53 protein-coding genes and 5 pseudogenes (1 of these 58 only partly in view) are annotated in these 55,275 nt (G+C 70.5%); 30 read left to right on the top strand and 28 right to left on the bottom strand.

The features are described 5' to 3' along the window. The 4 genes from ACZ4QV_RS38875 to ACZ4QV_RS38860 form a co-directional block, all read right to left on the bottom strand. A protein-coding gene (locus ACZ4QV_RS38875) for a hypothetical protein (protein ID WP_467764163.1) crosses the window boundary here: on the bottom strand, nt 1–564 show its 5' portion. It extends 363 nt beyond the left edge of the window; 564 of the gene's 927 nt are visible here — the first part of the coding sequence; its start codon is at nt 562–564; the stop codon falls past the left edge of the window. A 1,247-nt stretch (nt 565–1,811) separates the two neighbouring features. Then, a protein-coding gene (locus tag ACZ4QV_RS38870) for an IS630 family transposase (RefSeq protein WP_467764162.1) occupies nt 1,812–2,896 on the bottom strand; the annotation gives its coding sequence in 2 pieces (ribosomal slippage) (nt 1,812–2,450 and nt 2,453–2,896; 1,083 coding nt in all). 265 nt (nt 2,897–3,161) lie between these two features. Beyond that, the gene (locus ACZ4QV_RS38865) at nt 3,162–3,473 is read right to left on the bottom strand and encodes a hypothetical protein (protein WP_361157663.1); all 312 of its coding nucleotides are present in this window, start codon (nt 3,471–3,473) and stop codon (nt 3,162–3,164) included. After that, on the bottom strand, nt 3,470–4,165 hold the full coding sequence (locus ACZ4QV_RS38860) for a hypothetical protein (protein WP_467764161.1): 696 nt from the start codon (nt 4,163–4,165) through the stop codon (nt 3,470–3,472). Before ACZ4QV_RS38860 ends, ACZ4QV_RS38865 begins: the two co-directional genes overlap by 4 nt. A 962-nt stretch (nt 4,166–5,127) precedes the next feature. Between ACZ4QV_RS38860 and ACZ4QV_RS38855 the strand changes: the two genes are divergently transcribed. Beyond that, nucleotides 5,128–5,277, top strand: a complete 150-nt coding sequence (locus ACZ4QV_RS38855) for a hypothetical protein (protein ID WP_361157668.1) — start codon at nt 5,128–5,130, stop codon at nt 5,275–5,277. A gap of 692 nt (nt 5,278–5,969) precedes the next feature. Then, nucleotides 5,970–6,323: a hypothetical protein gene (locus ACZ4QV_RS38850; protein ID WP_467764160.1), complete on the top strand. Its 354-nt coding sequence runs from the start codon at nt 5,970–5,972 to the stop codon at nt 6,321–6,323. A gap of 39 nt (nt 6,324–6,362) precedes the next feature. On the opposite strand, the gene ACZ4QV_RS38845 is transcribed toward ACZ4QV_RS38850, so the two are convergent. Then, complete coding sequence (locus ACZ4QV_RS38845; RefSeq protein ID WP_467764159.1) at nt 6,363–6,860, bottom strand: hypothetical protein; 498 nt, start codon at nt 6,858–6,860, stop codon at nt 6,363–6,365. Between the two features lie 1,109 nt (nt 6,861–7,969). On the opposite strand from ACZ4QV_RS38845, the gene ACZ4QV_RS38840 reads away from it, so the two are divergent. After that, nucleotides 7,970–9,361, top strand: coding sequence for a hypothetical protein (locus tag ACZ4QV_RS38840; RefSeq protein ID WP_467764158.1), 1,392 nt, complete (start codon nt 7,970–7,972; stop codon nt 9,359–9,361). A gap of 4 nt (nt 9,362–9,365) precedes the next feature. Here ACZ4QV_RS38840 and ACZ4QV_RS38835 read toward each other — a convergent pair whose 3' ends face one another. Then, entirely contained in the window at nt 9,366–10,196 is an 831-nt protein-coding gene (locus ACZ4QV_RS38835; RefSeq protein ID WP_467764157.1) for an SDR family NAD(P)-dependent oxidoreductase, read from the bottom strand. Between the two features lie 807 nt (nt 10,197–11,003). Here ACZ4QV_RS38835 and ACZ4QV_RS38830 point away from each other — a divergent pair. From ACZ4QV_RS38830 to ACZ4QV_RS38810, 5 genes are all read left to right on the top strand, one after another. After that, nucleotides 11,004–12,029, top strand: coding sequence for a hypothetical protein (locus ACZ4QV_RS38830; RefSeq protein ID WP_467764156.1), 1,026 nt, complete (start codon nt 11,004–11,006; stop codon nt 12,027–12,029). A 104-nt stretch (nt 12,030–12,133) separates the two neighbouring features. Beyond that, nucleotides 12,134–13,669 (top strand): amino acid permease, encoded by a 1,536-nt coding sequence (locus tag ACZ4QV_RS38825; RefSeq protein ID WP_467764155.1) that lies wholly within the window; start codon nt 12,134–12,136, stop codon nt 13,667–13,669. A gap of 107 nt (nt 13,670–13,776) precedes the next feature. Beyond that, nucleotides 13,777–14,577 (top strand): GNAT family N-acetyltransferase, encoded by an 801-nt coding sequence (locus ACZ4QV_RS38820; RefSeq protein WP_467764154.1) that lies wholly within the window; start codon nt 13,777–13,779, stop codon nt 14,575–14,577. A 454-nt stretch (nt 14,578–15,031) separates the two neighbouring features. After that, a complete protein-coding gene (locus tag ACZ4QV_RS38815) occupies nt 15,032–16,135 on the top strand; it encodes a hypothetical protein (RefSeq protein WP_467764153.1) in 1,104 nt (367 codons plus the stop codon). Nucleotides 16,136–17,082: 947 nt separating this feature from the next. Beyond that, nucleotides 17,083–17,541 carry an SMI1/KNR4 family protein gene (locus ACZ4QV_RS38810; RefSeq protein ID WP_361157695.1) on the top strand — a complete coding sequence of 153 codons (459 nt, stop codon included), beginning with the start codon at nt 17,083–17,085 and terminating at the stop codon, nt 17,539–17,541. 96 nt (nt 17,542–17,637) lie between these two features. Here ACZ4QV_RS38810 and ACZ4QV_RS38805 read toward each other — a convergent pair whose 3' ends face one another. After that, nucleotides 17,638–18,168, bottom strand: coding sequence for a GNAT family N-acetyltransferase (locus ACZ4QV_RS38805; RefSeq protein WP_467764152.1), 531 nt, complete (start codon nt 18,166–18,168; stop codon nt 17,638–17,640). A 509-nt stretch (nt 18,169–18,677) separates the two neighbouring features. Here ACZ4QV_RS38805 and ACZ4QV_RS38800 point away from each other — a divergent pair. Next, the gene (locus tag ACZ4QV_RS38800; protein ID WP_467764151.1) at nt 18,678–19,580 is read left to right on the top strand and encodes a methyltransferase domain-containing protein; all 903 of its coding nucleotides are present in this window, start codon (nt 18,678–18,680) and stop codon (nt 19,578–19,580) included. Nucleotides 19,581–19,707: 127 nt separating this feature from the next. Further along, entirely contained in the window at nt 19,708–20,304 is a 597-nt protein-coding gene (locus ACZ4QV_RS38795) for a hypothetical protein (RefSeq protein WP_467764150.1), read from the top strand. Nucleotides 20,305–20,360: 56 nt separating this feature from the next. On the opposite strand, the gene ACZ4QV_RS38790 is transcribed toward ACZ4QV_RS38795, so the two are convergent. The 5 genes and pseudogenes from ACZ4QV_RS38790 to ACZ4QV_RS38770 all read right to left on the bottom strand — a co-directional run. Beyond that, nucleotides 20,361–21,146, bottom strand: a complete 786-nt coding sequence (locus ACZ4QV_RS38790; RefSeq protein ID WP_467764149.1) for a hypothetical protein — start codon at nt 21,144–21,146, stop codon at nt 20,361–20,363. An 85-nt stretch (nt 21,147–21,231) separates the two neighbouring features. Then, nucleotides 21,232–21,420, bottom strand: a complete 189-nt coding sequence (locus tag ACZ4QV_RS38785; protein ID WP_361157709.1) for a hypothetical protein — start codon at nt 21,418–21,420, stop codon at nt 21,232–21,234. Between the two features lie 236 nt (nt 21,421–21,656). Beyond that, nucleotides 21,657–22,139, bottom strand: coding sequence for a hypothetical protein (locus ACZ4QV_RS38780; RefSeq protein ID WP_467764148.1), 483 nt, complete (start codon nt 22,137–22,139; stop codon nt 21,657–21,659). Between the two features lie 103 nt (nt 22,140–22,242). Continuing rightward, nucleotides 22,243–23,304, bottom strand: a complete 1,062-nt coding sequence (locus tag ACZ4QV_RS38775) for an XRE family transcriptional regulator (RefSeq protein ID WP_467764186.1) — start codon at nt 23,302–23,304, stop codon at nt 22,243–22,245. A gap of 99 nt (nt 23,305–23,403) precedes the next feature. After that, nucleotides 23,404–23,832 (bottom strand): annotated as a pseudogene (locus ACZ4QV_RS38770) (helix-turn-helix domain-containing protein); the annotation flags it as partial. Between the two features lie 115 nt (nt 23,833–23,947). Here ACZ4QV_RS38770 and fxlM point away from each other — a divergent pair. The 5 genes from fxlM (at nt 23,948) to ACZ4QV_RS38745 (ending at nt 30,816) form a co-directional block, all read left to right on the top strand. Then, nucleotides 23,948–25,222 (top strand): methyltransferase, FxLD system, encoded by a 1,275-nt coding sequence (gene fxlM, locus ACZ4QV_RS38765; protein WP_467764147.1) that lies wholly within the window; start codon nt 23,948–23,950, stop codon nt 25,220–25,222. A 3-nt stretch (nt 25,223–25,225) separates the two neighbouring features. Beyond that, nucleotides 25,226–25,417: an FxLD family lanthipeptide gene (locus ACZ4QV_RS38760; RefSeq protein ID WP_467764146.1), complete on the top strand. Its 192-nt coding sequence runs from the start codon at nt 25,226–25,228 to the stop codon at nt 25,415–25,417. A gap of 76 nt (nt 25,418–25,493) precedes the next feature. Further along, nucleotides 25,494–28,571 carry a lantibiotic dehydratase gene (locus tag ACZ4QV_RS38755; RefSeq protein ID WP_467764145.1) on the top strand — a complete coding sequence of 1,026 codons (3,078 nt, stop codon included), beginning with the start codon at nt 25,494–25,496 and terminating at the stop codon, nt 28,569–28,571. Next, nucleotides 28,568–29,722, top strand: coding sequence for a lanthionine synthetase C family protein (locus ACZ4QV_RS38750; RefSeq protein WP_467764144.1), 1,155 nt, complete (start codon nt 28,568–28,570; stop codon nt 29,720–29,722). The genes ACZ4QV_RS38755 and ACZ4QV_RS38750 overlap by 4 nt, the downstream gene beginning before the upstream one ends. Next, nucleotides 29,704–30,816: a thiopeptide-type bacteriocin biosynthesis protein gene (locus tag ACZ4QV_RS38745; RefSeq protein ID WP_467764143.1), complete on the top strand. Its 1,113-nt coding sequence runs from the start codon at nt 29,704–29,706 to the stop codon at nt 30,814–30,816. The genes ACZ4QV_RS38750 and ACZ4QV_RS38745 overlap by 19 nt, the downstream gene beginning before the upstream one ends. Nucleotides 30,817–30,926: 110 nt before the next feature. Here the strand turns inward: ACZ4QV_RS38745 and ACZ4QV_RS38740 are convergent, their stop codons facing one another. The 3 genes from ACZ4QV_RS38740 to ACZ4QV_RS38730 all read right to left on the bottom strand — a co-directional run bounded on the left by ACZ4QV_RS38740 (nt 30,927) and on the right by ACZ4QV_RS38730 (nt 33,211). Next, entirely contained in the window at nt 30,927–31,751 is an 825-nt protein-coding gene (locus ACZ4QV_RS38740) for an SAM-dependent methyltransferase (protein WP_467764142.1), read from the bottom strand. A 171-nt stretch (nt 31,752–31,922) separates the two neighbouring features. Continuing rightward, entirely contained in the window at nt 31,923–32,813 is an 891-nt protein-coding gene (locus tag ACZ4QV_RS38735; protein ID WP_467764141.1) for a restriction endonuclease, read from the bottom strand. Between the two features lie 185 nt (nt 32,814–32,998). Further along, nucleotides 32,999–33,211, bottom strand: a complete 213-nt coding sequence (locus tag ACZ4QV_RS38730; protein WP_467764140.1) for a helix-turn-helix domain-containing protein — start codon at nt 33,209–33,211, stop codon at nt 32,999–33,001. Nucleotides 33,212–33,415: 204 nt separating this feature from the next. On the opposite strand from ACZ4QV_RS38730, the gene ACZ4QV_RS38725 reads away from it, so the two are divergent. The 4 genes from ACZ4QV_RS38725 (at nt 33,416) to ACZ4QV_RS38710 (ending at nt 36,204) form a co-directional block, all read left to right on the top strand. After that, entirely contained in the window at nt 33,416–33,736 is a 321-nt protein-coding gene (locus ACZ4QV_RS38725) for a DUF6087 family protein (RefSeq protein ID WP_467764139.1), read from the top strand. Nucleotides 33,737–33,831: 95 nt separating this feature from the next. After that, nucleotides 33,832–34,107, top strand: a complete 276-nt coding sequence (locus ACZ4QV_RS38720; protein ID WP_467764138.1) for a hypothetical protein — start codon at nt 33,832–33,834, stop codon at nt 34,105–34,107. 13 nt (nt 34,108–34,120) lie between these two features. Next, nucleotides 34,121–35,392, top strand: coding sequence for a competence protein CoiA (locus tag ACZ4QV_RS38715; protein ID WP_467764137.1), 1,272 nt, complete (start codon nt 34,121–34,123; stop codon nt 35,390–35,392). 71 nt (nt 35,393–35,463) lie between these two features. Further along, nucleotides 35,464–36,204: a hypothetical protein gene (locus ACZ4QV_RS38710; RefSeq protein ID WP_467764136.1), complete on the top strand. Its 741-nt coding sequence runs from the start codon at nt 35,464–35,466 to the stop codon at nt 36,202–36,204. Between the two features lie 492 nt (nt 36,205–36,696). Here ACZ4QV_RS38710 and ACZ4QV_RS38705 read toward each other — a convergent pair. From ACZ4QV_RS38705 to ACZ4QV_RS38695, 3 genes and pseudogenes are all read right to left on the bottom strand, one after another. Beyond that, nucleotides 36,697–36,849: pseudogene (locus ACZ4QV_RS38705) on the bottom strand (transposase); the annotation flags it as partial. A 62-nt stretch (nt 36,850–36,911) separates the two neighbouring features. Then, nucleotides 36,912–37,142 carry a hypothetical protein gene (locus ACZ4QV_RS38700; RefSeq protein WP_467764135.1) on the bottom strand — a complete coding sequence of 77 codons (231 nt, stop codon included), beginning with the start codon at nt 37,140–37,142 and terminating at the stop codon, nt 36,912–36,914. A 498-nt stretch (nt 37,143–37,640) separates the two neighbouring features. Beyond that, on the bottom strand, nt 37,641–37,778 hold the full coding sequence (locus ACZ4QV_RS38695) for a hypothetical protein (RefSeq protein WP_467764134.1): 138 nt from the start codon (nt 37,776–37,778) through the stop codon (nt 37,641–37,643). A 452-nt stretch (nt 37,779–38,230) separates the two neighbouring features. On the opposite strand from ACZ4QV_RS38695, the gene ACZ4QV_RS38690 reads away from it, so the two are divergent. Beyond that, on the top strand, nt 38,231–38,455 hold the full coding sequence (locus ACZ4QV_RS38690) for a DUF397 domain-containing protein (RefSeq protein ID WP_467764133.1): 225 nt from the start codon (nt 38,231–38,233) through the stop codon (nt 38,453–38,455). Between the two features lie 45 nt (nt 38,456–38,500). Here the strand turns inward: ACZ4QV_RS38690 and ACZ4QV_RS38685 are convergent, their stop codons facing one another. Further along, nucleotides 38,501–38,989, bottom strand: coding sequence for a hypothetical protein (locus tag ACZ4QV_RS38685; RefSeq protein ID WP_467764132.1), 489 nt, complete (start codon nt 38,987–38,989; stop codon nt 38,501–38,503). 13 nt (nt 38,990–39,002) lie between these two features. After that, nucleotides 39,003–40,448, bottom strand: coding sequence for a hypothetical protein (locus ACZ4QV_RS38680; protein ID WP_467764131.1), 1,446 nt, complete (start codon nt 40,446–40,448; stop codon nt 39,003–39,005). 152 nt (nt 40,449–40,600) lie between these two features. Between ACZ4QV_RS38680 and ACZ4QV_RS38675 the strand changes: the two genes are divergently transcribed. The 6 genes from ACZ4QV_RS38675 (at nt 40,601) to ACZ4QV_RS38650 (ending at nt 46,212) form a co-directional block, all read left to right on the top strand. Then, nucleotides 40,601–40,978, top strand: a complete 378-nt coding sequence (locus tag ACZ4QV_RS38675) for a recombinase family protein (RefSeq protein WP_467764130.1) — start codon at nt 40,601–40,603, stop codon at nt 40,976–40,978. Nucleotides 40,979–41,358: 380 nt separating this feature from the next. After that, nucleotides 41,359–42,204, top strand: a complete 846-nt coding sequence (locus ACZ4QV_RS38670) for a DNA glycosylase family protein (RefSeq protein WP_467764129.1) — start codon at nt 41,359–41,361, stop codon at nt 42,202–42,204. Next, nucleotides 42,158–43,657 (top strand): B12-binding domain-containing radical SAM protein, encoded by a 1,500-nt coding sequence (locus ACZ4QV_RS38665; protein ID WP_467764128.1) that lies wholly within the window; start codon nt 42,158–42,160, stop codon nt 43,655–43,657. The genes ACZ4QV_RS38670 and ACZ4QV_RS38665 overlap by 47 nt, the downstream gene beginning before the upstream one ends. Next, the gene (gene tmk, locus ACZ4QV_RS38660; protein ID WP_467764127.1) at nt 43,654–44,349 is read left to right on the top strand and encodes a dTMP kinase; all 696 of its coding nucleotides are present in this window, start codon (nt 43,654–43,656) and stop codon (nt 44,347–44,349) included. The genes ACZ4QV_RS38665 and tmk overlap by 4 nt, the downstream gene beginning before the upstream one ends. Beyond that, nucleotides 44,313–44,768, top strand: coding sequence for an NUDIX hydrolase (locus ACZ4QV_RS38655; protein WP_467764126.1), 456 nt, complete (start codon nt 44,313–44,315; stop codon nt 44,766–44,768). The genes tmk and ACZ4QV_RS38655 overlap by 37 nt, the downstream gene beginning before the upstream one ends. 883 nt (nt 44,769–45,651) lie before the next feature. Then, a complete protein-coding gene (locus ACZ4QV_RS38650) occupies nt 45,652–46,212 on the top strand; it encodes a hypothetical protein (protein WP_467764125.1) in 561 nt (186 codons plus the stop codon). Between the two features lie 142 nt (nt 46,213–46,354). Here the strand turns inward: ACZ4QV_RS38650 and ACZ4QV_RS38645 are convergent, their stop codons facing one another. The 4 genes and pseudogenes from ACZ4QV_RS38645 to ACZ4QV_RS38630 all read right to left on the bottom strand — a co-directional run. Beyond that, nucleotides 46,355–46,516, bottom strand: coding sequence for a hypothetical protein (locus ACZ4QV_RS38645; protein WP_467764124.1), 162 nt, complete (start codon nt 46,514–46,516; stop codon nt 46,355–46,357). Between the two features lie 287 nt (nt 46,517–46,803). Further along, entirely contained in the window at nt 46,804–47,226 is a 423-nt protein-coding gene (locus ACZ4QV_RS38640; RefSeq protein WP_467764123.1) for a hypothetical protein, read from the bottom strand. Nucleotides 47,227–47,565: 339 nt separating this feature from the next. Beyond that, on the bottom strand, nt 47,566–48,483 hold the full coding sequence (locus ACZ4QV_RS38635) for a hypothetical protein (protein ID WP_467764122.1): 918 nt from the start codon (nt 48,481–48,483) through the stop codon (nt 47,566–47,568). A gap of 87 nt (nt 48,484–48,570) precedes the next feature. After that, nucleotides 48,571–48,765 (bottom strand): annotated as a pseudogene (locus ACZ4QV_RS38630) (IS630 family transposase); the annotation flags it as partial. 68 nt (nt 48,766–48,833) lie between these two features. Between ACZ4QV_RS38630 and ACZ4QV_RS38625 the strand changes: the two are divergent. Then, nucleotides 48,834–49,340 carry a hypothetical protein gene (locus tag ACZ4QV_RS38625; RefSeq protein WP_467764121.1) on the top strand — a complete coding sequence of 169 codons (507 nt, stop codon included), beginning with the start codon at nt 48,834–48,836 and terminating at the stop codon, nt 49,338–49,340. A gap of 8 nt (nt 49,341–49,348) precedes the next feature. On the opposite strand, the pseudogene ACZ4QV_RS38620 reads toward ACZ4QV_RS38625, so the two are convergent. After that, nucleotides 49,349–49,606 (bottom strand): annotated as a pseudogene (locus ACZ4QV_RS38620) (NF041680 family putative transposase); the annotation flags it as partial. A gap of 111 nt (nt 49,607–49,717) precedes the next feature. On the opposite strand from ACZ4QV_RS38620, the gene ACZ4QV_RS38615 reads away from it, so the two are divergent. Together ACZ4QV_RS38615 and ACZ4QV_RS38610 are read left to right on the top strand one after the other, a co-directional pair. Then, nucleotides 49,718–50,440 (top strand): transposase domain-containing protein, encoded by a 723-nt coding sequence (locus ACZ4QV_RS38615; RefSeq protein WP_467764120.1) that lies wholly within the window; start codon nt 49,718–49,720, stop codon nt 50,438–50,440. Next, nucleotides 50,404–51,333 (top strand): transposase, encoded by a 930-nt coding sequence (locus tag ACZ4QV_RS38610; protein ID WP_467764119.1) that lies wholly within the window; start codon nt 50,404–50,406, stop codon nt 51,331–51,333. Before ACZ4QV_RS38615 ends, ACZ4QV_RS38610 begins: the two co-directional genes overlap by 37 nt. Here the strand turns inward: ACZ4QV_RS38610 and ACZ4QV_RS38605 are convergent. The 3 genes and pseudogenes from ACZ4QV_RS38605 to ACZ4QV_RS38595 form a co-directional block, all read right to left on the bottom strand. Further along, a pseudogene (locus ACZ4QV_RS38605) lies at nt 51,329–52,517 on the bottom strand (NF041680 family putative transposase); the annotation flags it as partial. The gene ACZ4QV_RS38610 and the pseudogene ACZ4QV_RS38605 sit on opposite strands and share 5 nt — an antisense overlap. 135 nt (nt 52,518–52,652) lie before the next feature. After that, nucleotides 52,653–52,841: a hypothetical protein gene (locus tag ACZ4QV_RS38600; protein ID WP_361157716.1), complete on the bottom strand. Its 189-nt coding sequence runs from the start codon at nt 52,839–52,841 to the stop codon at nt 52,653–52,655. A gap of 65 nt (nt 52,842–52,906) precedes the next feature. Further along, the gene (locus ACZ4QV_RS38595) at nt 52,907–53,920 is read right to left on the bottom strand and encodes an NAD(P)H-dependent glycerol-3-phosphate dehydrogenase (RefSeq protein ID WP_467764185.1); all 1,014 of its coding nucleotides are present in this window, start codon (nt 53,918–53,920) and stop codon (nt 52,907–52,909) included. A 408-nt stretch (nt 53,921–54,328) separates the two neighbouring features. Between ACZ4QV_RS38595 and ACZ4QV_RS38590 the strand changes: the two genes are divergently transcribed. After that, nucleotides 54,329–55,078 carry a class I SAM-dependent methyltransferase gene (locus ACZ4QV_RS38590; protein ID WP_361157719.1) on the top strand — a complete coding sequence of 250 codons (750 nt, stop codon included), beginning with the start codon at nt 54,329–54,331 and terminating at the stop codon, nt 55,076–55,078. Nucleotides 55,079–55,275 lie beyond the last annotated feature (197 nt).

Here is a 55,275-nt window from a genome sequence, read left to right as displayed (position 1 = left end):
GCGGTCCTCCTGGTCGGCGGCGAGCCCGGCGCAGACGTAACGCAGCGTGTCCAGCATCAGATTCGCGGCCGGCCGGCCGGCCCGGGTGTGCAGGCGTCCGGAGCGGGCCACTTCGAAGAGGCCGGCGACCGTCAGCGAGGCGACCGCATCGAAGGTGCGGCCACCGGTGGCGCGGACCTGGCCGCGGGCCAGCCGGACGGCTGCCGGGATCATCGCCTGGACGATGACGCGTGCGGCCAGGGTGCCCGATCGGCCGCCGCCGGCCGCACGGCGCAGCAGGGCGCGCAGGACCGCGTCGGTCAGCTCGTCAGTCAGGCGCCCCGGGCCGGGCCGCAGCGCGGCCAGCACCTGGGCGGGGCCCAGGGTGCGGGCCCAGGAATCAACCACCGCGGTGGTCCGGGCATCGGCCACGGCGGCGACGGCGTCGGCCAGCTGATCGGCCACCAGCCAGTCGGCCACGGCGGCCTGGACGGCGGCGTCGGCGCACAGCGCGGCCCACTCCGTATCCAGGCGGTGGAAGATCCCGCCGGCGGTGCGGGCGGGTCCGGGTACTACGTCGAGCACGGCACGTCTCCTTTCGGATCTCGTGCCGTCACTCTCCTCACCACGGCTTGCCCGAAGGCTTGCCCACCGCCCTAAGAGAGCAGGTCAGGGGCTTGCCCGCGGGCTGGGCAAGCCTCCGGCGGCCGATCGGGCAAGCCCACGCCGTAGGCAGGCAAGCCGGGCGTGACCGAACCGTGCCACTGGGGGCAAGCCCCGCCCTGTGGCGGGCAAGCCTCCCGCGGCCGTGCCGCAGGCGACGGCTGCAGCGCAAGGGGGCGGCCGCGGACGAGGTGTGGCCGATCGGCAGGGATCGGACATGGCCGGTGGCCGACGACTCCTCTGGCCGGTGTCGGCCACCGGCCTGCCCTACCGGTCATCCACCGCCCGGCCGCCGGTCTTCGACGGGCGGGGTGCGGCGGGCGGAGTGGTCCCATACGGTGGCGACGCCCAGGCTCCGTCATCGGCCGCAGAGCGGGGCGGGCGGTCAGCCCCGCACGGACCGCGAGGTGTACGTCCCGCCTGTCGGCGGCGCTGCTCGGCCAGGTGCGCCTCGGCCCCGTCCAGGCAGCGCTGGCCGGTCCACGGCGATGCCTCCGGCGGCGGGCGACCTCAGCACCGCAGAGCTTTTCTCGCCGGGCCCCCCGCACGCCCCGGCCTCGGCCAGCTACTCGGCGACGGTCACGCTCTGTCGCTGAACCGGGTCCGGATCTACTGCACCGGCCTACGCTCGGACAGCCGCGCGACCGCCACGGAAACCTGGATGACGTGCCGCCGCCCTGCACGGCGGGCCGCCGTCGGCAGGCTCCGGCAGACGGGTCACCGGACGTCGAGGACGGCCGGCTGCGGCACTCCCCCGCCGGCTCGCTGCCCGCTGTCCACCACGGCCCTCGCTACCGGGAGCCAGGCGCGGTCGTATGGGGCAGAGCCCGCGATAGTCGTCGGCGCGGTGACGGCGAGCAGAACGAACGGCCGCGGGCCGAAGGGCCCCCGACGCCCCGTGTGCCGGCCGCGCTGTCGGGACCGTTGCTGAGCTCGGAGGCAGACACCGTGTCCGTCAGGCCTGCGGGCGCGTACCCGTACCCGGCCGCGTCCAGACCAGCCGGTAACGGTCGTACCCGGCGGCGGCGGCCGGACAGGAAGCCGGCACCACTGTCTGGCCGTCAGTAGTGGCTACGGCCATGGCCGAGGCCCGGCTGCGGTCCCAGGACAGGATCGGCCACCGCTCCGCGCGCCAGATTGGCCATGTCCGATCCGGCAGCGGTGGCCGATTACTGACCTTGTGGGTGTGATGTCGTCAGCGTGAGTCCGGTGGCGGCGAGACATCCGTCGATGAGGTCGGGTCGGTATTGAATCTCCCGGAGTCTGTGCCGTAGCACCCGCATCAGGTGCTCGGGGTCGGTGAAGGCGGTGTTGCACTGACCCGAGCGCCGCACCAGGGACCAGATGCCCTCGACCGGGTTCAGGTCAGGTGAGTACGAGGGCAGCTGGAAGGAGGTGATCCAGTCGTGGCCGTCGACGAAGTCCCGCAGGCGGGCGTCTAGGTGCACATTCAAGTTGTCCCAGACGAGCACCAGCGGCGCCTTGAGCTGCAGGTAGGCGGCGATCAGCAGGTCGCGATAGTCGGCCCAGGTGAAACTGCGCCGGCCGCCGCGCTTGTGGTCGGAATGCCGTTTGGGCCGGTAGATCAAACGCGAACGTTCACCGGGTTTGTAGCAGGCCAGGGCGGCGACGGAGAAACGGCGCTGGGACCGTCCCCGCACCTGGACCACGGGCGTGTGCCCACGCCGGGACCAGGTTTTGCGGGTCGGCGGCGTCATCGAGAACCCGGCCTCGTCCTCAAAGACGATGAAGGCTCCGAGCGCCGCCGCGGCGTTTCCACCTGTGGCCATGTGTCCTTCACCCAGCCGGTGACCTTCTCCTCGTCCCGCTCCACGGCCCGCCTCGCCGGGACCTGGTGGCTCCAGCCGTGCCGGTGGAGCATCTGCGCGACGGCCGAGAGCGTCATGGTCTTGTGGAATCGGCGTCCGATGAGCGTCTTGATGCGCTCCAGGGTCCAGGTCTGGTCCGGCCAGCCCTGTGCGACCGGCCCTTTGCCCAGCTCCTGTTCCAGCACCCTGAACAGGGTCTCACTCAGCCGTGGCCGGCCCGGGGAGCCCTTGGACTTGAGGGATTTGCCACCGCCGTCCTGCCAGCAGCGGCGCCACCGTTGCACCGATCGCACGCTGATCCGCAGTTGCCGCGCGACCAGGGCGTTGTCCTGTCCGGCGACGAACCTCTCGGCCGCTTCCATCCGGATACGCTCGCGAAATGCCCGGCGCTCGTCCGTCAGGCCATCACCTTGCGGATACCTCATGCCCTGCACATACCGCGACGACCATCACTCGTCAGCCCCCCGCGACACCACCCCTACAAGGTCAGTAGCGGCCGCGCAGGCGCTCCCACCAGTCCCGTACACGCGAACGTGGCCGGCGTGCAGTGGTGGGCGGGTAGGACAGGGCGGCGGGACCGCCGCATCGGGCATCTGTCATGTTGCTCCGGCTCGTTCGGAGTCGGGTTCGCCGGTACGGCAGGCTCCTCTCCTGAAGCACACGTGTCCGGGCTCGTGGCCGAGGCCGACGTTACGGCGGGCTGCGCCCTGACCTCTTCCGGCGCGGTGGACAGGGGCGGCTCTGCCGGTGTCGGGACATGGCCGGGACAGGCGGCTTCGGCCGGGAGATGGAGCCGCCTTGCGTGTCCCACCGTTCCACCTGCCACGGCTCCTTGGCCCACAGCTGCAGCTCGATCCAGCCGCGCTCGGCGGCCTTGTGTGCCCAGTCCGCGCCCTGTGGGAAGAGCTCCCAGTAGCCGTAGCCGAGGAACTCCCCCGTGGACGTGATGACTTTCACTGGCCGGCCCTCGATGTGGACGGGGTGCCGGGCTACGTACATCACCACGTGACTGTCGCCCGCTGTCCGGCTGGCCCCGCCGTGCTCGCCGGTCCCCATACGGCATGCGGTATCTGCCCGGCCGTACCGTCGATGAGCTTCTGCGCCAGCTGGTGAGCGGTGGTTGGGCCCACGCAGAACTCGTCCCACGCGATGTTGCGTCGGCCGCTCGGGGCGACAGCGGCAAACTGGGCAACGGTCTCGGGGTCGTGCTTGCAGGCGGTCAAGAGCTGGACGATGCGCTTGGCGGAGGCGATGGCCGGTCCCCGCAGCCGGCTGAGGGTGGGCCTGTCGCCCCCGGTGGCACGGGGCGGCCGCGGTGTGGTGCTGCCGCCGTTGGCTCCGCCTCGGGTACCGGGGCGGGCCAGGGGCGGGCACACCAGCCTCCACTGCCCCTCACGCCGGACGACGGTGCCCTGCGACACATCCGCCAGTTCCTTGCCGCGCCGCGGGAGGTCGAAGCGGCAGGTGGGCTCGTGCCTGCGGCCCGGCATCGTGAAGAAGTGGGACGAGCGGGAGTCGGGATCGTCGGCGTTCGCCGGCCGCACCGAGACCGGGATCCCGCAGCCGCCGCAGCGCAGCAGGGTGCCGGAGGGAGGGTGGGGCTTGATGTCGATGGCCGACCGGTCGTATTCGTCATCCCGTGCGTCCCAGACCCACGGGATCCGCACCCCACGCTTCTTCTGCGGCTTCCCCACTCGCTCCCCCACCCTTTGATGACTGCTGCTCACCCGATCTTGCCTCCTCCGGTACACGCGCGTCGGTCGATCTGGAGGGTTTGGTGGCCGGTACACGACCGAAGGATGCGGGCGCCGACCGCCACTGCGCGGAAGACACCGCAGCGTTGACTCCAAAACAGGCGCGCCCCGAGGTCCGTCCCGCCGGGCGGGAGCGCCTCACCAAGTCGTTATCGCGGTGGCCCGCCAGGCGCGCCGCCGCGGCAGCCCGGGACGGTAAGGCGTCGCCGTGTGCACCCTCCGCTACATGAATAGCGAAGTGCTTTACGGAGGCCTCTGCCCGCTGTGCCGCCTCCCGCTCACGCTGCGCACAACCGCTGTCGTTCGCTCGAACATGCCTTACCCCGCCCGGATCGACACGGTGCCCCACTGCGCTGGCTGCGCCAGCGACATGACCCGCGCGCAGGAATGGGCCGACCTGATGCGCGCCCTATACGAAAACTGGCCCCGGCCGCGCGAATGTTGCGGGCCGACACACCAGCACCAGCAGCCCCGAATTCCGACCCCAACCGGCTTTAGCGCGATCCAACAAGCACCAACGCCACCACTCCCCCAACCATCCGCCACCACCGCCCCGGCCGACCGGCCGGGGGCTTCGTGCACACTGGAGGCGCCGTGCCCACCTACGAGGTTCTGCCCCACTTCACCGCCGACCTGGACCGCCTCGCACCAGAACAGCGCCACCGCTTCCACCGCACCTCGTGGCCTTCGTCAAGGACCTGCGCACCGGTAGCTTTCGCGCCGGGCTCCGCGTCAAGCGCGTCCAGCGAGCCTCGGGCGTCTACGAACTCACCTGGACCATGGGCACCGGCCCCGAAGGACGCGCAACCTGGGAGGACGGGCCCGCGTGCCAGTCCGGCGTGTTGACTGAACTGACTTCGACGTTTTCGCAGGTCAGAGTGCTTCTCTGCTAGCTTCTCGGCATGCTTGATCACAGCGGTCCCGGGAGGGATCTCAGGAGCTTCGCCCTGCCCGAATCCGGTCAGATGCTGGCGACGGGAGACGCCTGGGAGCCGTACCGGTTGATCGATCGGCATGGTCTGCGGGTCGAGCCGGTCGCCGTGTACTTCTAGGACCTGCTCGCGGCAGACACCCCGGCAACCACGCTGCGGTCCTACGCAAACGACCTGTTGCGGTGGTGGCGGTTCCTATGGGCGCTCGACATCGAGTGGGATCGGGCAGTCCGGGAAGACGCACGGGAATTCATGCTCTGGATACAGTCGGCCGACAAGCCGGTGCGTGTGTATTGGCGGCGCCGAAATGCACCCGCGGGCGAAGGCCGGCCTGCTGCTGCTCCTCTATGCCCAGTGGCCTGCGGCGATCTCCCGGCTCACCGTCGACCACATCAAGGAGACCGACGGAGCCGTCCGCATCCGCCTCGGCGCCGTCCCCGTCGACCTGCCCGGCCCCGTCACTGAGCTCGCCCTCCACCAGGTCGCGGCTCGCCGGAGCCATGCCGTCCTCACCCGGACGGAGTCACCCTGGCTCTTCCCCGGCGGCCAGCCCGGCCGCCCGATCAGCGTCTGGGCCATGGGCGAACGGCTCCGCAAACCCGGCATCCGGATCGCCGAGACCCGCTCGACCGCCCTGTTCCAGCTCGCCACCGAGCTGCCCGCCGCAGTCCTCGCCCGCACCCCCGGCATCGACATCACCGTCGCCGTCAAATGGCAGCGAGCCGCCGCCGGAGACTGGGGAACCTACGCGGCCGACAGATGCCGCACCAGGACTGACAACGACAGAAAGGACATACAAGATGAGCGTTTACGTGTCGGTCAGAGGATGGCTGGAGTGCGACGAGACACAACTCGCCACCGTCCAGAAGATCATCTCGTCCCACGCCGACGATCACTACTCCGGCGGATGGAGCACACCTCGGCAGCAGGTCAACTGGACCCACTACATCTTCTACGGCGCCGACATCCGCGCATCGGCCCTGGACTGGTTCACGAATCAGCTCGAAGAGATTGCTCGGGTCCCAGCCTCCGACGACGACGGAGACCTCATCCGGGGCCTGTTCCTTGCCAGCCACGAAGTCGATGGGACGACTGAGTGGCACGTCCGCGAAGGCCAGCTCGTCATCTCGCACGCCGACATCAGACACCAGTACCTCGACGAATAGCCCCACCCATTCCGAGGATCTCGATACCCGACTCCGCCATCAGCCATCTACCCGGTCGACGCGCTCGAAGCACACCGTGCCTTCATCGCCCGCCGCCGCGATCTCCGCCCAGCCGAGGAATACAGAGCTGTCACAGTCGAGGAACGGCAGGAGTTCCTGTCCCACTTCAAGCGGAGGAAGCTGGCGCTGGGCGAGTGCGGGCGGGCCTACGGAACCGACTGCGTCCACGAGCACGCCTGCGTCCGCTGCCCGGTCCTGATCGTCTCCCTGGAGGAGAAGCCCCGCCTGGAAGAGATCCGTGACACCCTCAAAGACAGGATCGCCGAAGCCGAACGCGAGAGATAGTTCGGCGAAGTCGAAGGGCCGTCCACCAGCCTCGCCGCCGCCGAAGACAAGATCGCCCAGATCGAAGCCCAGCAGGAGGCGAAGCAGTCCCCCGTCTTCCTGGTCCTCCCCAGCCTCTACCAGCTCACCGCCCGCACCAGCGAGGTCACCAGATAGCTGCCTCTGGAGCTTGGAGTGACCATCTGTCGGCACCCTGTCCCGAGTGCCCGACCACGTCACTCTCTGGGCGCGGCTGAAGGGCGATCAACCTCCAAGACGACTGCGGTCCCGGCCACCGTTCGGTCCTCATGCATGGTGATCTGCTGGCCGGGGTGAACGTGCGTCCAGTGGGATGGAGTGAGGGGTACGAGGCGAACCGAGGCCTGCCCGCCGGGCTCCAGAAAGGGCATGTTTTCAACCCAGAGCGCGGCGATGCTGACCGCACGTTCACCGGTGGGTGAAAGATGTCCGATGGTGCCGGTGAAGTTGCGGATCGGTGGTGGGCCTGCCTGTGTCAGGGCCCTACAGCTGGTCGAGGAACGCAGGTACAGGTCGGGGGGGTACCTGGGCTTCGATAGGAGAGCGCAGTCCAGACATGAGTCGACGCCGGCGGCGCACGGCATCGTCGTGATCGTCGCCGTTGCGATGCCTCCACCAGTAGAAGGCCGAGGTAGCGGTAACCACGTCAAAGGAGCCTGCGGCTTCTCCTGCGGCCCCCGGCCGTCGTCACGGGGATCGGCGGCGTCCGGCGCTACGCGGCCGAGGGCCCGGCCGCCGTCCTTGCGTCCTCCTCGCCGAGCTGGGCACCGTCGAGCACACCGTACGGCGTGCGCCCGACCGCGCGCAGGTCGATGCTTCGCCTGGCCGCGGGGCGCCGACGGCATGCGCGCCGTCGACCGGATGCTGGGGGAAGCACGGGCGCCGCCGTGGGCAAAGTCCGTACCGCGCTCTGCAGCCCGCGTGAGGCGTACAGACAGGTGAAGGAGGGTTCGAGTACACGGCGCGCGCCCTCGGCCAGCAGCGGCAGCTCCGGTGGCAGGTGCTGAGCGTGGGCCTTGCGACTGGCTGGTCGCAGACGGGAGTTGTGGAGGTGCAGGCGTCCGCCACATCGGCCGAAAGTAACACCTGGCGCGTTTGCGCCGGGGGCACTGGGTGAACATAGTGATCGCGAACGCGTGTCACGAGGCGCCTTTTTCGAAGCTAGCGCGTCCTTGGCGCTGTCCGCCCTCACCGTGTCGAGGGTGGGCGTGGGCGTGTCGGACGCGGACAAGTCGACAGGGACGGCGGGCCGTTCGGCTGGCCGAAGTGCGGTGCGGAGCGCGATGGCCATGACGATGAACGGGCAGGCTGCCGAGGGGGGCAAGAACGCGGCATTGGCTGCCGCTCTTCAGAATGCCGGCTGTAGCTACCAGTCCCTGGCCGCACGCGTGAACGCCCTTGCACGCCGCCAGGGACGTCTCACGCGCTACGACAAGGCGTCGGTGTCCCGATGGGTTGGCGGCCGCCCTCCTCGTGCGGAGACGATGTGGCTGGTGGCCGGGGCGCTGACGGAGGCGCTGGGCCGGGTTGTGCAGCCGTGCGACATCGGTTTCCATGTCCAGCAGGGGCCGCCGGTGGTGGTCCGTTCGCTGCCGTGGGGCGAGGATGTGGGCCAGGTGCTCCAGACGCTGTCCGGCCTCGCGGCGGAGGATGTCGGGCGCCGGGACGTGCTGGGGGCAGTGCCGTTCGTCAGCAGTGCGCTGCTCGCGCCGCAGCGCAGCTGGCTGCTGTGGGCGTGGGAACAGTCGGAGACCCCGGCGCTGGCCGCGGTCGCCGCCGGCGGGCGGGTGGCAGTGGTGCAGGCGATGGTCGCAGCCTTCGACCGGGTGGACAACCGCTTCGGCGGCCAGGAGGTGCGCTCGAGCATCCTGTTCTACCTGAACCGGGAAGTGCTGCCGATGCTGCGCCAGGGGGTGAGCGCCGAAGAGCGCGGACCGCTGTTCACCGCGGCGGCCCGGCTGGGGGCGATGGCGGGCTGGAGCAGTTACGACAGCGGCGAGTACGGGCTCGCGCAGCGGTACATGATCCAGGCGCTGCGGCTGTGTCAGGAGGGCGGGGATCTGGTGCTGGCCGGCCAGGTCCTGGCGGGGCTGTCGCATTTGTCCACCAGCCTGGGCCATCCGGAGGACGGGGTGCATCTGGCGCGGGCGGGGCTGCAGACGGCGCGGCACGCGGGCAGCCCGCTGGGGCTGATGCGGCTGCAGGCGATGGTGGCGCGTGGCTGTGCCGCGAGCGGCGGCGCGAAGCAGGCTTTGCGGGCGCTGGAGGAGGCGGAGGCCGCCTTGGGGCGGAGCCGGGGTGCGGAGCAGGAGTCGCCGTGGGTGCGCTACCTCGACCGCCATTACTGGGAGGCGGAGGCTGCTTTCGTCTTCCGGGACCTGGGCCGGGCCGAGCAGGCCGAGCAGATGGCGGACGCCTCGGTGCGGGCGAACGGCGACCGGCGGCGCCGGCAGGCGATCAGCCAGGCGGTGCTGGCCACCGCCTGCCTCCAGCAGGGGCGGCTGGATGAGGCGCTGGCCTGCGCGCACGCGGCGCTCAAGGGCCTGGAGAATGTCCGCAGCCTGCGGTCGGTGCAGGCCCTGAAGGACTTCGGCCAGCGGGCGGGCGCGTTCGGCAAGGAGCCGGCGGTGCGAGCCTTCTTCCGGGCGGCGCAGCCGGTGCTGGAGACGGCCTGAGCGGTCAGTAGCCGTCCGGCGTGGGGGCGTTCTGGGCCCGGTCGACGGGGATGTGGGCGCCGGAGATGCCGCTGGACCAGGGCGAAAGCAGGAAGACGACGGTGCGGGCGACTTCCTGCGGGGTCTCCAGCTGCCCGCCCGGGATCTGGGCGGTGAAGCGGGCGAACGCCTGGGGGTCTTGTTCTTGCATCCGGGCCCAGCGGCGGCCGGGGATGAGCATCGAGCCGGGGGATACGGCGTTGACGCGGATGTTGTCGGGGCCGAGCTCATTGGCCAGAGATTTGGCCATGCTGATCAGCGCCGCCTTGGCCGCGCCGTACTGGGCCTGGGGAGCGGGCTTCCAGCCGCTGATGGACGAGATCAGGACCGCTGATCCGCCGCCGGCCGCGCCCAGGTGCGGCAAGGCGGCCTTCATGAGCCGCTGTGCGTGCACGACGTTGATGTCGAACGTGGCGGCCCAGTCCGCCGCGGTGGCGCTGCGCAGGTCACGGCCGTGGGCTCCCCCGGCGTTGGCCACCACGCCGTCCAGGCCGCCGAGGCGGTCGGCTGCCGCGGCGGTGAACGCCTCCAGCCTGCCGGGCTCGGTGACATCCAGAGCCTGCGTGTACAGGGGCGCCGCCGCGGTGACGGCGACGTCCTCCTCCAGGCGGCGCAGGCCCTCGGGCCGGCGGGCGCAGGTGGCGACGTGCGCTCCGGCAGCGACGAGAAGGTGCACGATCTCGCGGCCGAGGCCGCGGCTGCCGCCGGTGACGAGGAAGCGTCGCCCGGCCAGGCCCAGCGGATCCGCGAGGAATCGGGCGCGCTCGTGATGAGCCTGTGCACTGGTGGAGTCCATCGTCGAACCGTATGTCGCTCGCTGCCAACGGCAAAACAACCCTCGGCGACAGACAATCGGCCATCGTGCCCCGCCCGGTGGGGACCGGACAGCTGCCGCAGCCGAACACCGCGCCCACGACCGCATCCCCTCACGTTCGGCAAGAGGCCAGATCAGGAGGCTGCGCGGCGCGCATCCCGGCCCGCCCGGCGGGGCGTTTTGACGCAGTCCCGTGGCGGTCCTGACCGGGCTGACGGCCCTTTGGGGGCGTGAGTGGCTGGAATGTCACTGTCAACGCCGCTGCAACCGAACAACCTTGCACACCTCTGGTCATGCGTCACTTCAGACGCTTAGGTATCTGACAGGCAACCGCTGGCCCGCCGTGGACGGCACCTGCGGGTCAGCCCGCTTGCGCGCTGATCCGCCTCGTCTTGCTCGGCGGCCGCGCCGCCTTCCCACCCCTCCTGACCAGAGGACTCCTTTCTATGGCCGCGACCGCACACCCCTGGGTGTCGTGTCCACACCAGCCGCAGTCCCGCAGTGACGACCGCGGCGCTGAAGCCCACCGCCGCACGGCACCGTCACCGCAGCCGGGCCGCGCGCTGCACCGCCGCGCCACCGCGGCCGCCGGCAGCCAGCCTCCCGGCCGGCGGACCGGCAGCTGCCAGCAGTTCACGCCCCGGCCGGTCGCCGAGTGAAGAACACCAGGCTCCCCACCAGCTGCCGGCCCCGGCAGTACGGCACGGTCCGGGCAGCGACGACGGTCGCCTCGTCGTTGGCTGCCAGCTGCCTACACCTGCTCCGCCTGGGATGCGGAGGGCCCCGCTGATGGTGAGCTACCACCCGGCCGGGCGCGACGCCGCCTTGTATCCGGCGGTGCAGGAGGTCAAGGCGGGACACTGGATGGCGATGCGCCAGGTGCTGGCCGAGACCGGGACCTGGCCGCAGTGGACCGCCCGGACCCAGGTGCTGGGCGTGATCGCTGCCCGGCGCAATGTCGTCGAGCTGTGGCTGCAGGAGGAGCCGGAGAGCATCGCGGCCCGGGTGATGTACGCCAGGGTCGTCACCGAACGGGCGCTGGAGGCGTATCGCGACCGGCAGCACGCCCAGGTCCCCGGCCGTCAGCAGCACCTGGCCGAGCTGGTCGGCCGGGCCCGGCAGGCGTGCGAGAAGGCCGCGGAGCTGAACCCCGGCGATCCGGTGGTGCCGATCTGCCGCCTCGCCCTGGCCGAGACGGACCCGCACGGGCACCGTCCCGAGCACCGGGTGGCTCCCCCGCCCCCGGAACTCCTGCTGCCCCACGGGCCGTGGGGGCTGCTGGAAGCCGCCCACCGGCTCGACCCGTACAGCCGCGAGGCCTGGCACCGCATGCTGCGGGTGCTGCAGGTCGGCCCGGGCTCGGCCTCGCTCAGCCAGCGGGCGGTCGCCATGGATTTCGCGCGCTGGTCGGTCTCCAAGGCCCCGTCCGGCTCCCCCTTGCATCTCCTGCCGCTGTATGCCCACCTGGAGGAGTACCGGGCGCGGCGCGACCGAGGCGAGATCCTGCCGAGTCCCTTCTGGGCCAGCGAGGCGATCAAGCCGGCGCTCACCAAGGCCTTCAGCGACTGGTTCAGACGCTGCGACCCGGCCACCAGTTCCCCGACCGACCTGAACCACCTGGCGCAGGCCCTGGCCGCGGGCGGCTTCGAGCACGAGGCGGCCGTCGTCTTCCAGGCCATCGGGGACTTCGCCACCCCGGCCCCGTGGCAGTACCTGGCGCACCAGCCCGGCCAGTGGCGCGAGGCCTTCGAAACAGCCCGCAGCGCCTGCCGGAGGCAGAGCAAGTCCCCGCCGCCCGCGGGCAGGCGCCCGTGACGGTCCGCCGGCCCCGCGGGCGCTCCCCGCCGCATCCCGCTGGCATCCCAGCATCCAGCCGTCCCGGCCTGTTCCATCTGCTTTCCCGTGCGGAGAAAACGATCATGCGTACTTCAGCAAACTCCCGGCAGCGGCCCGAGCCGCTGGACGAGGACGAGCGTCTGCTCAAAGAGCTCGGTTACACCCAGCAACTGCACCGCCGGATGGGGGCGTTCGGCAGCTTCGCCGCCTCCCTGTCCGTCATTTCGATCATGAGCGGGACGCTGCTGCTGTTCGGGTTCGGCCTCAACAGCGGCGGGCCCGCGGTGGTGATGTGGGGGTGGCTGGCCGTCGGGCCGCTGGTGCTGTGCCTGGCGGCGGCGCTGGCCGAGATCACCTCCCGCTACCCCACCAGCGGCGGCCTGTACTTCATGGCCCGCCAGCTCGGCGGCGAGCGGTGGAGCTGGTACACCGGCTGGCTCAACCTGCTGGGCCTGGTCGCCGGGATCGCGGCCCAGGACTACGGCATCGCCACCTTCACCGCCGCCTGGGCGAACCTGCAGTGGGGCATCACCCCCTCCCCGGGGGCGCTGCTGGCGCTGTACGCGGTCATCCTGCTGCTGCACGCGGTGCTGAACCTCTTCGGCGCCCGGCTGATGAACATCTTGACGTCGGTGAGCGCGTGGTGGCACCTGGCGGGGGCGGTCGTCATCATCGGCGCCCTGACGCTGATCCCCTCCCACCACCAGCCGGCCGGCTTCGTGTTCTCCCAGTTCACGAACAACACGGGCTGGCCCCCCGGCGCCTACGTGATCCTGCTGGGGATGCTGCTGCCGTGTTTCGCGCTGGCCGGCTACGACACCTCCGCCCATCTGAGCGAGGAGACCACCCGGGCCTCGGTCACCGCGGCCCGCGGCATCGTCCGCTCGGTGGCCGTCTCCTGGATCGCCGGCGGCGTCCTGCTGGCAGCCCTGCTCTTCGCCGTGCAGGACTACGCCGCGACCCTGGCCAGCCCGACCGGTACGCCGGTGGCGCAGATCTTCCTCGATGCGCTGGGGGTGGCCGTCGCCAAGGCCCTGCTGCTGGTGATCATCGTGGCGCAGTTCCTGTGCGGGTACACGGTGACCGCCTCCGCCAGCCGCATGATCTACGCGTTCGCGCGGGACGGCGCCCTGCCGGGCTGGGCCCGCTGGCAGAAGGTCAGCCGCCGCACCGCCATTCCGGCCAACGCCGTCTGGCTCGCGATCGCCGTCGCTTTCGTGCTGGCGCTGCCGTCCCTGTACTCGGCCAGCGCGTTCGCCGCGGTCACCGCCATCTCGGTCGTCGGGTTCACCCCGGCCTACGCCATCCCGGTCCTGCTGCGGCTGCGCCACCGCGACAAGTGGGTGCCCGGGCCCTGGAATCTGGGCCGCTTCAGCCGCCCGGTCGGCTGGATAGCGGTGCTGTGGGCGGCCGCGGTGACCGTGCTGTTCATGCTGCCGCAGACCAGCCCGGTCACCGCCGCCACCTTCAACTACACGCCCATCGCCACCCTGGCGGCCCTCGCCCTGGCCGCCCTGTGGTGGCGCATCGGACGCCGCTCCTACCTTCAGCGCCGCGCCAGCACCTCCACCTCCCAGACCCACGCTGAAGAAGACGGCGAGTTCGAGGGCATCGTCTGATGACCACGCACGCCGTACAGGATATTCCCACGGGCCCGGGGGCGGCAGCGCCGCCACCAGCCTGCCCCGAAGGCCCCGCACGCTCGTTGATCCTTGGAGGCAGTACGGTGCCCGCTCCGCAGACCATCGAATCGGTCCAGCAGCTCACCGTCGCCTGGCGGGCCCTGGTCCTCGACCGCGACCCCTCCGCGGATGTGCGCGACCTGCCGGGCATCGCCGTCCGCTGGGCCGACTGCCGCTTCACCTTCCTGAACTGCATCACCTTGACCGAGCCGGGCACGGGAGCCGCACTCCTTGGCCAACGCCTGAACGAAGCGGCAGACATCATGCGCGCGAGGAAGCACCCGGGCTTCCTGTGGCTCTTCGAAGACCTGCTCGACCACGAGGCCCGCTCCGCCCTGGGAACGGCGGCCGAGGACGCGGGCCTGCAGTACGCCTTCCCCTGGACGGGCATGGCCGGCGACCTGCTCCCCCTGCCCGAGCCGGACCACCCCGACCTCACCTTCGTCCGCGTGAGCACCGACGATCACCTGCAGGCCTACGCGGACCTCAACGCGCGCGCCTACGGCCTTGCATTGGAGGAGGCCCGCGACGGCTTGGAGGGATCCGCGCTCTGGAAGGACGGGATGTACGCCTACCTGGCCATGCGAGGCGACGTACCGGTCACCTGTGCGGCCACCACCGAAGCCGAAGGGCGTCTCTTCGTCTCCTTCGTGGCCACGGCCCCCCAGTGGCAGCGCCGGGGATACGGGGAGGCGGTCACGCGCAAGGCCCTGTACGAGGGCCACCGGGCCACCGGGCTGATGCGCGCGACGCTGCACGCGACCGAAGCCGGAGCCCCCGTGTATCCGCGGATCGGCTTCCAGCCGAACTCGCCGATCCGCTTCTACACCCTGGCGACGGGCTGACCCGCGCAGTTGCCTGCCGCGTCCGGCAGCTGCGCCAGGTACGGGGCTGAGGCAGTGGCATCGGCATCGAGATGCGGCGGGCCGGCCCAGCCTGAGCACCCCCGGGCCCGGCGCGGCGCCCTGTGCCCGCGCCGGCGCCTGAGCGCCGGACCGGCCCGCCTTTCCGGTGCGCTGCTGTCCGGCCGGTGCGAGGCCCTGCCGGGTTCGCGCCGGGAGCGGCGCTCAGTTCACCGTGCCTGAGGCGGCTGGGCCGTGCTTCGACGGCCGGGAAGGAAGCGGGGCCAAGTGCGGGCGGCCGGGGTCCAGGAGGGCATCACCGGCGCCGTCCGACCGATGCGGCCGGCCGTCGGGAGAGGGAACAGGCCAAGTTTGCAAAGCCGCCCACGTACGTGCACCACCCGGCCAGACTACGCAGTGCAGTCATCTGACTACATGCTTCGAGTGGAGGAGTTTCTTGCCACGCAAGGACGACATCGTGACGATCCTGATCGACACGAAGAACGAGATGAACAGATCGATCGACGGCATGGGCGCCAGGGTCAACGACCTGGAGCGGGACCTTCGGGCCGCGTTCACCGCCGAGATCGCAGGGCTGCGCGATACCGCCCTCGCCGACTTGAAAGCGTCGCAGTACGAGACGCGGACCAGCTCCCACAACGCGGGCAAGCGCGCCGGCGATGCCGTCGCCGCGGTGGCCGACCTGCGCCGGGACGTCGACCGACTGCATCACAGGCTCGACGGTCTCAGTGAGGACATCGGCACGATCTTGGAGGCTCTGCAGGCCGTGGCACCGGCCCGGCCGCCGGCGGCCGCCGCTTCGGCGGAAGAGCCCTCCCTGGAGCCGGACGGGACCAGCACCGCAGACGAGCCGGATCCCGCCGTCCTGCCCCAGCAGAAGCAGCCCCCGGGCCAGGAGCCGGCGCCACAGACCGAACCCGGCGCCCCGCAGCCCTCTGCGGACAGCGCGCCCGCAGGCAGCCAGTCGAGCATCTCCACGGACACCGGCGCCCCCACGGCCGACGAGGACGGAGCCGGTCAGTCTCCCGCTGAAGCTGAGCAGTTCGCGCCGGAGAGCGGTGGAAACGGTCATGACGTTCCCCGCGCGGCGCTGGAGGCCAGTGAGCAGGGCCCCAACGACTCGGTGCAGGAACCGAGTCCGCTCACCCGGGCAGGCAGAGTCTGGGCGGTCATGAGGGCCGGGAGGGTCGCGTCGGCCACCGTGGTCTGCCACCGGGACACCTGGGAATTCGTGGCAGCACAGGTAGGCAGCCACCCGCACTTTCGCACCCCCGCCCTCGAAGAACGCGAAAACGGCCTGGTGGCCGCGGTCCTCTCCGGCCGGTCGATGGTCGTCATGCTCCTGGCCCTTTACCACGTGGCGAACGTCTCCCGGCTCAAGCCGGACAGCGAGGACACCGAGGAACTCACCGTCTACGCCGACTGGGCCATGGCCTCCCAGGTCTATTTCGCCACCGCCCGGGTCCTCAGCAGCGCCTACCACGAACAAGGGGACCCCGTCGTGGTGACAATCGACAACCGGGTACCCGCCCGGGCGTGACGACGCAGAGCAAGCGCTGCTGAACGGGCAGAACACACAGCCTCACGATGGGCGCATCGTAGGTGTGCCCCCAAGAAACCTGAGGGCCTTCACCACGGGTGAAGGCCCTCAAACGTCGTCAGCGGGCCCTCGGGCAGGGCGAAGGCGTCGAACAGCCGCAGCAGCCGCCGTTCGGCCGCCTCGATGCAGCCCAAGCCGGCCAGGCGGCGACCCGCTCGGCCAGCACCGGCTGTGAGGCGGTGGCCGGGGGGCCCGGGCCGCCCGCTCGGCCAGGTGCTGGTAGGCGTCGTCGGCGTAGACGTCGGCGATCAGACGGATGCGGGCCGGGCCGAGCAGATCGCAGACCCGTGGGCGAAGGCCGGCGTCAGCCGCCAGATCTGCCCGCCCCGCATGTGGACCTTGGAGCCGCCGGTGACCCGGCAGGCCGAAGAGTCGGGGTGCAGCGGGATGTGCAGCCGGTACCGCTCGGCGTGGTCGCGTTCGGTGGTCGCGGTGTTCCCACAGCAACGCGTTGGCCTCCGGCCGGGCCAGGCGTACCCACACGTAGGACAGGTCCAGTTCGGCCAGCAGTTCGGCGGCGGACATGTGCTCCAGCACCGTGGTGGGCTTTGCGGTGCCGTCGGCGATCCGCACGTGTGCCGCATTGCCGGAGGGGTTCATCAGCGAGGTGGTCCATCAGCCGCCGGACTGGAACTCGCCGTACTCGGTCGTCCACGGCGCCGGGGCGGTCAGCGCTTCGTGCCGCAGCCGCTCCACGCGGTCACGGTCCAGCGGCTGGAGGTGGCTGACCTGCCCGGACAGGCGGGTCAGGGAACGAAGATGGGCGTAGCTCTCCTGCAGGGACGGGTTGGCAGCTCATGACAGGATCTGAGCTTGTGAATGAGCGTGTGCTGTCGTCGTCCTGGCCGTCCTCGTGGGTGAATGCGGTTTCAGGAATGCTGGACGGGATGACACGGGGTTTCGAGGGCAGGCACGGATTTCCGCCCGGGACCAACCAGGTCCGCCTGGCCAATGACGATGATCAGGAGGGGGCGCGTGCTCTGGCCCGCCATCCTCTCGCGGTCAGTGACCTGGTCACCTTCTACCGCAGCGTCGGCGACGTCGTCTGGGAGGACATCGGCAACGGCTACTTCATCCACCCCGTGCGCGACATACTCCAGCACCTCATGGAGTACGGGGCCGTCCGCGTGGGCGAGGGTCAGGAGCCGAGCGGATTGGTGATCGGATCGGACGGGAGCGGCCGGTCCTATGTCATGGGCCCCCAGGGCGCGATCCACCGGACACGGTCAGCATCGCTGGAGGAGCCGGAGCTCGACCAGGTGGCGGACGATCTGCGTCACTTCCTGGAACTGCTGGAGCAGTCCCTGGCCCGGTTCGTCGCCACGGGTGATCCTGGGCCTCTCTAGTCTCGTTGATCGAAGAGACAGCAACATCGTCATGGCATGAGTCCATCACAGTGGCCTAATTCGCGGGTTGAGGAACGACAGCACCCGCCGGCGGGGTTACGCAGTGGAGCGCCGTTCCCCTTCGAGGCTGCTGAAGATCAGGGAGTCTCGCCAGCCGTCGCGGAGCAGCGCCGTGTGGCGCATGCGCCCCTCATACGTCATACCGATCTTGGACAGCACCCGGGAGGAGCCGAGATTCCTCGGATCACAGGTGGCATAGATCCGATGAAGCCCCAGCTCGTCGAACCCGTACGCGAGTAGCCGGCGACCGATCTCCGTGCCGATGCCCCGCCCCCATACTCGTGGATGCACGATGTATGAGATCTCGCCCTGGCGCTGCTTAGGGCTACGGACATGCAGTTCACCCATGCCCGCCACATCCCGGCCGACACGTGCGACAAACGGGAACCGGCGCTGAGGGCTGCCCGACCAGGCCTTGACCGCGCAGTCCACGAAGTCCTGCGTCTGGGCCTCTGTGCTGGGTCCCCAGGGCTGATAGCGGCACACCTCCGGCAGGCACGCCCATGAGTGAACGGCCGGCCAGTCCTCCAAAACGATCTCGTCCAAGGTCACCGAGTGCCTGGTCATGTGACGACCTTGAACGCGTCTCCGCGCGAAGAGCAAGGTCAAGGAGCCCGCCAAGCTCCGCCGGCGGCCACGCGGGAGGAAGGTCTGGTGCTGCAGGTTCTCGTGAGCATCGCGATGCGCTCCGTGGGTGAGTGTGCCTTGCCAACTGCCGACTCGCAGCTCAGCGTCCGTGGGCCTCTCACGCCGGTGTCCTGACATCAGGGTCTCTGACGTGGGCATACGCCAGGCTGTGTGTCGCAGCGGGTGCGAGGTACCCGGAACACGAACCGCAAAGGCGCGGGACACTTTCGCGCGAGTCGGCACCTGGTGACCCGATGACCGGATGGTGGCGTGGTGGCGATCACGGGCGTGCCCCGGGCACACTGAGGACGCGCCAGACGAGGAGGCTGCTTTATGCACCGTCGGGATGGCAATGGGCAAGTGGGCGGCGATGAATCCAGTCCCGGTGATCCGGGAAACCCGCCGCCGGAGGAAGACCCGGCCGAAGACCCTGAGGACGAAGACGACGGGTGAATGCCGTGGGCGGCACCGTCCAGGCGGCGGCCGAGCTGCGTGAGCGGGTTGCGGCGGAGCTGGACGGCCGTGGCTACTTCGAGGGGAAGGCGTGGCTGCGCGACGCCTTCACGGTGGTGCCGCGCGAGCACTTCGTGCCCGACCGGGTGTGGTGGCCGGTGGCCCAGGACGGCATCTACCCGCTGATGGACCGTACCGTACGGCCCCGGCAGTGGCTCAGGGCCGTTTACCGGACGCAGCAGATGCTGATCACGCAGATCGACGATGGTGCGATACGGCCTGCAGGTCCGGTGGAGGCCGAATCCTTCACCGCTTTCACCAGTTCCATCTCGTGTCCGGCTGTCGTCGTGCAGATGCTGGGATATTTCGATCCGCGCAAGGGCGACCGGGTTCTGGAAATCGGTACGGGCACGGGCTACAACACCGCGCTGCTCGCTCACCGCGTCGGCGCGGGCAAGGTGACCTCGGTCGAGATCGATCCGCAGGTCGCCGACTGGTCACGGGAGCGGCTGGGCGGGCTGGGCGTCGACGCGCGGCTCGTCGTGGCGGACGGTGAGGCGGGGCACGCCGACGACGCGCCGTACGACGGCATCTTGTCGACCGTAGCCGTACGTGAGGTGCCCCGGGCCTGGCCCGAGCAGGTCCGGGCGGGCGGGGTGATCGTCACGCCGGTCGGCACGCCCTTCCACTGGGGCGGGGGCACCTACGACGGCTTGTGCAGGCTGGTGTGCGACGGCAACGGGAACGCCGAGGGGCAGATGGTGGCGGGCGTGACCTTCATGAAGGTGCGCGGGCAGCGCAAGGAGCGCCCCTTCGAGGAGCTGGGCTGGCCTTCGTTGGGTGACTACCGGGTGAGCGTGTCGAGGGCGGCCGGGCAGCGCGTGCGGGCCTCACCGTGATGTACCCGGGCGTGTCCGGGGCGGGTGTGTGGTTACAGGTCGATGGTGCGGGCGATGCGGATGGCGTTGCCGTTGCGGGTGACCAGGAAAGCGCAGCCTAATGGCTCATGTGCTCGACAATGAGCGCATGGACGTCCCTGAACTGCTCGAATCAGCTTCCCTACTGGTGCCGGAAGAGTCCGCCACCGAGAACGACATCACGGTGCGGGACATCTGGGACTATCTCGTCCACGACCAGTGGGAAACCGCCCTGGGCCTGCTGGAGGAGCTCGGGGAGCCTCGCTCGCTCCCTCTTGCGTTCTGGGAGAAACTCGCTGAAGCGGCTGAGCAGTTCCGCCTGGAGCGGAGCGCGGCTTGGTGCTATTGGCGGTGCTCAGAGATCCGCAACGGCATGATCAGGGCGGATCTGACGCTCCGTCCTGCCGCCGAGGCGCGACGGACGACGCCGATCTCCGGCGCCGGAGTTCTGCGGCCCATGTGGGACATCGGACATCTGTCACCCGCCGGCGGATGTGCGGTCAGCATCGCCGCGCTCTGGGTTGAGAACATGCCCAGTCTGGAGCCCGGAGGTCGAGCCATGGTTCGCCTCGTGCCCCTCACTCCCTCTCACTGGACGCACGTCCAGCCCGGCCAGCAGATCACCATGCACGAGGACCGGACCGTGGCCGGCACCGCACGCATCCTGGAGGTTCACAGCCCTGCCACTGTCATGCCCACGGGTTGACGTGCTGGCTCACAGCCTCCCAGCTGGTGCACGTAACTCCGTACTTGGTGGAGCACTCACGGCCCCGGCAAGATTTCCGTGAAGCGGGGGTGTGCCACCGTGCGCCGGTGACACACAGTTACGGATATCGGCGTCGGAGATGGGCCATGAGGATGACGCGGTGACGAAGGAGCGGCACTCCAGCCCGGCCCGCCATGATCCTCTTCTGGAGTTTCAGGTCCGTGATCCGCTTCGTTGACGCCGGAGTTGAACGGTGTGGTGATCCCCTGCACGACTGCGGGCTGGTCCTCGCGGAGGGCTGTGGCCAGGCTGGCCAGGGCCGGTAGGCGGGAGGCTTCGAGTTGCTCCAGCCAGCCCGTCAGCAGGGTGGCATCGCCGGCATGGAGCATAGCGGCGAACTGACGCACCAGGTCGTAGGTGAGCGCCAGTTCCGGGCAGTGCTCCAGCAACCGCCTGAGGACCTCGGTGGCGTGCAGGCTGCGCCGGGACGGTGCGGTGGTGATCCAGCGGGCGACCTGCCGCGGGGAGGGCGATCGCTCGCGCGGTGTGTCGATCGGCAGGCCGCGCCGCAGCGGCGCGATGGCCATCTTGACTCGCTGGTAGTGGCCCCGGTAGCCCTTGGCGACGATCTCCTGATGCAGGACTGTCGCGGTGTGCTCGCCCTCCTCCCACCGTTGCCGCAGGTACTCCAGGTACGGGTCGAGGCTGGTGGGCCGGCGGGAGGGAGCGCGGCGTACGCACTCCTGCCAGGTGGCGGCACGCGCGTACTTGCCCACCGTGCGCCGGTTCAGGCCGAGCCGGCGGGCTGCGGCGTGGCCGATGCGGCCGCCCGCCCCGCCCACGGCCTCGACACCTGCCTCGCGCCCAGCGGGCGGACGGGCAGGCGCGGGGCCGCCTTACCGTCTTGGGACGGCCGCCGAGCAAGCGTTATCCGGTCGAAGACGTCCCCTTGATGATCCGGTCGTTCTTCCGCAGTAGGTGCTGGGCCAGGAGGAACATGAAAGGGAAGAAGACCGTTCCCCACCCGGTCCGTATCAGCGTCCAGGTACTCGGATGCTCTTCGGTCAGCGTCATGATGAACACCGCCGGTTCCAGCATGCCGAAAGCGAGGAACATCCAGCGGCCCCAACGAATTAGTCTGACCGTCCACGGCGGAAGTGGGTAACGGGTCCTCCATTGCATCGGCATGGCAGTCAAGTTCCCGCACCCGGCTCTTGCATGCGGCCGTCGGCGTTCGGTGCGCGTGATGCGCCGTACCTGCTCCATCCCCGGTCTCGCGCGGCGTGCCGGCCGGCACCGCACCCCAATGCGCCGCCCAGCTCGTCCGGCCCCGTTGCACCGCTTGGTGCTGGTCAGAAGATCGGTGGGCGGCCGGCGCGGGGCAGCCGGGCCACGGTGCGCCAGCTGATGGGCGAGCGGGTGCCGGGGTAAGTGCGCAGGCCCTCCGTCACGCCGGCGAGCGTGGCCTGCCAGGCGTCCCGGCTACGTACGCGCCATACCGTCAGGGCGGCCCAGGTGGCGAGGCTGGCGCGGATCAGCAGGGCGGGGAGGCTGCGGCGGGCGAGCCAGATGCGGTTGCGGGCGGTAAGCCGGTAGAACTGGGCGTGGCGGGCCGGGTGGTCGCTGGGTGATGGACGACGATGTCGCGCCGACAGAGGCCCCCATAGCCGTGCTGCCACAGCCGCCCGGAACTCGGCCGCTGCTGCGGCGGCGCGGTGCTCTGTGACGGCGAAGACGGCGGCGGCTTCCCTGTCCGCGACGAGGATGCCCTCGGTGCGGCACGGGGCGGCCCCCTGCGCGGTCTCCCGGCAGGGCGCATCGGTGCTCCAGGTCATGCGGGCGCCGAGGGCGAGCAGGTGTCCCCCGGACCAGGCCGGCGGCGGGGCACCCGGGCCGAAGCACCGCACTGTAACGCTTACCTCGCGGGCGCTGACGTGATCAGCTCTTCAGTGCCCCGGTCCGTGCCGCGAACTCCTTCAGACCGGGCTGGTGCGAGGAGTACAGCAGATCTGTGGTGAGGGCTTTGACCGATGGGCGCCTGGCTTCCTCGGGCGCTTGGCGTTCGATGGCGCGCAGGGAGGCGAAGGTGCGCATGTCGTCGCCGAGCTGGTGATACATGCGGGCGGCATCGGTGTGGAAGCGGGCACGGCGCTCGGCGGTCGGGAAGACGGCCGCGTCGATGCGTCCGGCGACCGGGACCGCCTCGTCCGGTGTGCCGAGCTTGTTGAAGATGCTCAGGCGGAAGGACTCGCACTGCGCACGGGTGGCCTGGATGGTGGCGCCGGCCAGGCCGGGGCCGTAGGAGATGCGCCGTCCGATCTCCTGGGCTTCGTCCACCAGGTGCAGTGCGGCCGTGCGGTCTCCGTAGTGGGCACAGGTGTAGCCGCAGGTCAGCAGCATCGCGGCGCGTACGGCTCGGGCCTGGTCGGCAGGATCGTCGGCCAGCTGCCGGCTGGTGCGGAGCAGGAGGTCGGCGGCCTGGCGGTAGCGGCCGGCGCGGCGCATGGCGACGGACAGCATGCGGGTGGCTTCACCGAGCGGGGCGGGCCGGCCGCAGGCGCGCGCAGCGGCCAAGGCCCGGTCCGCTGCGACCCAGGTCGCTTCGGACCGCTGTTTGCTGGCGAGTTCGCCCGCAAGGCTGTAGGCGTAGGAGGCCAGGGCATCGGCTCGCTCCCGGGCGTGGCCGGTGAGGTGGTCGCGGGTCGCGTCGGCGGCCGCGAGGAGCAGGGGCAGTTCGGTGCTCAGGGCCTGGTAGCGGGTGCGGCGGAAGTCGTCGCGCGCCCGGCTAAGGGCCTGCTCGAGGCGGCTGATCGGCACGGGCCCGCTGGCGGGCAGGGCGAACAGGGCCGTCTCCAGCCAGGCCCCCAGCTCCCGTTCCTCCAGTGGCTGTTCTGCGGCCGCCCGGGCGCCGGTGAGTAGGACAGCGCTGATCCCCGCTGCTCCGGTGAGAAAACCCCTGCGCCGCACGGTGCCCTCCTGCTGGCTCTCGCTGGCCCCCATGGTCACCGTAGCGGCCGTCGTACAGCTGCATCCTGGACTTGGCGTATCTGGGGCCGGGTCTCGCTCCGGCGGGTGAGCGGCACCGATCAGATCATCCGGTGGAATGCCCAGAGCGGCGGCGATGCGCAGCAGTGTCTCCCAGGGCGGGATGATTGCGCCGGCTTCGATGCGGCAGACCCACGAAGCGGAGTAGCCCACAAGCACCGCGAGCTGCGCCTGGGTCATCTTCGGCCGCCGGGCACCTCGTCCGCCCCGTATCAGCGCGCCGAGGTCAGGGCTGAACGAAGCGTTCGGGGATGTGACGCCCACGGTGCCTCCTCGCGGCGGGAGCACGTCTACGGGGGCTATGCCCCTCAGCCCGCATCGGGAAGCACGCACAGAACTTGCGGATGACGCACAGAAGTTGAGGCCCACGCCGCGCTGGCTAGCCCGGCGGTAGCGGACGCCAGAGACTGACAAAGGCACGCCGGCGGACCGCCGGGAACCGCGCTTTGCGACTCGCCCGTGTCCGGTTCGGCTGTGGGCCATGACGGGCCGTCTGAGGCCCTAGACTCGCCGTCTTCTCCGGCTGCCCAGGGCCGTCAACCCGGCGCACAGGCTGCGTCAGTGAGCGGCTCGTGGATGTACCTCAGGAAGGGCCTTGATGACCGATGCAAGCTGTGACCCCGCCCGGCTGCGCGACCACGTCGTCGACGAGCTCGTCGCGCGGGGCGAGATCGTCTCGAAGGAAGTCGAGGCGGTGATGCGCAAGGTCGAGCGGCACCGGTTCACGCCCGGGGCCAGCTTGGAGGACGTCTACCGTCCGTACCAGGCCGTGGTCACCAAGAGGAACGAGCAGGGGGTTGCGGCAAGTTCGGTGAGCGCGCCGCAGATCCAGGCGTTCATGCTGGAGCAGGCCCAGGTCCGGCCCGGGATGCGGGTGCTGGAGATCGGCTCCGGGGGCCTGAACGCGGCGTACCTGGCGGAGCTGGCCGGTCCGGACGGCGAGGTCACGACGGTCGATATCGACCCGGAGATCACCGGTCGGGCGTCCCGACTGCTGGAGCAGGCCGGGTACCCGCAGGTGCGGGTGGTCCTGGCCGACGCCGCGCAGGGCGTTGCCGCGCACGCCCCCTACGACGTGATCATGGTGACCGTCGGATCGTGGGACATCCCGCCCGCGTGGGTCGACCAGCTCGCCGGGGACGGACGGCTGGTGGTGCCGCTGCGCATCCGCGGGCTCGTACGATCGCTCGCCTTCCGTCGCGCGGGCCCCCGCCTGGTCAGCACCTCGGCGCGGATCTGCGGCTTCGTGTCCATGCGCGGCACCGGGGCGCGAGATGCGCAGCTGCTGCTGGTCAACGGCGACGACATCGTTCTGAGGTTCGATGACGACCTGCCCGCCGATCCGGACCTGGTGGGCCGTGCCGTGCGCGGGCGGCGGGCGGAGAGCTGGAGCGGGGTAACCGTCCGGCGCGGGGAGCCCGTCGACATGCTCCAGCTGTACCTGGCCACCGTAGTGCCGGGCTTTTGCACCATGTCCGTCAACGCGGAAGCGGGCAGCGCTGGAGTCAACCCGCGGAACAAGCACTTCTCGCTGGCCAGCGTGGACGGCGCGGACTTCGCCTACCTCACCACGCGCGTCACCGAGGACGAACAGTCCCTCGAATACGGGGCCCACGCCTTCGGCCCTCACGCCCCCGCCGTCGCTGAAGCCCTCGCCGACCACGTGCGCACCTGGGACCGGGCACACCGCGGCGGGCCCGGCCCGCGCATCGTCGTCTACCCGGTCGGCACCCCCGACGAGCGGATCCCTGAGCTTCCCGGCGGGCGGGTCATCGACAAGACCCACTGCCGGGTCACCCTCTCCTGGCCCGCGACCGCCGATGCGGCCGCGGCCCAGGAAGTCCAGCGCCACACCACCGAGCAAGGAGAGTGAGCCATGCCAGACCTCCTCGTACGGGAGAGCGACACGAGCACCGATGAGATCGATGAGTTCACGCTCGATGTGCGCGTCATCGTGACCGCCCACCCCACGGCGAATACCGGCGACTGCCCCACCGACGACGGCTGCGGTGACACCTGTGTCGACGGTGCCAGCGCCTGCGACAGCTTCGTCGGTGACCCGTCCTGACGCACCCGGCCCCACTGGTGCGCCGGGCTACCTGACCGGCGCACCAGTGACCGCATCCAGCGAGCAAGGAGGGGCGATGCAGCCCACAGCGGGATACCGATGGCGAGCCGGGGCGCTGCTGCGCGCCACCACCGACCCCGGCGCCCTTGACCTGCCACGCGACCTCGACCTGTTCAGCGACACGGGCATCAAGGAGGCGCGGATGTGGCTGGCCGGCCTGTGGCAGCGCCAGGACCTTCGCGATGCCCTCGCTGCGGCCAGCCCCGGCCTGTGCCGGCAGATATCCGACGTGGTGGCCGAGGAGCGGTGCGCGCCGCGGCAGGTCCGCCGCAGCGTCCTGTCCCTGGCGGCCTACCTCCTGCGCTGGTCGAGCCGCCCCACCCCGTTCGGCCTGTTCGCCGGGGTGGCCCCCGCGCGGATCACCGCACCGGCGCTGGCCGCCTGGGGCCACCGGCACCGCACCGTGGCACGGGCCGATGCCTGGTGGCTGACCGGCGTCATCGACCGCCTCCACCAGCGCCGGCCGTTACGGGAACGCCTGGCCGTGGTCTCCAACGATACCGGCCGTCGTCGCGGCGAGCGCTACGTCGTCCCGGGGCCTCCACCAGGTGAGGACCCCAAGGGCCTGGCGCCGCTGGAGGTTTCCGTGCGCCATACCCAGCCGGTGATCGTCGCGCTGGAGGCCGCCCGGGAGCCCATCGTCTGGCGCGAGCTGCGCGCACTGCTGGGCGAGAAGTTCCCCGCCGTCCCGGCCGGCCGGATCGACGACACGCTCGGCGATCTCCTCGCCCAGAACGTGCTGATCAGCTGCCTGCGGGCTCCCATGACGTGCCTGGACGCTCTCGGGCATGTGTGCACCCAGCTCGACGCCGTCGAAGCGCACCGTATCCCCGCCGTCGCGGACCTGGTGCGCACGCTGCACGCGCTGCGGGAAGAACTCGCTGCACCACCGACCGGCGGATGGTCATCGCGGCCCAGGCTGGCCGCCCGTATGCGGGAAGTCAGCACGTCCACGTCGCTGCCGATGGTGATCGACACCTCCCTGGACTGCGATGTACGCCTCCCTCATCGGGTGGTCGCGGAAGCGGAGGGCGCCGTCAACGTCCTGCACCGGCTCTCGCCCTACCCGTTCGGCTACCCGGCCTGGCGCGACTACCACGCGCGCTTTCGCGCACGGTACGGCACCGCGGCGGCCGTGCCCGTCTTGGACCTGGTCGCCGACAGCGGCCTTGGCCTGCCGGCCGGCTATCTCGGCTCCGCCTGCCCCAGCGCCCCGCGCCAGCTGACCGACCGCGACCGCAAGCTGCTGCGCCTGGTCCAGCGCGCCGCGGCGGAAGACCGCGGCGAGATCGTCCTGACCGAGCCTGTGATCAAGGAGCTGCAGGAGGAGACGGAGACGCTCCCGGTGCCCCGGGTGGAGGTGGCCATAGAGGTCCACGCCGCCAGCGCCGATGCCCTGACCCGGGGCAGCTTCCGCATTCTGGTCACCGGCACGCCCCGGCCGGGCAGCAGCATGGCCGGCCGCTTCGTCCACCTCCTGCCCGCCCAGGACCATGCGCGGCTCGCCGCCACCTACCAGGCCGCCGGCCCCGACAGCACCGCCGCGCAGCTGTCGTTCGCCCCCCGGCGGCGCCGCAACGAGAACATCAGCCGCACCCAGCCCCTCCTCCCCCACGTGATCGCCCTGGGCGAGCACCGGGCGCCGCACCGGGGCCTCATTGCGCTGGCGGACCTCGCGGTCACCGCGGACGCCCACCGGCTGTACCTCGTCCGGCTCTCGACCGGGCAGCGCATCGAAGCGCGGGTGGCGCACGCGTTGGAGGCCGGGGTGCATACCCCGCCCCTCGCGCGGTTCCTGGCGGAAGTGGCCTCCTCCCGCTGCGCGGTGTACAAGTCCTTCGACTTCGGGGCCGCAGCTCATCTGCCCTTCCTGCCCCGGGTGCGGTACAAGCGCGCCGTCCTCGCCCCGGCCAGGTGGCTGCTGACGGGCCGGGAACTGCCCGGCCGCGACACCGCCGTTGACACGTGGGAGAAGCAGTTCGCGGCGTGGCGTGCCCGACAGCGTGTCCCCGACCGGGTCACCCTCGTCGAAGGCGAACAGCGGTTACGGCTGGACCTCACGCACGCTCGGCACCGCCTCCTCCTGCGCACCCGTCTCAACGCCTCCCAGCGGCTCGAACTGCGCGAGGCCCCGGGCTGCGCGGACCTCGCCTGGATCGGCCACGCCCACGAACTCCTGCTTCCGCTGACGGCCACCGCACCCGCCGTCCCCGCAGCCACCGCCCCCGCACCGGCGCCCGCCCGCACGGAGGACTGCGTACACCTGCCGGGCCGCTCCGCCCTCCTGTCCGCCCAGCTCCACACCCATCCCGGGCGCTACGACGAGATCCTCGCTGAGCACCTGCCCGCCCTGCTCGCCAGCTTCACCACCGCGCCGCAGTGGTGGTTCAGCCGCCACCGCGTCCTGCCCCGCCCCGACGCCGACCAGTACCTGTCCGTCTGCCTGCACCTGCACGACGCCGACGCCTACGGCCAGGCCGCCGCCCTCGTCCACGACTGGGCCTGCGGGCTGCGCCGCAAGCACCTGATCGCGCACCTGTCGCTCGCCACCTACGAGCCGCAATCAGCCCGGTACGGCCATGGCCCGGCCATGACGGCCGCCTACCAGGTCTTCGCCGACGATTCGGCCGCAGCCCTCGCCCAGATCCGCATGACCGCTCTGGGCGCAACCAGCGCGCAGGCGCTCACCGCGGCCAGCCTGGTCGACCTCGTCGTCAGCTTCACCGCCTCGCCCGACGAAGGACTGCACTGGCTGCTCCACCACTTCCCCCAGCAGCACGGCCGACTGGACCCGGCCTTGCGCGACCAGGCCCTCGCCCTGACCGACCCGCACCGCCGCGAAGCCGCACTGCTGCCCCGCCCCCATCCGGACGACCACACCAGCGACGTGGCCACGGCGTGGGAAAGACGCGCCGCAGCACTGGTCTCCTACCGGATCCGTCTGGGCGCCCAGCGCGACCCGCTGACGGCCCTGCCCGGCCTCCTGCGGCTGCACCAAGTGCGCGCGCTCGGCCTCGACCAGCACCTGCGCCGCGTCAGCGAACGCCTCGCCCGCACCTGCGCCCTGCACCACGCCCGCCGGAGGCCCCGGTGACCGCCTTGCGCCCCGGGATGGCGCAGTCCCTGGCCATAGGCGCAGCCGGAACGGCCTTGCTGCACATCGAACGCGCTCACACCCGCCAGGGCAGCTGGCAGCAGGCCCATTCCTGGATCACCCGTGCGGCAGCCGGGGACATCAGCGCCGCGGATACCACCGGCCTCTACCTCGGTGCGCCGGCCGTCGCCTACATGCTCAACGCCGCTGCCGGCACGTCCGCGCGCTACCAAGGAGCCCCCGCCACGCTGGACGTGCACGTCGCCGACCTCGCTCTGCGCCGCGCCCAGGCCGCTCAGGGCCGCATACGCCGGCAAGAGCAGCCCGCCTTCGCCGAGTACGACATCTTCTACGGCCTGACCGGTATCGGCGCGCATCTCATGCGCCGAGCCCCCCACAGCCAGGCCCTCGAAAGCGTGCTGCGCTGCCTCGTCGCGCTCACCCGGCCCCTGCGCAGCGACGGTGACCTGCTGCCCGGATGGTGGGTGGCCCACGATCAGCGCTCGCGCACCGGCACCCGCCACCCCGGCGGCCACAGCAACCAGGGCGCCGCCCACGGCATCACCGGACCGCTGCTGCTCCTCGCGCAGGCAGCACGGCGCCACCTCATCGTCGAAGGGCAGCTCGAAGCCCTCCACACCATCTGTGACTGGCTCGATACCTGGCAACAACCCGGCCCGACGGGCGCCTGGTGGCCCGAGATCATCACCCTGAGCGACCTGCGCACCGGCCGGCCCAGCCAGCAAGGTCCTGCCCGGCCCAGCTGGTGCTACGGCACCCCCGGCATCGCCCGCGCTCAGCAACTCGCCGCCATCGCCACCCACGAGCCCCAGCGCCAGCAGGCAGCCGAACAGCACCTCGCCCTCTGTCTCTCGGACCCCGACCAGCTCTCGCGCCTCACTGACGTCGGCCTGTGCCACGGCTGGGCCGGCGTCTACCAAACCCTGTGGCGCGCCGCCCACGATGCCCTCACCCCGGCCCTGTGCAGGCACCTGCCGCTCCTGGCCGACCAGCTTGCCCGCCACGCCCAGCCCGAGAAGCAGGACACCGGGTTCCTCGAAGGTCACGCGGGCACCGCCCTGGCCCTGAACACCGCCACGCAGCACGTGGCGCCGACCTCCGGATGGGACGCATGCCTCCTGATCGACTGAACCCCGACGACCACCCGCGCGACAGCGAGCTGGACGCACCCCAAGACGACGCCCGGACGGACGCCGTGCTCTCCGTGCTGGCCGGCACCCCCCTGACCACAGCCGCCGCCCGCACCAGGGTTCACCCCGCCGACCTGGCCGCGGCCGTCGAGGTCTACCAACAGGCCGGCTACCGGGCACTGCGCGAGACCGCCACCGCCTCCGGCTGGTGGCAGATCTACGTCGAGTTCCCCGACTGGCCTACGGCCGAGAAAGCCGCGGCCGACCACCTGGAGCCGCTCCTGCATCGCGCGGCACCGCACGACGCCGGGCCCACGTGGTGGTTCATCCGCAAGTACCCTTCCTGGCGGATCCGGCTGCACGTCCCGCCCCACGGACACCGGGCCAAAGCCAGCATCAGTGCCGCACTGGACGACCTCGCCGCCCATGGCCACATCCTGCGCTGGTGGACCGGCATCTACGAGCCCGAGACCGCCGCATTCGGCAACGCCACCGGCATGCACATCGCGCACGACCTCTTCCACGCCGACAGCCACGCCATCCTGGGCCTCCTGGGCCTCCACCGGCTCAGCGAAATCACGGTCGGCCGCCGAGAGCTGTCCGTCCTGCTGTGCAGCACCTTGCTGCGTGCCGCAGCCCTGGAATGGTATGAACAAGGCGATGTGTGGCAACGCGTCTGCCAGGAGCGGCCCCTGCCCGACACCGTCCCTCCCGGCCACCTCCAACGCCTGGGTGACGACCTGCGCCAGCTGATGCGCGCCGACACAGCAACGGACGGGCCGCTTGTCGGGGACAACGCGCCACTGGCGGTCGCCGCCGGCTGGGTTGAGGCGTTCCGTCGAGCCGGCGCAGCCCTCGGTGAAGCCGCCCGCACCGGAAGGCTGGACCGAGGGCTGCGCCACATCATCAGCTACCACGTGCTCTTCCACTGGAACCGCCTCGGCCTGCCCGCGCGACGGCAGAGCATCCTCGCAGCAGCCGCACGCACGGCGATCTTGGATCCACCAGCCACCCGGGACACTACGTCACACGACCAGTCGGGTCGGTGCCGGGAGAACGAGCCCACCTCCGGTGTCCGCCGAGGTCTTGATTGAGCCGAGCCCACTGCCTGACCGACGGCTTGGTCTGCGGCCGAAGGCCGAAGCATCGCCGTCCTGGCCGCCAGCCTGGGGCGCGCGACGGCGCGGAACTGGTTGGCCCCTGGTTACGGCTTGCGGGCCAGCGCGCAGGAGATCATCTGCTCCCACACCGTCAGTTCGTGCTGCCCCGTCTCGGCTGCGGCGGCATCACCGGCCAGAGCGCGTTCCGCACGCCACAGCGAGCAGTTCACCAGGCCCGGTTCGAGCAGCTCAAGGTCGCCGAAGAGGCTGATGATCTCCTCGTCGGTGCGCCAGCGGCCGCGGCCGAAGCTGGCCTGCAGTTTCTGTTCCGCGAGTTGAGTCCTCTCGGTCTCGCCACAGCGGAAGTGCGAGATGTAGACCTGGCTGCCCGACGGGATGCGGTCCGCCCACCAGCGCACGAGTTCGGCGGGTCGTTCGTCGTCGTTGAGGTGGTGCAGGATGGCGCTGAAGATGACTCCCACCGGCTCTGCGAAGTCGATCAGCCTCGCCACATCAGAGTTGCCGTAGATGTCGTCCGGCTCGCGCAGGTCTGCCTGGATCACCGTGGTGCGGTCGTCGGTGGCCAGCAGGGCGCGGCCGTGGGCGAGCACGATCGGATCGTTGTCGACGTAGGCGACGCGCACGGCAGCATGGTGACGCTGGGCGACTTGATGCACGTTGTCGGCGGTGGGCAGGCCGCTGCCCATGTCCACGAACTGATGGATGCCCTCGCGCGCCATGGCACCGACCGCACGGATCAGAGCCTGGCGGTTGGCGAATGCGATCGCCTGCGAGCCCGGCAGCTCGTTGATGAAGAAGTCACCGAGCTCGCGGTCGGCGGCGTAGTTGTCCTTACCGCCGATCAGGTAGTCATAGACACGGGCGATGCTCGGCTGGGTCTGATCAAAACGTGTGGTGTGATCGGTCATGATCAACCCCGTCTCTGGGAGCCATCCGCTGTCGCCTCGATCGTAGAAGAACCGACCCGGCCAGGGATGCGTTCGGGCGGGACTTCTGCCGCGGGCGCGCGGGCGAGACCTGACACATGGGCGACTACCGTCAAGGCACCACGGCCGGAGGCGGCGCGGCGCAGGGTGGATCTACCGAGCCCTCGGCCGGCCCTGACGGCCCAAGGCCGACACCGCGGCGGCGGCCCGGGCAGCCCCGGGCCGCCGCTGGCGTTGGCCCGGCAGCCGCCGGGCGGGCTTGACCCCTTCCAGCAGCTTCCACAGCGGCCGGCCCTCGGCGGCCCACAGCTCCAGCCGGCCACGGTCGACCAGGTGGACGCCGTACGTCTCGCTCCGCTCCACCGCCGGCAGGGTGAACCGGCCGTTGGTGACGACGACCGCGAACCGGGCCCCGTGGACCGTTTTCGCAGTGCCGTTGAGCCGCTGCAAGACCTCCACTCCGATGGCCTTGCCCTCCCAGCCGTCCCGCTTGTGCTTGCACTGAACGACCCAGATCCGGCCATCTGCGTCGACACCGCGGACGTCGCAGACGTCATCGTGCGCTCCGCCGACCCGCTCGGCTTCGAAGCCGTCACGGCGCATCAGATCCCGCACCGCGAACTCGAACTCGCGGTGATGCAGAGCGTCGATCCCCTCCAACGACACCCGCACGTCTCGGACCCGCCGCTCCTCCCACCGGCGGCGCTGGTCGCCGGCCAGACCCCAGACGGCCAGCATCATGAACACCACCTGCGGCACGACGGCATAGATCCCCCAGTGCTCGTTCAGCCAGGCTCCCAGCCAGAGCCCGAACCCGACCACCGCCGCGAGGGCGGCCACTGCCGCGCCGATCAGCACGCCGCCGCGCAGCTCCTCACGCGAGACCCACCGTTGCGGCCCGGCAGGATCGCGGCCCGGATCCGGGGAGTTCAGCAGGAGGTCAGGGTCCGGCCCTCCGTCCGGGACCGCGGTGCGCTGGGTTAAGCTGGCGGGCGCATCGCCGCCTTCCGGCCGTTCGCCGCCATGCGCCTTGTCTTCAACCATCGTTACTCCTTCGCGAGTTGACGTCACAGGCCAGGCGGCAACTCCACCACAGGGCACCGACATCCCGTGTCGGCCTCGGCCCACCGGCCGGGGGACGCCGAGCAAGAGCACCGCACTCTTCCCGATGGCCTGGCGACCGTGCTACTCCTCTGCCGTGGCCGGAGGAACTCGAGGTGGCGGAACCGTCAGGACTCCGGACGGCGCGGGACGCCGCCGCGCGAGCGGAACGTGGTCCCTGCATCTTCGAGCAGACGGTGCACGCCGCCGTACGAGCGGCTTGTCTCCTCGGCCAGGGCCCGGATGCTTGCCCCGGCGTCGTACTTCTTCTTCAGCTCGGCGGCGAGCTTGTCGCGGTCCGCGCCGGGCGCGAGCCGGTGGGCGGGCGTCTTCTTGGCCATGAGCGGATTCCTCCCTGCAAGGGCGGGCGATGCCCCCATGATCGCGCGGGGCGAAGACGCCGGCCACCGATTCGGCGAAGGCGCACGCCCCTGGCCGTCTCGATCCTGGGCGGCGGAAGGGAGTTCGACAGGGCGGAGGAGCACAGGCACCGCCATTCCGGCCAAGGGTGGCGACGCGGAGCGGGGTTGCGCCACGATGCTCCGATGAACGAAGAACCGCTGGGGGAGTGGGCACAGCGACGCGAGGAGCGCCGGGCCGCCGCGACGGGGAAACGCCGGGCAGTGCCGCTCACCGAAGGCCCGCATCGAGCAGCGCACGTCGAGCCGGATGCTTCACGGGTCATTCAGGAGTGGAACGGAACCGAGTGGGAGACGATCGGCGTCGCCGAGGACCTGGACGCCGCGAAGGCCCTGCTGTATCCACCGCAGCCGGTGAAGGACAAGCCCGCCGACTGGGATCGCCCTGCGCTCGGCCTCGGGAAGGGGCGGCACCGCCGTACGACCCCGACAGAGGAAAGTCGCTGAGAGCCCGCACCGAAGCGACGCCTCCACGGCGCTCGACGCCCGGGCCCACCCCGCCCCCTCCAGGCCCAGCCACCCGACCCTCATGAAGGAGACGCATGCCCATTGTCCCGCCCCAGATCACGGTCGACGCCCTCAACATCCAGACCGCGTCCATCACCGGCGACGACGTCGCCGCCCTGCTCACGGCCGCCGGCCGGTGGGTCGCCGAGCACGAAGGGGTGTCCGTGACGTCGGTCAACCTCGTCCCCTTCTACCTGTGCCCGGACGACTGCGAACCGGCCCCCGACCAGCCCGGCGTCCGCCTCGACCTCACCGTCGACGTCTCCGGCAGCTATCTCTCACAGCCGCATCCCGGATCACAGGCGTCCTGACCAGGAGGAAACCGTGGGCTTCACCGCGCAGCACGACGGGCGCGGCCGACTGGATGCCACCCAGCCCGACCTCGGCTGCGGCTGGGCATGGGAGGCCGTCCACCGCGCCCGCCCCCGCGTGAGGATGGTCTGTCCGGAGTGCGCGTACCCGATGCACGCGAAGGTCTCCCAGCACGGGCTGCGGTTCTTCGCCCACGACCCCGGCGCGCCCACGTGCGCGCTGGCCGGGGAGTCTATGGAGCACCATCTGCTGAAACTGGAGCTGGCCACCGCCGTGCGCGCAGCCGGGTACCACGCCGAGCTCGAGGTCCGCGGGCCCGACGGTGACTGGCGAGCCGACGTCGTAGCGTCCTCGCCGGATGGCAGCCTGCGGATGGCGTGGGAGGCGCAGTTGTCCCCGATCACCGTGGACGAGATCAGCGAGCGCACGGCGCGGTTCGCGAAGGACGGTGTACGGGTGTGCTGGGTCGCCACCAAGCTGCGGCCCTGGGTCGGCGAAGTGCCCTCCGTCCACGTCCGGCCACCCGAGGACGACAAGCCGAACTGGATGGTGGCCGGTGGCCTGGCCCGGTTCACCGTCGAGCAGTGCGACGAGCACTTCCTGTGCCGCACCGTCGGCCACGGCGAGTGGCACCAGACGCGCGCTGACCTGCGGTCGTTCACCGCCTGGGTGCTCACCGGCCGGGCCGTTGCGCACCGATTACCGACCTGGCTGCACACCGACCAGCACGCCTGGACGGGCGTGTGGACCGCGCCGCAGTACATCACCGCCGCCACCGCCTACCAGCAGGCCCACGACCGCGCGGTCGCCGAGTGGGAACAGGCACAGCGCCGAGAAGAGGTACAGCGCCAGCGCCAGCGCCAGCGCCAGGAAGAGGAGTACCGGGCACGGGTCCGTCAGCTCGCCGCTTCGCCCAAGCCTCCGGCCGAACTGCCCGCCGTGCCCGTGCAGATCCGGCCGCCCGCTTCGCGCCCGGAACCGGTGTGGCAGGTCAACCTCCCCAGCCACGAACGCGAGTACCTCCACGCCGCCGCCCTGGCCGAGGCCCGGATCCTGCTCGGCGTCAACGCCGAACTGCGCCACCGCGACGGCGACCGCCGCTGGGCCCTGGGCACACCCCTGTACGCGGGCGACCGCCCGTACGCCGTCCTGCGGCCCCGACCCCAGTTCGTCAACTGGGACCAGCTCAAGGGACTGCTCATCTTCGTCCGCAACCTCGACGAGCTGCGCATCCTCGGACGCGACGCCCCCAACGGCACCCGCATCATCGTCCTGCCCGAGTAGGAGCCCCCTGCCCAGTGAGGAAGCTTCCCGTCAGCGTACGCTTCGTCGACCGCCCTGGCGGCGGTCGCGTCATGCTGTTCGGCACCGAGCTCTACGGCCGGGGCACGGAACACTGGGAATCCTTGGACGACATTGCCCTCGGCCCTGAAGGCCTGGCTTCGAGGACCAGGCCGGCCACCACCCATACACCGACCCCGGCCCCGGTGCAACAGCGAGCGGAGTCGACGGGCGGCAGGGAGATCGTCACCATCGCCCGCCCCAGCGCCCCCAGCCCGCGGCGCGCCGATCCCGTCCAGAAGTTGCTGCGCCGCCTCGATGCCGACAAGGACAGTCCCAAGAAGATCCGGGCCGCCGTCGAGACAATCCATCAACTGCTGGAAACGGGCCTGCACCCAGACGACGCCAGCCGCCTGCGCTTCGTTTTGCCGAAGTGTCTGCGGCGGCTGGAACAGCATGCTCAGCGCCGGCGCAGCGTGGTTCAGCAGCTGAAAGAGACTCCGACGGAGCAACTGCATTCTCTGACCGTCGCCCTGCTGCGGGACGACCCTGACGCCTCGCAGGAGGAGAGGGACATCGTCGATGCCCTGACCCTCCGTATGGACAGAAAGCGAGCTGAAAGGCGGGCCGCTCAACGAGCTGCCGCTGAACTCGCACGTGAGGAGAGGCGCCGGGCGGAAGAAAAGCGACGTGAAGAGCGGCTCCAAGAGGAGGCGCGAAAACTCGAAGCCCTGCGCCAGGCCACGGAGCAGGAACGGGCTGAGCGGGCCACCGCTGCGGAAAGAGCGAACCGGGGCCCGCGAACGGGCGCTTGAGCAAGCCCGTCAGGCGCGCGCCGAGAAGGCGGGAAAACTTGCCCCGGCCGTCCGCGGTGCCCTGAAGAAGGCGGCTCGCGAACATCGCGTCACCACATGGGGCGAACTCCGGGACAAGACCGGCCTGCGCCAGCTCGAACGCCTCAGCCATGAGGACAAGCTCGCCATCCTCGCCCTCGTTGAGGCCGACACTGCTGCCGGGGAACCGTTGTGGTCCGCCCTCCTCGTCGAGGATGACTTACGTCTTCACCGCGACATCTGCCGGCTTCTCGGCCGTCCCTTGCCCGTCAGCGACGCGGAACTCATCGATCAGCTCGCCATGGAACGCCACCGGCTTCACCGCCAGCGGTGACCATCCCGACCGCACCCCGGTATCTGCCAGCGGATGGAGGCCGCAGCCATCTTGTCGACGGCTCTGGTGACGCGACAGCGCAGGAGCTCATCGGGGAAGGTGGCGCAGCAAGTGGCCTCCGTCGGTGGTCCAGCCGGGGCGCCGTGGCCCCGGCGGTGTTCCGGGGCGAGCGCCAGGTCGACCAGCGTCTTGACCGGCCCGTCCGTACACAGCAGAGCGTCGGCCAGCTCGAACAGCGCGTCCTCACGTCTGCGCAGGCAGTCGTAGAAGTCGCCTCGGAAGCGTGACAGCATCCCTAACGCACCCGGCGGGAAGCCCTGTTGCAGCACACTCGTCTCCACGGGCCTCGGCCTGATCAGTGCGTCGGCCCCTTGCTCGCGTTGTGTGCGGCGAGCTGTACCATCCACTCTTCGTAGGCGGACAGGTAGTCATCGGCGACTGCTTTGGCCTTCGTGAGTGCTTCCTCGCTCGGGTCGTCGCGGTGGGCAAGCGTGCAGCACAATCCGCGTGCGAAGAAGTCGAGGAGCTTCTCCCGTTCGTGCGCTGCTTCTTCCTGATTCGAGATCGGGTCGGGGGAAACGTTCACGGTGTGCCTCCTGGTGTGGGTGTGTTCATCTACGGCGGTGGGGACGCGACGCCGTCGGGACGATGCGTGTCGGCTCGTCTGGCACGGGCCGGTGCGATTCTCCCCTGCCATCGGCGGAGGTCCCTCATCGGAGCACATGATCAGACCGAGGCAAGCCCCGAGTCCGGCGCACGACCAGGTGAGCGATCCAGTTCGAGGGCCTTTTCGACCTCTTCAGATAAACGACAAGCTTAGTAACCGCAACTGTGGCCATCGTCCACCGATGCCGCGACGAACCAATGAATGTGCGAAGGCTACGCGGATGCGGTGAAGTGCGCTGCTGATCCCTCATTGTCCGGCTCGGTCATGGACAACACCGACCCCCTGGCCGCGTACGTCGATCGCATCACCGACACCGAGGATGGGAACTGTGGCGGAGCTAACCGCCGGCACGGAAGCGTGGGGAACGATCACCGGAGCCACAGGGAACGATCATCAAGTCCCTCACAACCGGGCAGGTCAACGCCACTCGTGAACACCCGGGAGACCGGCGTCCTTGGTGTCCTGGCGGGCGAAGCAGGCGAGCCGCAGGTGCCCCAGCGCCTCCCGGGCGATCTTCTGCTGGACCTTGCGGCAGGCGGACAGGTCCAGGTCCACGAGCGAGCCGGCATCCTGGCGGCGGCCGTCCTCGGCGAGGTGCTGCAGCCACGGCAGCGTGTCTTCGTTCGTCGGCCTTCCGGCCGGCCTTCGGGCAGCTGGCGCTGATCCGGTCGGGTGGCCGGTAGTCCGCTCGCCGAAGGCACGGCGACCCTGCTGCCGCCGTTGATGCCGAGTGCTGCCCGGGAGCATCGGGGCGGAGGTCAGACGGCGAAAGCAAGGTAGGTGCCGAGGTTGAGGCCGGAGAACGTCAGCAGCTGGCGGGGTCTGAGGCAGGTGAAGGCGGTATGCATGCCGATGCCGGTCACGACTGCGTACGGCATCGTTTGCGGAGCCAGTAGCGCGGGTGGCAATGCGATCTCCGGTCGGCCTCGCTGCAACCGGCCAGCCGGGCCGCAGTGACGCCGGGGCGTCGCGCGGTTGTGCATCAAGAAGAGTGAGGAGTGATCCCGATGAATACCTTTGATCTGCTTACCGGACAGGCCACTGGCCTCACCTGGCGCAAGAGCACCTACAGCGCGGCAGACAACGCGTGTCTGGAGACCGCCGCATCCCAGGAAAGGGGCGTGGTACGCGACTCGAAGTGCGTGCACCGTCAGCCTCTGGTGCTCTCCAGGTCCGCTGTCGCCGGCTTCGTCGCCGGATGCCGCACGGGCCACTGGTGCACACCGAGCTGACCAAGCACGCAGACCAGAAGGGCGCCCGACCTGGGGAGTGCCGCTTCACTGACCGCGCTCGGCGCCGGCTGGCCACACGATGTCCAGCGGCAGGCCGGCCCGGCGTGCGTCTGCCACGGTGTCCGCAGTACCGCCTCCTTTCCCCGAGGGCGGGGTGCCGTCCCAGACGGCGACCAGCCGGTCCGCCCGTTGCAAGAGCGCGCGGTTGGCGGCCGCGTACGCTTCGCGGTTCGCCGTGGTGTGCGGCATGACCACGACATCGTCCGCGGCGTCGAGCAGGCGGTCGAAGGTCGGCGCGTGGTCGGGCTTGACCTTGGTCTGCCGGTAATCGCGGCAGGGCAGGACGGCGCACAGGCTGCCGCCGGCTTCCAGCACAGCGTCAGCGAACACGCTGTCGGCCCCGCGTGCCAGGCACGAGACGCCGACGAGGCCGGTGTCGGCGTAGGGGGCCAGCAACTCGCGCAGGGCCCGGCGCAGGCGGCAAGCGGTGGCCGGGGTGATGTCCATGTGGCCGGTGACCGCGATGGTCGGCATAGAGCGGGCCCTTTCAGCTCGGCAGCAGTTCGCGGATCCTACTGCGGACCTCGCGCACCGGCCGGGACGTGTCGCGTCCCACGGTGTAGGGGTACAGGCGGCGCAGCTGGGCGATCACCCGGTGCGAGCCGGTGTGCGAGGCGGCGTCCAGCGCCCGGTGAGTTTGGGGCACCGCTTGGGTGAGGTCGCCGGCGAGGAAGTGCACCTCGGCGAGACCGATCTGGTCCAGGGCATGGCCGCGTCCTGCTTCTGGGCCGCGCTGTCGCAGCGCCCGGCGGATGCGGTCCGCGGCGGCTTCGGCGTGGGCGCGGGGATCGTGCCGGGCCAGGTCGAGCAGCCGTCCTCCGGTGACGCCGTCCAGCTCGGCCTGGTCGAAGTAGGCGATCCAGTACGGTTCGTGGCTGTCCGCGGCGGCGAGGTGTTCTTGGGCCTGGGCGGTGGCGCGCTGGAAGGCGGCCGGGCGCCCGAGGGCGGCGAGCGCCCATGCTTCGCGGGTGTGCAGCATGGCGCGCAGCCGATGGCCCGCCGCGGTGCGCGTGCCGTCCTGGGCGAGGCGGACGAGTTCGAGGGCGTCGTGGGGCCGGTCGCAGTAGAGCATCTGCCGTGCCATGCTGGCCAAGACGTTGGCGCCGAAGAGCGGGTCGCCGCCGGCGTGGGCGGCGCGTACGGCCAGCCGGTAGTAGTCCTGGGCCTGCCGCTGCATCGCGCAGTCCCAGGCCATGGTCGCCGCCGTGCCCGCGAGCTGGGCCATCACCCGGTGAAGCCGGATCTGGATCGTGTCTTTCTGGTGTTCCTCCAGGTGCGCCGTGACCTCCGCCAGCTGTCCGAGGACGGCCTTGCGTCGCAGTCCGCCGCCGTAGCGGCGACCCCACTGGCGAAAGGCACGCGCGGTATCTTCCAGCTCTTCGACATCCCGGACACCGAGCCGCCCGTACGGCCGGTGAACATCGGTGGTGCCGGGCGACTGCAGCCACCCCTCCAGCGAGTCGAGCAGCGGCGCGCCCGTGATGGCCGCGGTGGCCAGGGCTCGGGTGGCAGCGCGGCGGTCCATCACCAGAGAGCTCCTCGTCAAGCGGGCCGCCATCTCTACGGTGGCGGTCGGCCGCCACCAGGAGAGGCCGGCGACAGGCGGTGGTACCGCATGCTCCGGCGCCGGGGCAGCGTCAGCGGGGGCCTCCCAGGGCCGCGGGGCCAGCCCGAGCAGGTGCCCGGGGATGCGCAGACCGTCGGCGATGCGGCAGATGACGTCGAAGTGGGTGATGCGGTGCGTCCCCTTCACGGTGGCGCTGACCTTTGCCGGGCTGAGGCGGCACACCGCGGCGATGTGGTTCTGGGAATGACCGCCGTACTTCTTGATCAGAGTGAAGGCAGCGGCGAAGTCGTGCTCTGTCAAGGCTCGTCGGAGGTCCTCGCGGTGCAGGACATCGGGAGCCAGCGGACCGGGGGGCGGGGCGTTCATCGGACCAGCTTCCGGACGATCGGACATACGAGTAGGGGCCAGCTCATCATGTCAACGCGGGGGTTACCGGCTCGGTAACCCTTCTCGGGTATACCGGAACCGGCCGCAGCGGTCGATGCTCAAGGCACCACAAGAACCGCTGAGGGGACTCCATGGCCGCGCCGCTCGCCTTCGTCTACGACCGCAACGTGACCAGGATCAGCTGTGTACTTGATCGGCGGGTCGCTGAAAGCCGTGCGTACGCCCGACGGCGTGGCTGGCAGGTCGCGGACGTCTGGATCGACCGCGGGGATGCTGCGCTGAGCACCGAGCGTCCGGCGTTCACCGCGCTGCTGGACAAGCTGGGCTCGCTGGCGCCGGCCGGGCCGGTGATCTGCCTGATCCATACCTGGCAGCGCCTCGCCTACGCCCCGCAGCAGCGCCTCGCTTTGCAGCAGAGCGTCGCGCGGGCCGGCGGGCACTGCGCGACCGCCTTCGGCGAGAACGACGCGCCGTCCGACTCCATGCTCGTCGCACGGACCGACACCTGACCAGCGCGGCAGGGCAAATTGCCGTGAGCTGGCGCCCGGTGCCCCTGCCCTGAGGACGGCATCGTGATGACGCACACCACGCCTTCGACCGAGCCTGCGGAACCCAGGCTGGACGCGCGCCCTGCCTGCTGGCCTGGCGCCGGCGGGCGGGCCAGGTGGAGCTGTACGCCCTTCGGCTCGGCACAATTCTGGCCGCGCGGGCGGCGGACCGCAGTACACAGGAACGGACCTGACGGGGCACGCTGCGCCGCTCCCGTGCGTCTTCGTGCGGCCCGGCAGCGGCGCCCACAGCCTCCTGTTCGGCTGTTCGCCGCACACCAAGACCACCGTGGCGGCACACTGGTGCGCTTCATCTGCCCCGCGAAACGGAGACCGGCACAGTGACCCTCACCCTCATCACCGACCACCCCGCCTGGACGGACGGCCCGCACGGCCAGCATGTGCGCCTGGTCGAGTACCGGGGCGTCCCCTGGCTCGCGGTGTGCTCACCGCCCCAGCCGCTCACGCTGCGCCCGGCCGGCGCGGACGGCGACGGCCAGGGCCCGCCGGTTGCGTCCGTGGCACACAGCGCCTTGCCCGCGCCCCGCACCGCTACATCCCTGGTGCAGCGGCTGGCCTCTTTGGGCACGGTGCAGCGGCTGGCGAACCCCAGCCTGTGGGACGCGATCACCACCGCAATCCTGCGGCAGGTCGTACGCGCCGACCAGGCCCGCCGGGTCTACCGCACCTGGTGCCACGAGCACGGCCCGGCCACGCCCACCGCCTCCGGCGCCCTGCCGCCGTGCCCGGCCCCCGAGACCGTACTGCGCCTGACCGATCAGCAGTTCGCCGATGCCGGTACCCGCTTCCATCACACTGCGCTGCGGGCCGCGGCCGCCGCCTACCGCGCACACCACCGCACCTGGGAAGAGCTCGGCCCGGACGACCTCGTCAAGGCCCTGCAAGAGGTACCGCGGATCGGCCCCTGGACGGCCGCGGCCGCGGCCGCCGACTACACCGGCGACTTCGCGGTCTACCCGCACGGCGATCTCGCGGTGCGCACCTGGGCCCGCCGCGCCGACCCCGGCCACCCCTTCCCCGACGGCGAGCGCGCCTTCAGCGCCTACTGGCGGCGCCTGGCCAACGAGGACCGCACCCACCTGCACGCTCTGACCCTGTTCACGCTGACCTGGGGGAGCCATGTCCGCACCGTACAGCCAGGAGACGCCCCGCACCCACCCGCTTGACCTCATCGCCGGCGCCGACCCGTCCCGCGCCCTGGACGCCCTGTTCGTCAACGCCCCGTTACGCGACTACGCCCTGCGCCCGCGGGTGAACGACTACACCCTGCCCGTGCTCGGCATGGCCTACATCGCCACCTACGCCCACCAGGCCGGGTTCAACGTCGGCGTGCTGGACGCCGAGGCCCACGGCCTGGGCCTGGCGCAGACCACCGACCTGATCAACGCCGCCCGCCCGCGGTGGGTCGGCATGAACCTGCTGGCCCCGACGTACGAGCTGTCCGCCCGCATCGCGGCCCATCTCGCCGACGACATCGCCCTGGTCGTCGGCGGGCACCATGCCAAGGCCCTGCCGCAGCGCATCCTCGCCGACCCGCGCATGACCGGCGTGCACGCCCTGGTCATCGGCGAAGGCGAGACCCGCACCGCCGCGCTGCTGGAGGATGCCCGGCGCCGCACCGAACTCCCTGGCGTGCTGTGGCGCGACCGGCTGCTGCACACCACCGCCCGGGGCATCGCAGCGCCCGGAACCGCCGGACGTCATCTGGCCCCGGACATCGACGCGCTGCCGTTCGTGGACCGCCGTTATCTGCCGCAGGACCCCTACACCGCCCCCGACGGCCGGATCGAGGCCAACATCGTCGGCAGCCGCGGCTGCCCCTACGACTGCGGGTTCTGCGGCGCGGCCGTCTCCGCCAACCCCGACATCAAGATCCGAACTCGCCGTCCGGACAACATCATCGCCGAGCTGGACGAGCTGAACGCCCGCTACGGTGCGACCGCCTTCCGCTTCGTCGACGACCTCTTCCTGGGCGCGGCCCGCATCATCCGCCCCGCCATGGACGCCTTCACCGCGCACCGCATCGGCGAACGCTACGTCTGGGACGCCACGGGGCGCATCAACGTCCTGCACCGCGCCGACGACGCCCTGCTCGAGGCCCTGGGGTGCAACGGCCTGCGCGAAGTCGCCCTGGGCATCGAATCCGGCAGCGACCGCATCCTGGCCGCCATGGACAAGCGCATCACCGCCGCCATGACCAAGCACGTCGCCCGCCGTCTGCTGGAGCGCGGCATAAACGTCAAGGGCTACTTCATCCTCGGCTACCCCGGCGAACAGCGCGACGACCTGGCGGCCACCGTCCGGCATATCCACGCACTGTGGGGCCTGGCCGACCGGCTGCCGGGAAGTTTCCGCGCCTCCGTCTTCGAATTCCGGCCCTACCCGGGCACCCCCGTGTGGACCCAGCTGACCGCCGCCGGCCACGCCCCGGCCGACCTGCTCGCCTACGACGACGTCGACCTCACCGGCCACGGCGCCGACCAGTCCATGCGCGCCCGCGACGAGTTCAACTTCAGCGTCGGCATCCAGTTCGGCGACGTCCCCCTGGCCACGCTGCGCACCACCCTGGCCACCCTGACCCGCCAACAGCACGCACGCCGGCCGGAGCTGGCAGCATGACCACACCCGCGCAACCTGGACGCTTTCTCACGCTGGACGGCCCCGGCGGCATCGGCAAGTCGACCACCCTTGCCGCCCTCGCCGCGCACCTGCGCCGCCTCGGCGAGACGGTCCACGCCACCACCGAGCCCTCCCACAGCCCGATCGGCCAGTTCACCCGCGCCCACGCCGACCACGTCCACGGCCGCGCCCTGGCCTGCTTGGTGGCCGCTGACCGCTACCACCACCTGTACACCGAGATACAGCCCCGCCTGGCCGCCGGCGAGACCGTCGTGTGCGACCGCTATCTGGCCTCCACCCTGGTTGTCCAGCGCCTCGACGACGTCCCCGAACCGTTCCTGCTCGCCCTCAACGCCGACATCCAGCTGCCCGACCTCGCCGTCCTGCTGACCGCGGCCCCCGAGACCATCGCCGCCCGCCTGACCCGCCGCGGTGCCCACCACCGCTTCGAGACGGACCCCAGCGTGTCCGCGCGCGAGGTCGCGCTCTACCGCGAGGCCGCCCGCACCCTCGAACGCCTGAGCGTCCGGGTCCTCGTCCTCGACACGAGCGTGCTCACCCCAACGGAGGCAGCTGCCCGAATCGTTGCCGCCGCGGGGCCGCGGGACACTACCGTCAAAGACCCCAACGGCCTCGACGAGCACACGGTGACCCCATGCCCACAGCAACCCCCATCGTCGACACCCACGTGATCCTGCGCGACGGCGACAAAGTCCTCCTGTCCCGGCGCGGCGGCCCCGCAGACAGCTACGGCCACGGCCGCTGGCACCTGCCCTCGGGCAAGCTCGATGCCGGCGAACCCCTCACCGTCGGCGCGGCCCGCGAGGCGCTGGAGGAAACCGGTATCACCATCGCCCCGGACCACCTGCGGCAAGTGCACGTCGTCCACCACCACCAGGCCCCCGGCGATGAACGCATCGGCTTCTTCTTCCTGGCCACCCGGTGGGAGGGCGAACCCGTCAACCGCGAGCCCGGCAAGTGCCTCGACCTCAGGTGGTTCGGCGTACACGACCTGCCCGAGGACTTCATCGAATACCCCGCCGCCGGCCTGCACGGCTACCTGAGCGAGGCCGCATCACCCACCTTCCACGGCTGGCCAGCGTCTCGGTGAACCGGCCAGGCCAGTGGTGCAGTCGTCAAGGAAAGGGCCCGCCTGTGCGGTGCGTCTCGCCGGGCGGGCCAGGTCGCAGTGTACCGGGTCCGCTCCGCTCAGCCGCGGAACGGACGCAGTCAGACAGCGAGAGCAAGGCTGCGTCGCGACACGACGGCAACGTCCTTCGCGGGCCCGAGCGGCCTGCCCCCGGCCGGAGAAGCCGGCCGGCCCAGACGTCAACGCGCCTGTCATCCCCCTTCCGGCCATTTCTTTCCGGGCCAGCCGCCTGGGCCTGACGACAGCGCCAAGATCAAGAGCGGCGAAAGCCGCGGTGCGGGTCCCGGGCCTGGCCGGGGCGGAAGGGATCGGACCAGTCCGCTGCGGCGAGATTGCCTCCCGGGCAGCCGGTGATCGGCCCGCGCTGGCCGTGGGCCGGGTGGTCTTTCCTGGTTGGTCAGGCCAGAACACCTGCGCATTGCGGCGAGGCCGCGGAGCTGGGGCGTGGTCCGTCCGCAACGCAGCCACGGACGGCACCTGCGCGGTGGCTGCGACGAGCACGGCGGGCACGGTTGCGGCTGCCGACGAGTCCGGTCCAGCGGTATCGGCCGCATGGCGACGGAGCAGGCGCAGGGTGACGGCGACCGCCACGACCGTTGACGGGACCGGAGCAGGTGCTTGCCCGTACGGCCGGGCTGGGTCCGGTGTAGGACCAAGTGCCCGCCCGGTGCATCAGCGATTCGGCCAGGCCGGGGGTTCGTCCGTGGCACCGTGGCGGTGAGCGGTGTGGCGCGGCAGATGTACCGCAGGGTGGGGCATGGTGGGCAGTGGGTGCGGTGGCCGGCCGTAGCGGCATACCGGCTGCCTCGGCAATGCGGCCCGGCTTCCACGACAGGAGCACGGAATGACCTACACGGAGCGGTTGCGGCAGCAGCTGCTTGCGCAAGCGCAACCCCGCGATCACTGGGACCGTCCCGGCGGCGACTGGGAAGGACATCCGTGCCGGCCCCCTTTGCTGGTGTGTTCCCGACGTTTTGAGGCCAACAGCGCCTACCGGATCGGGTCCAAAGCCCTGCACCGCGGCGAGAACGAGACAGCCGCGTCCTTGTTTCACTGTGCCCTGGAGGCCCGGCACCCGGGAGCGGCCTTTCGTCTGCTCGCCGCTGCCGCTCGCCGCAGCGCAGCAGCCCACCAGCAGGGAAACGGACACCTGCTGGGAATGCGCGCCGCCGTCCGGTACCTGCGGCGTGCAGCCGCCTGGGGCCACGGCGACGCCCGGCAACTGCTGGACTGGATCGGCTCGCCGCCCACCGGCCCGGGACCGCACCAGCCGAATGGCGAGGCAGCGCAGAACCCTACCACCGGCTACACACCCCAGGACCAGGACTTCTACCCCGAAGTCCACCTGTTCCTCTGCCACTTGATGATGGCGGGTCCCGCTGAACCCGCCCGGCCGACACAGTGAAGGCGTGAACGGTCGGCGCAGTCATTTCCGCGAGCCAGGTCCCGGCGGGCCGGCGTCCGCACGGCAGCCGAGCTGCCGCCCGCTCTGTTCCATCCGGCCCGCAGCTGGCTGGTGAGGTCCTGGCTAAGGGGGCGGACGTGTATCAGCCCTGGACTGGTGTGGCCTGGGCCGGCCGCTGCCGGTCTGATGTACGGCAGGTCCCAGGTCCAGCGAGGCTGCGTGCAGCGGCTGAAGTGCAGGTTCCCATGCCGGTTCTGGGGAAGAGCTGGCGCAGCCGCGGTTCGGCGTAGGCCGCCGCGACCAAGGCGGCGCTGACTCGGTCGGATGCGAGCAGTTTCTGCCGTGCTGCCTGCGTCAGGTCCGCTGGCTGGGTATCCGCCGTCGTCTTTGCATTCTGTACGGCGGCGGTGGTGCATGCGTGGCCGGGCGGGAGGGCGTTGCGCGACCAGACCGTGATGCGTCACAGCAGTGTGGCCGCCTCGCCCGGGCGGCTGGCTGTCTCCGGCGGCCGTCGGTGAGCTCTCATGCTTGCGCTCGCCCGCTTGTGCGGTGTTGCGTCGAGGACACGTCCGGCGCTGTCATGCTTCGCGCTCAGCGGTCCGTTGTCGGAGTGTCGCTGGGGTTGCGTTTGGCGGGGAACCGGCTCACGTCCGCCATCCGGCACACGATCTTGCCGGAGGCGGCCGTCTTTCCCCGCACCGTCGTTATCCCCCGGTGCCCGGCCGCGAGATCCGTCTTCATGGCGGTGCCCACCCCCAGCGCCGTTTCATCGGAGGCAAAGAACTCCACGGCGAGCATGTAGGTGGTGGGGCGCTCGCTGTGGTTGCTGATCTCCACCTTGGCGGTCGGCCTGCCCGTCAGCTCGTCCACGGTGCACGCGGTGATCTTCGTGTCCTTCTCGGGCGGTGCCTCGAAGGGCAGTTCCGCGGCTGATGCCGATGCGGCGCCCTTGGGATCCGGCGCATCGGCACTGCGGGATGTGCAGCCGGCGAGCGCTATGGCGCCCGTGATCAAGACGGGTGTCAGTGTGCGTAAGCGCATGGTTCTCCCATGACAGGTCTGGTGATGTCGGGGTAACCGTACGGTCGTGCGGGTGAGCTGGGGGGTTCGGTATCCATTTTGTGATCATGCATGCCCGGTGCCGGCGCTCTGGCGGCCGGCGGCCGGGGGGCGGTGCAGCGCGCGGCCCGGCCGCGGTAATGGTGCCGTACGGCGGTGTGCCCCAGCGCCGCGGTCGTCACTGCGGGACTGTGGCTGGTGTGGACACGCCCCCCAGGCCGCGCCGGTCTGTGCCGGCAGGCCGTGGGCGCGGAGTCTCGCAGGCAGCCTGCAGCGGTCTGACAGCTGCGGGGCTCAGGCGTCGATGCGCACCCAGGTATGGCCGGCGCGGAGAAACAGGGTGCCGTCGCGGCCCTGGCCGCAATGCATGACCACCCGCCCGGGCACCCGCACCCGCTCCTGGCTGATGGCGATACACACGTCGCCGACCAGCTCCGCGCGGGTCACGGTGGTCCTGCGCTTGTAGTGGTCGCGGCTGGTCAGGACCACCCGCGTGCCACGCACGGCGACTCCGTCGGGGACCTGCACCGGGCTGCGATAGCTCGCGACTTCGCCGGTGGAGGGTGTGATGCGGGTGAGGAAGGTTCCTTTGGGGCTGTACCAGACCAGCCACACCGATTCGCCTTCCGTGGCGGCCGTGCAGCCCTCCAGGGGCCAGTGGGGAAGTCTCCCCTTCGGTGCCCACGTCGCGATGCCCCGGGTGTTCCAGCCCGCCAGGCCGGCCGCGGACTCCGGGTGGTTGCCGTAGATGCCCTCGTCGCCGTAGGCGGTCCAGATGCCCCCGCTGCGGTCGGTGACCAGGGCCGGGATGTCATCACCGAGGCAGAAGGCACTCTCCGGCCGGCCCTCGGGAGAGTACACGACGGCGTTCTTCCACCAGGACCCCTCCGCGTCCCGGTGGGTACGGCCCGATGCCAGCAGGAACCGCGAGCCTGGGAGCAGGGCCAGATGGCTGGGCCGCATGTCGATCCCTTCGACCGGGATACGCCGCTGCTCCTGCCCGGAGGCGATGACCAGCTCTCCGTCGAACGGCGTCTGGGCACGCCATCCGATCCACCCGCGGGGATACGTGTCGCGGCTCAGGTACCGGCACTGGACCAGCATCACGGCGAGTTCACCGTCCGGGCCCACGGTCCACCACAGCGCACGCCGCCCCGCCTGGACGTCCTTGGGGGACAGCCGCCACACGACGGGCAGCTCGTCGAAGATCATAGTTATTCACCTTCGGGACCCCGGGAGCCTACGCCGCCCGAAGATCGCCACGTTACAGGTCGGGGCGCTCTCCACTCCCACCGGGAGGAGGGTCAGACCGGTGCCCGTTATGAAGCCGTCGAGGGGCTCGGGCCGGTACTGAAGACGTTTGAGCCGGTTGCGGACGAGGGCCTCCAGACGGTCGAGGGCCATGACGGCGAGGTTGGCCAGAGAGGGTTTGACGTGCGCCCATACCCACGCGACAGGGTTGAGGCCGGGCGAGTGGGCGGGCAGCAGGAACCCCGGCGGGCGACGCTCAGCTTGAGATTTAACCCGTGGGGCCTTGGGCACGTGGCTCGCATACTGGTCGAATGAGTTCGATCTCCACGCATCACCGGTTCCGGGATCCCCGGAGTGCGAAGTACGACTTCCTCACGTCGGTTCTCGTGCGCTGTCCCGGCTGCGGAAAGGTGGCGCACATCGGTACGACACCAGACGCGTCGGGGGTTTGCGACCAGAGTCTCTTCGCGCCAAGGCGTCTCGTTTGCCGGAGCTGCGGGATGGCGAAGGACTGGAGCCGTGGCGGTGTGGCCCTGCACCGGGGCCGGAACGCGCCGGTCACAGACCCGTACTTCGATGTCCGTCTCTGGCTGCAGACCGAGACCCGGCATGGGTGGGTGTGGGCTTACAACCTGGAACACCTGGACCTGATCAGACGATTCGTGCAGGCATCGCTGCGTGAGGGGATTGCTTGGAACGATCACGGCCGAAGGATGACCGTGGTGGCACGCCTGCCCGCATGGATGCAGCAGGCCAAGAACCGTGACGAGGTGCTGCGGGCCATCGCCCGCATCCACGCCTCACTGCTGCGCACCTAACGTTGCCTTTAGCCGGTTCGGCGCGGTCTTGTGCCGACCTTGTGGTGGGCGGGGCGGCGGTTTTTCGAACCCGGTGGCCGACCGGGGCCGGGACTGGATGGTTTCGGTGCACCGGCCGGTGAGCCGGCCCTCGTGCACAGGTTCCTGAACCCTCTGCGGACGCGGGCGGGTGTCAATTTGTGCGGCTCGGTCGGCTTCTCCCAGGGGCGGCGCAGATCGGCGGCGGCCTCGCGGGTGAGGCGGAGCTGGGTGTGGGCCGCGATCACGCAATGCCACGACGTTAAGAGCTCAGCCAGGATGTCAAGGCGGGTGAGATGCAGAGCGGCCTCTGCTATCCAGGGGATCGACCAAGATCTTCTTGAGAAAGCAGAGGCCCAGTGGGCAAGTCTGTCACGGCTGGAATCATTGATGTGTTCGCGCCTGGTCACATCGGTGAATTAACACAGGTCGTGCCCCCGGAGCTGGTGGACGCAGTTCTGGAGGAGACCGGGGCACGGGAACGCCGACTGCGGTGTCTGCCCTCCAGAGTCGGAGTGTATTTCGTTCTGGCTTTGGGACTGTTCGAGCATCTCGGCGCCCGACTTGTTTGGACGAAGCTCGTGGCGGGGCTAGCCGAGCCGGTCGCTGACCCCTCCGAGAAGGCACTTCGTGACCTGCGCCGACGGAGCGGCTCCGCCCCGGTCCAGAGGCTGTTCGAGGTGCTGGCAGGGCCGCTGGCCCAGCCGTCGACTCCCGGGGTGAGTTACCGACGATGGAGGACAGTCGCCTTCGACGGGTGCAGCAGCCTGATCGTCCCCAGCCACGAACGCAACTGGTCCTGGCTCGGCCGCCCCGCCAGCCGTCTCGGCGAAGCCGGCTACCCCAGACTGATGCTGATGACTCTGTGCGAGACCGGCACTCGCGGCCTCATCGCGGCAGCCTTCGGACCGGTGGCCAGAGGCGAGACGTATTACGCGCAACAGCTGGCACCGAATCTGATCCCGGACATGCTGCTCCTTGCGGACCGGGCCTTCCAACCAACGATCTGCTCACGCAGGTCGCGCACCAAGGCGCGCAGTTCCTGGTGCGCTGCACCAGCCGTCGGCACCCTCCCGTCCTGACCCTGCTGCCAGACGGTTCCTACCTAACGCGTGTGGCCGGCCTAGTCCTGCGCGTCATCGAAGCCGAGATCCGCACACGTGCCGCTGATGGCAGCACCTTCGGCGAGACATACCGGCTGTTGACCACGCTCACCGACCACCGCACCGACCCCGCTGACCAGCTCGTTCACCTCTACCATGAGCGCTGGGAGATCGAGTGCGCCTACCTGGCGCTGCGTCACACACTCCTCAAGAGCCGCGTTCTGCGTTCGAAGGATCCCGCCGGTCTCACACAGGAACTATGGGGACTGCTTACTCTCTACCAAGCCTTGCGATCCGTCATGGTCACGGCTATGGAGACCCGGTCCTGCAGCGATCCGGACCGGGCCTCCTTCATCGTCGCCCTGGAGGCCGCACGCGACACCGTTGCCGTCATGGTCAGCCCAATGGCGGCTTACAGCCCCGGCACCGCCGCCGAACTGGTCGGACACATCGGAAACCGGCTCTTGCACACCATGCTCCCCAAACGTCGCCTGCGGACCTCCGCCCGCGTGGCGAAGCGCGGCGTCTCCCGCTACCACACCTGGAATCAGGATCACCGCCCCCGCGACAGCACCCCTATCACTGCCATCAACATCACCATCCGTACCCCTGCTCTCCCAACCTCACTGGATCCGGCCCGCAAGCCATCCAGTCCCTGGGAACAGCTCTGCCAGATCTTCACCGCGCGCGCCAACCAACCCTTGCATGCTCACGAACTGGCCGACTACATGGGACTCACAGTGCTTCAGGCACGCAGGAACCTCACCTCCCAACTCTGCCTCTGGACTCGAAAAAGCCTGCTGACCCGCACTGCACCGAACACCTACAAGGTCACGCTCCCTGACACCTTGACACCATCTCCGGGGTCCTAACTTCGTGGCATTGCGCGATCACGAGCCACGTCCAGCGGTCCGCGGCCTCGGGGCTGCGGAGTCTGGGGCGGGTCCAGCCGAGCGTGGTCTTGATCATTCTGAAGGTGTGCTCCAGATCGAAGCGGCGCAGGAATGCCTGCCAGCGCAGGTCGATCCGGGCCGGTCATGCCGGTCCTGGAGGACCACAGCCACAGGGGCAGCGGTTCACGGTCGCCGGGCAGGTGGTCGACCTGCAAGCGGATCAGCGTGCCTTCGATGATGGGGAGGGCGGCGTCGTGATCGATCCAGGCGGAGCGGGTGGTCAGACGGGGGTGGAGGCGGTCCCAGGCCGTCGCCCGGATGGTGCCGTAGCGGTCGGTGATCTGCACGGTTGCCGCGTCCGGCTCGCCCTAGGTGCCGGGCTGGGCGAAGCGGAACTCCTTGCCGTGCCGGGGAGGGTGGCCGCCCTTGGGATAGGCCAAGGCGTACTCCTTGAGCGTGGGCGGCGGACGGCGCATCACCCGGTCCGACCGCATCCGTCCGAGCACCTCGACGGGCAGTCCGTCGAGGAGGTAGGCCATGCGCGGGGCGTCGTAGCCGGCGTCGAAGACGACCAGGATGTCGTCGTCCCCGGCTTCCCACTGGACACCGTCGATCAGGTCGGTGACGACGCGGCGGACCTGGGCCGCGGTGACCTCGGCGACATCGTCGTCGGGGCCGAGCCGGACCGCGTCCAGCAGCTGGCACCAGGAGGTGCGGCCCGTCTCCAGCGCGGCGACGAACGAGTACGGCCAGCCGGGGACGAACTGGTCACTGGAGCGTCCCGAGCGTCCGTAGACGTGGCAGAACAGGCGTTCCGGGCTGGTCGGGGCGTCAGGACGAAGCCAGTTGCTCACATCCACCGCCAGGACGAGCCGGTTGTCGGCGGCTTTGGGCTGCGGCAGCACGGCCAGAGCCCGTCGCAGGAGGGCGATATCGATACGGCCGCAGTTCAGCGCGTCGTACAGGGCGCCATGTCCGCGCCGGTGCTCGGCCAGCAGCGTCAGGTCCACTGGCGAGGTCACCGGGCCGCCCTCGCAGAGCATCGCGTCCGTGAGCTCGAACAAGGTGTCACCCCGCCGGGACAGGCATGCGTAGAAGTCCTCCCGAAAGTGGGACGTGAAGTCGAACGCCTCGTCCCGGGCATCGTGGTGCACCAGACTCACCCCTGCGGCCTTCGTATGAGTGCGGTTCTGTGACGGAACGCATGCTCATGCGGGGGCCGCCCTTCTGTCCGGCGAATGCCCAGGTGAGTGAGCCTGTGCGAGGCACTGTTCGAGGCCCGAGGTTAAGTAACAAGCTCAGGGCGCCTGTCGGTGGCCGGGCCCGTCCTGGGCGGTGCCGGGGAGCGTGATGATCGTGAGGGTGGCCCGGCAGAACATGCGCCAGCGCAGCCAGCGGCCGGGCAGCGGGGTGAAGCCGGTGACCATCCATGCCACCAGGCCGAGGGCGAGGGCGATCTGGACAGCAAGGAGCACGGGTGCGGGCATGAGCGCGGCCCTCCGGGAGGGAGGTTGAAGGTGCTGGCGGCGCCCGGCGTACCGGGGCGCGGGGGTCAGCGCTCGGGCCTGGGGGGCCGCTGCATCAGTGCGGCCGCGGCCTGGTCGAGGGTGACCTTCTCGTGCAGCAGGGCGCAGATCACGTCGGTGATCGGCATCTCGACGTCGTGGGCGCGGGCCAGAGCCGAGATCGCCTCCGCCGATTTGACGCCTTCGGTGGTCTGCCGGGTGGCGGCCGTCGCCTCCTCGGCGCTCAGCCCGCGGCCGAGGTTGATGCCGAAAGTTCGATTTCGCGACAGCGGCGACATGCAGGTGGCGACCAGGTCGCCGAGACCGGACAGGCCCGCGAGGGTGGCGGGGTGGGCGCCCATGGCGGTGGCCAGCCGGGTGGTCTCCGCCAGGCCGCGGGTGATGAGCAGGGCCTGCGCGTTGTGGCCCAGGCCCATCCCGGCGGCGATGCCGACCGCGAGCGCGATGACGTTTTTCACCGCCCCGCCCAGCTCGCAGCCGGTCACGTCGGCGCTGGTGTAGGGCCGGAAGTAGCCGGTGTGACACGCCTGCTGGAAACGGTGGGCGGTGTCCTCGTCGGCGCAGGCGACGGTGGCCGCGGCGGGCTGGCCGTCCATGATCTCGCGCGCGAGGTTCGGGCCGGACAGCACCGCGACCCGTTCCGCTCTGATGCCGGTCACCTCGGTGATGATCTCGCTCGCCCGCAGGTGGCTGCCCTGCTCAATCCCCTTGATCAGCGACACGATCACGGTGTCGCCTCCGATGAGCGGCGCCCACGCGGCGAGGTTGGTGCGCAGGCTCTGCGCGGGGATGGACAGCACCAGGAAGTCCGCGCCGTCCAGGGCGGCGGCCACATTCGTCGTCGCGGTCAGGGCGGCGGGCAGTTCGGTGTCCGGGAAGTAGCCCGGGTTGCGGCGGGTGGTGTTGATCGCGTCGGCGATCTCGCCGCGGCGGGCGTGCACGGTGACGCCGGTGCCGGCGTCGGCCAGGATCTTGGCCATGGCGGTGCCCCAGGACCCGGCCGAGAACACCGCAGCACGCGCGGAATGGCGCTGGCTCAGTCGCACTTCGGGGTCCTGTCGTCGGGGCGGCCGGGCCCGGCCATCGTAACGGCCCGGCCGGGCCCGGCTGGGGCGTTCGCGCCGCGCCGCACGCTCAGCGGGAGTGTGCGGCGGCCCGGCAGGGTGGGCAGCATCTGGTGCGCCTCTCCTCGTCCGTCCCGGCCTCAGAAGCCACCGGACGGCAGCGCAAGTCCGTGCGTTGGGGGCGTGCGTGCCGCATCTGCGGGGCATCAGCGAGGTTGATTGTGTCGGTTGGAAGCGGCAACGCGGGATGGCGAGTTCGGGGAACGCTTGAGGCTGTTCGGCTGCAGAAATGTCGGCGAGTTTCAGCAACACCAGGGCTCATCAGGGGACCCGCTCGCGATATTCGAGTGAAGGCGCGAGACGGGTGTGCATAGGGTAACTGGCGTGGATCCAGCTGACTTTTACACAGGCATCGTCGCAGAGCTCTACGGACCGCTGAAGTCCTTCTCCCAGGACTCCGAGCCCTATGCGGCCTTCATTCAGCAAACCGGCATGCCGGCCCTGGAACTGGGATGCGGGGACGGTGATCCTCTGCTGGAGCTGCGCCGACGTGGCCTGGAGGTGGAGGGCGTCGACTCCTCGGCGGACATGCTGGAGCGCCTCCGGCGCCGGGCAGACGAACAAGGCATCTCTACCACTGTGTTTCATCAGCGCATGGAGGCCCTAGACCTGCCCCGCCGATACCGGGCGATCTTCCTCGCCGGGCCCACCTTCACCCTGCTCCCTGACGACGACGCCGCGTTTGCCGCCCTGCGCGGCATCCGTGCCCACCTGGCGGAGGGCGGCATCGCCTTGGTGCCCCTGTTCACCCCCGAACCGACGCCAGCAGCACAGATCGGTCGCGTGCGCACGGCCACCGCACCCGACGGCGCCGAGCTTCGGGTGTCCGTCGTCGACGAACAGCGCGACGAGGCAGCTCGGACGCAGACGACGCTTCTGCGCTATGAACGCCACCACGGATCAGACAGCAGCGTTGTGGAGCGGCCGTGGGTCTTGCACTGGTATACCCGCGATGGGTTCGAGGAACTGGCCACGGCCGCCGGCCTGGCCGTGACAGCGGTCACCGATCAGCACGGCAAGTCCGCTCCCTCCAGCGCCACCGCCGTGCAATTCCGGCTCCAAGCCGCCGCCTGACCACCTCCTTTGAGCAGGGGTGGGGACCGGACACCGGGCATCGCCCGCCGTGCCGGTCCCCACCGTGCTAAGTACTGCAACGGTGCTTGCCGTGACTGGTGACCAGGATCAGGGGCTGTGCCCGCGTTGCTTGTAGTGACTGTTGCGGGCTTGGTGCTGGCGCCGTCGACGCCAGTGTGACCAGTACAGGATGTGCT

This window comes from Streptomyces sp. NPDC026394 (assembly GCF_055567735.1).
This window is presented reverse-complemented; position numbering and strand designations above follow the sequence as displayed.

Coding starts and splice junctions, on each gene's coding strand:
- ACZ4QV_RS38855 (WP_361157668.1), top strand. CDS start 5,128: ATGCTTGATCACAGCGGTCCCGGGAGGGATCTCAGGAGCTTCGCCCTG.
- ACZ4QV_RS38840 (WP_467764158.1), top strand. CDS start 7,970: ATGGCCATGACGATGAACGGGCAGGCTGCCGAGGGGGGCAAGAACGCG.
- ACZ4QV_RS38835 (WP_467764157.1), bottom strand. CDS start 10,196: ATGGACTCCACCAGTGCACAGGCTCATCACGAGCGCGCCCGATTCCTC.
- ACZ4QV_RS38830 (WP_467764156.1), top strand. CDS start 11,004: ATGGTGAGCTACCACCCGGCCGGGCGCGACGCCGCCTTGTATCCGGCG.
- ACZ4QV_RS38825 (WP_467764155.1), top strand. CDS start 12,134: ATGCGTACTTCAGCAAACTCCCGGCAGCGGCCCGAGCCGCTGGACGAG.
- ACZ4QV_RS38810 (WP_361157695.1), top strand. CDS start 17,083: ATGACACGGGGTTTCGAGGGCAGGCACGGATTTCCGCCCGGGACCAAC.
- ACZ4QV_RS38805 (WP_467764152.1), bottom strand. CDS start 18,168: ATGACCAGGCACTCGGTGACCTTGGACGAGATCGTTTTGGAGGACTGG.
- ACZ4QV_RS38795 (WP_467764150.1), top strand. CDS start 19,708: ATGGACGTCCCTGAACTGCTCGAATCAGCTTCCCTACTGGTGCCGGAA.
- ACZ4QV_RS38785 (WP_361157709.1), bottom strand. CDS start 21,420: ATGTTCCTCGCTTTCGGCATGCTGGAACCGGCGGTGTTCATCATGACG.
- ACZ4QV_RS38780 (WP_467764148.1), bottom strand. CDS start 22,139: ATGACCTGGAGCACCGATGCGCCCTGCCGGGAGACCGCGCAGGGGGCC.
- ACZ4QV_RS38775 (WP_467764186.1), bottom strand. CDS start 23,304: ATGGGGGCCAGCGAGAGCCAGCAGGAGGGCACCGTGCGGCGCAGGGGT.
- fxlM (WP_467764147.1), top strand. CDS start 23,948: ATGACCGATGCAAGCTGTGACCCCGCCCGGCTGCGCGACCACGTCGTC.
- ACZ4QV_RS38760 (WP_467764146.1), top strand. CDS start 25,226: ATGCCAGACCTCCTCGTACGGGAGAGCGACACGAGCACCGATGAGATC.
- ACZ4QV_RS38755 (WP_467764145.1), top strand. CDS start 25,494: ATGCAGCCCACAGCGGGATACCGATGGCGAGCCGGGGCGCTGCTGCGC.
- ACZ4QV_RS38745 (WP_467764143.1), top strand. CDS start 29,704: ATGCCTCCTGATCGACTGAACCCCGACGACCACCCGCGCGACAGCGAG.
- ACZ4QV_RS38740 (WP_467764142.1), bottom strand. CDS start 31,751: ATGACCGATCACACCACACGTTTTGATCAGACCCAGCCGAGCATCGCC.
- ACZ4QV_RS38735 (WP_467764141.1), bottom strand. CDS start 32,813: ATGGTTGAAGACAAGGCGCATGGCGGCGAACGGCCGGAAGGCGGCGAT.
- ACZ4QV_RS38730 (WP_467764140.1), bottom strand. CDS start 33,211: ATGGCCAAGAAGACGCCCGCCCACCGGCTCGCGCCCGGCGCGGACCGC.
- ACZ4QV_RS38725 (WP_467764139.1), top strand. CDS start 33,416: ATGAACGAAGAACCGCTGGGGGAGTGGGCACAGCGACGCGAGGAGCGC.
- ACZ4QV_RS38720 (WP_467764138.1), top strand. CDS start 33,832: ATGCCCATTGTCCCGCCCCAGATCACGGTCGACGCCCTCAACATCCAG.
- ACZ4QV_RS38710 (WP_467764136.1), top strand. CDS start 35,464: ATGCTGTTCGGCACCGAGCTCTACGGCCGGGGCACGGAACACTGGGAA.
- ACZ4QV_RS38690 (WP_467764133.1), top strand. CDS start 38,231: ATGAATACCTTTGATCTGCTTACCGGACAGGCCACTGGCCTCACCTGG.
- ACZ4QV_RS38685 (WP_467764132.1), bottom strand. CDS start 38,989: ATGCCGACCATCGCGGTCACCGGCCACATGGACATCACCCCGGCCACC.
- ACZ4QV_RS38680 (WP_467764131.1), bottom strand. CDS start 40,448: ATGAACGCCCCGCCCCCCGGTCCGCTGGCTCCCGATGTCCTGCACCGC.
- ACZ4QV_RS38675 (WP_467764130.1), top strand. CDS start 40,601: ATGGCCGCGCCGCTCGCCTTCGTCTACGACCGCAACGTGACCAGGATC.
- ACZ4QV_RS38665 (WP_467764128.1), top strand. CDS start 42,158: ATGTCCGCACCGTACAGCCAGGAGACGCCCCGCACCCACCCGCTTGAC.
- tmk (WP_467764127.1), top strand. CDS start 43,654: ATGACCACACCCGCGCAACCTGGACGCTTTCTCACGCTGGACGGCCCC.
- ACZ4QV_RS38655 (WP_467764126.1), top strand. CDS start 44,313: ATGCCCACAGCAACCCCCATCGTCGACACCCACGTGATCCTGCGCGAC.
- ACZ4QV_RS38650 (WP_467764125.1), top strand. CDS start 45,652: ATGACCTACACGGAGCGGTTGCGGCAGCAGCTGCTTGCGCAAGCGCAA.
- ACZ4QV_RS38635 (WP_467764122.1), bottom strand. CDS start 48,483: ATGATCTTCGACGAGCTGCCCGTCGTGTGGCGGCTGTCCCCCAAGGAC.
- ACZ4QV_RS38625 (WP_467764121.1), top strand. CDS start 48,834: ATGAGTTCGATCTCCACGCATCACCGGTTCCGGGATCCCCGGAGTGCG.
- ACZ4QV_RS38600 (WP_361157716.1), bottom strand. CDS start 52,841: ATGCCCGCACCCGTGCTCCTTGCTGTCCAGATCGCCCTCGCCCTCGGC.